The sequence below is a fragment of the Mucilaginibacter yixingensis genome, assembly GCF_041080815.1.
Taxonomy (GTDB): domain Bacteria; phylum Bacteroidota; class Bacteroidia; order Sphingobacteriales; family Sphingobacteriaceae; genus Mucilaginibacter; species Mucilaginibacter yixingensis.
In genome coordinates, this window is record NZ_CP160205.1 from 2,998,918 (window position 1) to 3,056,588 (window position 57,671).

Consider the following 57,671-nt stretch of genomic DNA (forward strand, 5'->3'; position numbering starts at 1 on the left):
CCATATCTTATCGCCATGATCCGGCCGCATTGGAATCGCAATATCCGTCTGACCAGTTAACATGCGCCTGTACTGTCCTTCAACTATAGAATTCATTACTTTTTCCATGTCAGTGTTTCCTTCCAGATGCTGATCTTCAAAAAAGCTTCCTCTGCTTCTCTTTGGACATTCCGCAAGTATAAAAAATGTATGTGCTGTCCCAATCTACCTATCGTTCCAGGCAAGTCATTCTCTGCTCTAACGCCCAATGAGCCGGTACAAAATGCAAAACCATTAGAAGGCGATGGATACATATTAATAATCTCAGTAAGACGGTCTTCAGTACAAACCCTTAGTCATGACGAATAACACTATTTTCGGCCAAATACTTTGGAGCTTTACCAGACACAGTCTTCACGTTTTGAAATGAAACATTATCCGCATCGGTTATTTTTACAGCTGCATCTTCTGGTAGGTTTATTTTCTGGAATACAACATTTCTCAGTTTATGTTGAGGATCATTAAAACCGTTAATATCGATCACCGGCTCCTTAATAAGTGCACCCGTCAAGTCAATGTTGCTAAATGAGAAGTTTTCAAAGGTTGGCAATACTGGCGCTGCTGCTCCATCATTGTTATAATTTACAGCAGAGAAAATGGTAATTTGCTGCAATGCACAATCCATTACTGTAACATCCTTTACATAGCCACCGCGATCTTTAGTCCCTTTGATCTGCATACCATGCAGCAGTGGACCAGCCTTGCAATCACGTACGAGTACTCCACTTACACCACCTGACATTTCGCTACCAATGGAAATACCGTGGCCTTTTGCAAAGTCACAATCAGTAATACGTACATTACAAGTAGGTTTGCCAATAATATAACCTTCTGGGTTTTTTCCAGATTTAATGGCAATACAATCATCTCCGGTAGAAAACGTACAATTAAAAATAAAGCTATCATCTGATGAATCAGGATCGAGCCCATCGCCGTTATGCGCAGTACTTACTATATTCAGATCATGACAGTTTACACCTTTACTATAGATATAGTGAATGGTCCAACAGGGAGAATTTTCAATATTTAGTCCCTGCAGCTCTACATTTTTACAATTCATGAGGCAAAATAAACGTCCCCTTCCACGAAGTCCTGCCTTATCGATCATTTGCTTAGCTAAAGGAGTACCTCCTCCCCGAATAGTTCCTTCGCCTTGGATAGAAAGCTGTTCTACAACGAAACCACCATCATGGTTCATCACGCCTGCATTAATTAAACTCGCATAAGTTTTCATTTCCCACCCTTCAAACCTGTTGTTGTACATAGGCAGATAGTCAGCCTCATTGATACTCCCCTTTAAAATGCCGCCCTTAGCCACTTTAAGTGTCATGAAGCCTTTCAAATAAAGTGCGCCGCTAAGAAAAGTCCCTGCAGGGATTAGCACAGCCCCCCCTTTAGGGCACTCATTGATGGCCTTTTGAATGGCTTGGGTGTTCAGCGTTACGTCATCTCCTTTGGCTCCGAAATCGATTATATTTAAGACCCTTCCTTTTGCATTTGTCGTAAATTTGGTCGAAATGCTGGCGGGCGAAAGTTTTCCATTTTTGGTTTCAGCTTTGATCAAACAGTTGTAGGTAGCGGAAGGCTTAAGACCGGTTCTGAAACAGGAATGCGCCATAAGTTGAATTTCTGATTAATATCATTATAATAGGTATTGAATCGCTTTACCCGGTCATAAAGTAGTCCGAGTCGCATTAGCGTTAGTGCACGCTTTTCTTCAACTCCTAATTCACGCATACGCTCATCCAAAATATAATCCATATTAATTGCAGAGGCCACAACAGCCGACGCATTTGAGCGAGCTCTCACCGTGTTTATATCTGCTGCAACGCTGTTCAGATTATTCAGATCCATGTATGCTTCAGCACAAATCAAATAGGTTTCTGCCAAACGGAACATGTATTGATCAAGATAAGTCGCTCCTGCGGTACTCTTAAGCAGTCCCGTACTTGCATTCATAATTAAATTGCTCGGGTGCCCACCTGGTGTCGTACACTTTGATTGATAAGCGTAAAATCCACTACATTCGATATTACTACCCATTATTTAACCCATAAAATGCGTTTAATTAGGGGCAGCAGAATGGAGAAGACTGCTGCCCTAATAGCCAATTAATGACATGAAGAGAGCGTTGTTAACTAACAACGTTGAGCAAATTCATTTTCTCTTTTAACAGCAGCAGATCTCTCAGGTGTGTCCTTGCGCCAAAGTGCATGGCATCTTTTTCAAATACGCTATTAAAAGCGATTTCTGCTTCAGCAAAAGCTTTACGCCCCAGGTAACCCAAACCCGCCACAAATTCGCAGTGAATAGCATTGCGCAGGTTAAGATCATCGTCAAAGATCAACAGGTCAGGAAGAGATACTGCAAAATAATCGATGCGAACCTCATCACGCTTGTGGCCGTTGCCATAATTCACCAGATCAGTAAAGATCTTATCAGCTGTTTCGGGCTGCCCCAGTTCGCGCCAGGCCAGGCCCTGATAATAGATCTTATCTGGTTGCTGGTCGTTATAAAAGATAGCAGCGCTCGGTTCAGACAGGCCAACGGTTGCTTTATGCCAGTATTCAGCCGCATGCTGCTCGTCACCCAAACCTTTATAAGCACAGCCCAGCCAATAGAACAGGTCATTCTCCTGCGCTCCAGGTAACTTACCCTCGCCCAGATTATGAGGGTAAACCTGCGCCTGCTCCAGCTTGTCAATAGCTTCAGTAAAACGTTTGGCCCTGATATCGGCTTTAGCCAATTCTGTTAATGCATAGATATACTGTCCAGACGCCTTGCCTTCGCCTCCCTCCCATGGGTGAAACTTACGTTGATCAATTAGTTGCAATGCCTCGGCATATAAGCCACTGTAGTTGTAAAGTGCCGCATTTTCCAGGTATAGATCATCCCTGATGATCACCGTATCTTGCTTTTGGGCTAAAAACTCGAGACGCGTTTTAACCGGGTAATTTAATTTCTTATAGAGTTGATCTAATTCCATCAACACCCGGGCATCATCAGGGTTCAGGCTATAGGCTCTCTCAAAAAATGCTAATGCTTTTTCAGGGTTATTTTCCTTGTTGTAAGCTGGAGAATTCGCTGATATTGACCACCTGATTTCGGCGCAAACTGACCACCGATTCCGCGGGAAAGTGACCACCTGATTTCGGAGGAAACTGACCACCCCGAACGAGCCACATATGCTGTAGAAGCAGGCCTATTTTTGAGGTTTAACAACTTCACTAATGGCCAACACTACGATAAGCATGAGTAAGATAAGACAGATCCTCAGGATGTACAGCCAGGGCCGCAGCAAGCTATCGATAGCGGCCCAGACCGGCGTGTCACGCAATACCGCAAAGAAGTACCTTATTGCGTTCGATGCCAGCGGCTTTACGTTCGAGGAAATCAATACCCTTAATGATAAGGAGCTGGAGGACTTCTTTGGCAAAAGCAGTGAACGTCCCCCGGACAAGCGAATGGTGGCCCTGCAACGCTGTTTCCCGCAGATAGATAAAGAGTTAAAGCGTGTCGGTATGAACCGCCGCATCCTGTGGGAAGCTTATATCAAAGAGTTCCCTGACGGGTTCAAGTACACCCAATTCTGCTTTTATTACAACCAGTGGAAAGCCCGCGTGAACCCCACGATGCACCTGGATCATAAAGCCGGTGATAAGCTGTATGTGGACTTTGCCGGTGAAAAGCTAAGCATAGCGGACAAGGATACCGGTGAGGTCATCGAGGCCGAGGTGTTCGTTGCTATCCTTGGCGCCAGCCAACTAACTTACGTAGAAGCTGTGCTGAGCCAGCAGAAAGAAGACTTTATAGCAGCCTGTGAGAATGCCCTGCACTTTTATGGCGGCGTACCTGCCGCCATCGTTCCCGACAACCTGAAGGCTGCCGTTACCAAGAGTAACCGCTATGAGCCAACGCTGAACGAGACCTTTGCTGACTTTGCCGACCATTACGGAACGACCATCTTACCAGCGAGGGCGTACCGCCCTCGTGACAAAGCACTGGTAGAAGGAGCCGTTAAGATCGTTTACAGCCGTATCTACGCACCTGTTCGCAAAGAGGCCTATCATACCCTTGCAGAACTGAATATCGCGATCAAGGTCGCTTTAGAAGCACATAACAGCCAGCCGCTGAAAGGCCGCAATTACAGCAGAAAGCTCCAGTTCGAGGAGATAGAACGCCAGGCACTCTCGCCATTACCGGCATTACGTTATGAGTTCAAACGGCAGCACCAGGCCACTGTAATGAAGAACGGACATGTTTGTCTGGGTATCGACAAACACTACTACAGCGTACCGTACCGCTTTATCGGCAGGAAGGTCAAACTGCTGTATTCCCGCACCAACGTAGAAGTCTACTACCACTATGAACGCATCGCCATGCACAGGCGCATCAAAAGCCCTTACAGCTACACAACGGATAAAGATCACCTGGCTTCGACACACCGCTTTATGACCGAATGGACACCCGATAAGTTCCTGGAATGGGCAGCATCCATTCACGAGGATGTGAGGCTTTACATCCTGAAGATACTGGACCGAAAGCAACATCCGGAACAAGCTTACCGCTCCTGTATCGGTATCCTCAGCCTGGCGCGCAAGGCAGGTAACGAAAGGCTGGCCAGCGCTTGCAGGCGTGCGCTCGGCTATGGCGTGTACAACTACAAGACCATACAGCAGATACTGGAGAACAAGATGGACAGCTACGAGGAAAGCTTATTTGCTGACGAGCTGCCTATGCCCAGCCATGACAATATCCGGGGAGAGAACTACTATAAATAACCATTAATGAACAGATCGATATGAACACGAACACCTTAGACAAACTTCGCAAACTGAAGTTCTATGGCATGTACCATGCCTTTAAAAGCTGCCTGGAAACGGGACAGACCGCAGAATACACCACTGATGAACTGCTGGCCCACCTGGTAGAGGCCGAATGGGACGACCGGCAGAACAGGCGCATAGAGCGTACGATCATGTATGCTAAGTTCCGCTATAAGGCCTCGGTAGAGAACATCCACTACCATGCCGACCGTAGTATCGACCGCAATCAGGTAATGCGCCTGGCAGACTGCCACTTTATTGACCGGAATGAGAACCTGTTGATCACAGGCAGCACCGGTATCGGCAAAAGCTATATCGCTTCTGCTATCGGACACCAAGCCTGCATACTGGGTTACCGCGTGTTCTATGCCAGCACACCCAAACTCTTTGCTAAGCTGAAGATGGCCAAGGCAGATGGTTCCTACATGAAGGATGTAGCCAAACTGGAACGCCAGCAACTACTGATCCTGGATGACTTCGGTATACAACCTTTTGATGCGCAGAGCAGGGCCGCACTGATGGAGATCATTGAGGACAGGCACGGTAAGACATCCCTGATCATCACCTCTCAGCTGCCGGTCAGTAAATGGTATGAGGTCATTGGTGAAAAGACGATCGCTGATGCTATCCTCGACCGCATCGTGCATGATGCGCACCGGATGGAACTAAAGGGAGAGTCGATGAGAAAAAGAAGGCCCGCAGAGCCCGAAAAAAGCTATCTGCAAAACACACTTTAAATAACTACTTTTGACAACGCTTCTACAGCGTTCGCTGCGCTCGTTCGCCAGCACTTTGGGTGGTCAATTTGCCACGGAATCACCTGGTCAACTTCTCCGTATTATACAACGAAAGCGCATAAGCAATTTCTTGAAATTTGCGAATTGATGAGTTTGAATAGAACTCAAATAAAAAATATTAAGGATGCCGTTACTAAAGGTTTAGAAGCAAGTCATTCAGAAAGGCAGCAATTATTAAAGAATAAAAAGAACCAGGTCGAAAACCTACAGGAGAAGTTACTTGCTGTAGAAGAAAAATGGATAAATGATCAAATCGGCAGGGAAACTTATGATCGATGGTCGGGCAATTATAACCGCGATATCATCACTTTAAAAAGTGAAATTCAACGATTGAGTAAAACTGACAGTAGTTTGCATTCATTAATGGAAAGCAACCTATCATTGGCAACTGATATTAAAGGTATCTATGAGAACGCAGACATAGTATCGAAGCAGGAATTCGTAAAACTGGGGTTCGACAGCAATTTGTACTATGAAAATGGCATCTATCGAACCCCTACTATGCTTAGCTGTTTATCGCATAACCATTTGAAAATGAGAGACAAAAACCTACTCATATATGAAAAAAAAGAGGGATTTTCTGAGAAAATCCCTCTGGGTGGAGCCGGAGGGATTCGAACCCTCGTCCAAACATGGTATAATTCAAGCTTTCTACGCGCTTAGTTCTGTTAAATTGTCGGGAAGGGGAAGGTCAGTAACTCACCTATACCTTCTTCCGTAGATGCTTAGTCTCGTTCGCCTTTCGCATCACCGGCAAACCAGTTCAATCTGTTCGATGCCCCTGGTGCTGGTTCGATAGAACAAAAACCAGCGGGACAAAGGCTATGCTAATTCTAAATTAGGCAGCCAGGGCGTAGTTATTTTCGCCATTTGTAGTTTTGAGCGTTCAGATTAAAGCGCTAATTCACCCAACGCGCTGCGTGCTTACCTGATCATCTCCATCCTGTCAATTCCGGTCGACCCCATTGCTGAGTTCGCAGTAACCAGTGGCCAGTGCAGTTAAATCAGAATACAAATATACTAATCGATAAGCTTGCCATCAAATTAAATCTCCGGGGATTGTACTCTATGTAACTTTTGAGTTAACTACCAATGCCAAATACTAAACAACTTATATTAGTAATAACCAACACCATTTATACCACCCTTTATTATGAAAAGCCTGTTACGATTTGCCAAGAAGTCGGCACTTGTTGCTTTGCCATTGCTGTTCATTGTCCAGCTATCAATAGCAGCCGCAGCCCCCCCTCAAGTATCTATTATAAGCAGTAAGCCTCAAAGCGTTATTTTTCTGCATGGTTTAACTAAACTAACCGGTGCGCTTACGGCAAAACACATCCCGTTTGAACAAGTGACCTCGCTTAGCAAGGCAAAGGGAAAAACCCTTATTGTAGCCGGATTAACATCTGAGAACGGTGAGATTGGCTCAATATTGAAGAAATACAAAACGGCGCCCGAATCTGAAGCGCTGAGTATCCATAAAAGCATCTATAAAAACAAACCGCTTTGGGCAATTGCCGGGTGTGATGATAAAGGTGCCATGTATGCCCTGTTGGACGTAGCTAATCGTATCAGTTGGAGCACCAGGCAGCAGCCCATGCGTTATGTTAAGGAGATTACCCAAAAGCCAGATGTAAAGGAGCGCGGCATCTCTATGTACACCATGAACCGCCGGTATTGGGAAAGCCGTTTTTATGACGACAATTACTGGACCACCTATTTTGATATGATGGCGCAAGACCGGCTCAATATGCTCGAGATTATGTTCGGGTATGAGAACGGTGGGTTTATGGCTCCATGCTATCCCTACTTCTTTAATGTAGATGGTTTCCCTGATGTAAAAATTGCCGATATCACGCCCGAACAACAACAGCGCAACCTGGCCACCATGAATCATATTATACAAATAGCGCATGATCGTGGCATTGGCGTACGGCTGGGTATCTGGGATCATATGTATCGTGGTGGCGTTCAGACCGGAGGCAATCCTGACTTTGCTTTTAAAGAAGGGCAACCCCTGCCCTGGCAAGTGAGTGGCTTAAATGCCGGTAACTTGAAAGCTTACACCAAGGCGGCATTTGACAAGTTTGTAAAAGTGATCCCCAATCTTGACGCCGTGTTATTTAAAGACAACAACGAAGGCGGATTGAGCGACAGCGAACTACTGGAATTCGGCTTAAACTTTTTGCGTACCGTAAAAGAGAGCGCCCCAAATATGCTGGTAGATATCCATGCCAAGGGGTTAACCGATACACTGATTCACGCCGCTACTGCTATGGGCGTTAAATTCCGAATCGCACCCAAATATTGGATGGAACAGATGGGGCTACCCTATCATCCTACCCATATTAACCGGGAAGATCAAAAGAATCGCCGGCATGGTTATGCGGATATGCTTACCTATCCGCAACATTACCAGATATTATGGAAGCTATGGAACGGCGGCACTAACCGGGTATTCCTTTGGGGCAGCCCTGATTATGCCCGTCGTTTTGCGGAGAGTGCGCACCTATACAACAGCAGTGCCTACGAGGTTTATGAACCACTGGCAACCAAGATGGAATCGCAGTGGCATGATGTAAAACCATTTGACCTGTTAAACCCTCAGTATCAATATTACCAGTATGAGTTTGAGCGCTACTGGAATTTTTACCAGATGTTTGGGCTGATTGGCTATGACCCCAAAACGCAGACAGACGTGTGGGACAAGGAGTTTGAGCATCGTTTCGGCGCCAAAGCTGCACCTATTGTAGAATCTACGTTGCAGCAGGCCAGCTGGGTGCTGCCGCGCATTGTGGCATCATGCTACCCATATAGCTTCTTCCCTACCACGGCCGCGTGGGTAGAAAAGCAACGCCTTGGCGATTTACCTTTATACGCCAAAGCCGAGGGCAGCGACATACAGCAATTTGCCAGTTTTGATGAGGAGGCCCAGGTGCTGTTAGGCAATCTTGAAACCGCCAAAACCCTACCTTCCACCAGCAGCTACTGGCTGGCGCAAACATCGGCAACCATACTTGAAAAAGTTAATGAGGCCGAGAAAGCCATCGGTACCAAAAACAATAAAGAGTTCAACTCAACAATGGTTGATATGAAGATGTTGGCCAACCTGGCATTGTATCATTCGCGCAGAGTACCTGCCGCCGTTAGCTATTGCCTGTTCCTGCGCACGCAGGATGTATCGGCTTTAGATGCGGCCATTGCCCATGAGCAACAAGCTATTGATGCCTGGCAACAACTGGTAAACGCAGCGGGCAATGTTTATGCAGATAGGATATTGATAGGCAGGCCGGGGCTTTCGGGCCATTGGCGCGATGAATTAGTTGCTTTAAAGGCCGGATTGGCAAAACTGCAAGACCAACGAAAAACATTTGTGGCAAACGGCCCCATTAAACCAGCGCCTCATTACAAACCAGCCACCGATGCCGATAACAGTAAATACTTCGCTATAAGCCATACACCCGTAACCAGCGCTCCCGTTGGCAAACCCATTGCCATCAACATCAAAGTAACTGCACCAGCAGGCATAAAATGGGTGCATTTGCGTTACCGTAGTGTAAACCAAACGCTGGATTATCAGACCTTACCGATGCAGGCGACTGGTCAAAAAGATGTTTATCAGGTTACTATACCGGCTGATCAGATAAACCCGAAATGGGATTTAATGTATCTGATAGAGTTGATGGATAAAAACAACAAGGGGTTCATTTACCCAGATCTGAATAAAGAAACCCCTTACGTGATTGTTAATTTGAAACAGTAGTTTTCGCACCTAACTACAAATCAGATACTTTTTAAGGGAGTCGTTCGATAGATCGGCTCCTTTTTCATTTCTTTCCCTCATCTTGTCATCCTAATTCCAGAAAATCATTCGCAATCGCCATACAACTACAATCCTGCTAACTTCGTCATTTTAAGAACCAATGGCGAAAAGAAATACGATCAACAATATCACCATGAAAGACCGGCTGCGGGCGCTGCGCAACCTGCCGGCATTTTTTAAGCTGGTTTGGCAGTCTGGACCGGGTATGATGCTGGCCAACATTTTATTGCGTTTTGCCAAGGCAGCCATTCCGTTCTTATTACTCTTGGTGGGCAAACTGATTATTGATCAGGTATTACAACTCAATCGCAACCACAGTTCGTTCGCAGAAGTGCATCTCTGGAAACTGGTCGGCGTGGAATTTGTACTGGCCATATTGTCTGACGGCTTATCGCGTGCCATTACGCTGATGGATAGTCTGTTGGGCGATCTTTTCGCCAACCACACTTCGGTACGTATTATGGAGCATGCCGCAACGCTAGATCTTGATCAGTTTGAGGATGCCGTATTTTATGATAAACTGGAGCGTGCACGGCAGCAAACTGTGGGCCGCACGGTGCTGCTCTCTCAGGTAATGAGCCAGATACAAGATCTGATTACTATTGGTTTCCTGGCCGCCGGGTTAGTTGTTTTTAATCCCTGGCTGATTTTACTGCTGGTGATTGCCATACTACCGGCATTTTTAGGAGAATCTTATTTTAACGACGAAACCTATGCGCTGAGCCGCAGCCAGACACCGCATCGGCGCGAACTGGACTACCTGCGCTATATTGGCGCCAGTGATGAGACGGCCAAAGAAATCAAAATGTTTAGCCTGTCGGGCTTTATTGTAGACCGGTTCAAGACGCTGTCAGACAAGTTTTATGTCGATAACAAACGCATCTCGGTCAAACGTTCGTTGTGGGGTACCCTATTTGCATTGCTAGGCAGCGTGGGGTATTATGGCGCTTACGTTTTCATTATTCAGCAAACTGTCAAAGGTGCGCTGACCATTGGTGAACTAACTTTCCTCGCCGGATCATTCCGCCAGTTGCGCACCCTGCTGGAAAGCATCCTGGGCCGTTTTACCACCGTATCGCAAGGCGCTATTTATCTGAGCGATTTCTTTGAGTTTTTTGAGATCGAACCGCAAATCCACAACACCAATCAACCGCGTCCTTTTCCAAACCCCATCAAACAGGGATTTACGTTTGAGAACGTGGGCTTCCGTTACCTAAACAGCGAGCGTTGGGCCAACCGTAATCTCAATTTCACCCTGCGCCCGGCAGAGAAACTGGCACTTGTTGGCGAAAACGGTGCTGGCAAAAGCACACTGGTAAAACTGCTGGCGCGATTGTATGACCCAACCGAAGGCCGCATCCTGCTGGATGGCTACGATCTGCGGGAATATGATTTAAATGATCTGCGCCAGCACATCGGTATCATCTTCCAGGATTTTCTGCGTTACCAAATGACCTTCTCGCAAAACATCGCGGCAGGCAATATTGATCAAAAGACAAACGAAGAACTGATCAAAAGATCGGCCAGGCAAAGTTTGGCAGACGAGCTGGCAAAAAAGCTACCGGCCGGCTACAACCAAATGCTGGGTAAACGTTTCTCGGACGGTGTTGAACTCTCTGGCGGCGAGTGGCAAAAAGTGGCCATTGCCCGTGCCTATATGCGCGATGCGCAACTCATCATTCTGGATGAGCCTACCTCCGCGCTGGATGCCCGCGCAGAGTTCCAGGTGTTTGAGCGTTTTACCGAGCTAACCCGGGGCAAAATGGCTGTACTTATCTCCCACCGCTTCTCCACCGTCCGCATGGCCGACCGGATTGTGGTGCTGGATAAGGGCGAAATAGCAGAGATTGGCTCACACCAAGAATTGCTGGCCCATGGTGGCCGCTATGCCGAGTTGTTTCAATTGCAGGCGGCAGGGTATCAATAAAACCAGTTTAAACTTGTTTCGTTATCAAACTCAGATAAAAACATGCAGACTAAAATATTCTTATACAAAATTGAAGGCATCAACCTTACAGAACAAAACGAGCTATTAAAAGTTAGTCCGGGTTTTGATCGCAAAGAGGTTATTGAAAAATTGAAAGATCAGTTTAAAGACACCAATTACCATGTTGATGAAAACTCGCTCATTTACAAACTGATTGATGAGCAACTTTATATTCAGGGATTGGTCAAAGAAAAAGAAGAACCGAAGGCCGTTGGCTTTACCTTTGGCAAGGGATAAATTTTGTACTTTAGCCAGCATGTTTGAGGTATTTAAGGCCTATGTTTTGCGCCATGCAACCGTGAGTGAAGAAGAGTTTGCCCTGCTAGAAGCTGTTGCCAAACTCAAAAAGCTGCGCAAGCGCCAATACCTGCTGCAAGAGGGCGATGTGTGCCGTCACCACTGCTTTATTACCAAAGGCCTGCTGCGCACTTACGCTGTTGACGATAAAGGCAATGAGCATATCATCCGCTTTGCTATGGAAGACTGGTGGATTAGCGACCGCGAAAGCCTTATGAGCGGCAACCCCAGCAAGTTTAACATTGATGCTATTGAGGATGCCGAAGTGCTGTTATTTGAAAAAGCATCTATGGATATGCTGATGGAAAAGCTGCCGGCTTTCAAGAAAATGATCAGCGAGATTCTTGATAAAAGCTTCATTACCTCACAAAACCGCATTCACGAAGCTATCAGCAGCACTGCTGAGGAAAAGTACCAAAATTTTGTACAGCGTTACCCTGCCTTTGCCCTACGTGCTCCACAGGCCATGATAGCCTCATACCTGGGCATCAAACCAGAAACCTTAAGTCGCTTGCGCAACAAACGCTAACCTACGCGACGATTGACATTTGTCAATTTTTTTCTTAACAAACCTCATCGTTCCAGGTGGCCATTTCGGGGCAACTTTGCTTCATAACAAAAGCAAAATATCATGTCACGTAAATTAGAAAACAAAGTAGCCGTTATTACCGGCGCAACCAGCGGCATGGCTCTGGCCACCGCCAAATTATTTGTAAAAGAAGGCGCATACGTATATATCACCGGTCGCAGACAAGAGCAGCTTGACGCTGCCGTTAAAGAAATAGGACAAAACGTAACCGGCGTACAAGGCGACTCCGGCAATCTGGAAGACCTGACCCGCCTGTTTGATACCATTAAAAAAGCACACGGCCGCGTTGACGTACTTTATGCCAGCGCAGGTGTTGGCCACTGGACAGAAACCATTGAAACCATCACTCCCGAAGAGTACACCCGTGTTTTTGATGTGAACGTTAAAGGCACCATCTTCACCGTACAAAAAGCGTTGCCGCTGTTAAGTGATGGCGCATCCATCATCATGACCGGCTCTATTGCCAGCGTTAAAGGATTGCCTGGCATGGGCATCTATAGCGCCAGCAAAGCAGCCCTGCGCTCACTGGCCCGCACCTGGACCCTGGAATTGCAATCGCGCAAAATCCGTGTAAACGTAATCAGTCCGGGTTCTATAGATACCGCAACATTTGACGGGATCTCTCAGGACGTAAGGGACGCCTTTACCACCAAAATACCAATGGCCCGTTTTGGCGAATCTGAAGAGATTGCTTCTACCGCCCTGTTCCTGGCGTCAACAGATTCCAGCTACATCACTGGTATCGAACTATTTGTTGATGGTGGTTTGGCGCAGATCTAATTAAAGTATCACCGGTCCGCACAAAAAAGCAAGTCGCCCTAGTTTGAGGCGACTTGCTTTTTTATAAAGATTATCCAGATACCATATTAAGCCGCTAACGAGCTTAACTCCGCAGCTAATAAACGCTCTTTTTGATGCTCTGACCGGCCGTGGTTCCAGGTGTTCCAGAAATGAATGAGCAGACCGGCCGTAATTACTACAAAACCCAGACGAGCGTATAAACCGGGTAGCCCTACTCCTTTCAGCACCATTTCGCCAATCAGCGTAAATAAAATCTCCAACGCCTGTGTGGCTTCAATAGCGGCCAGCGCTACGGTATTTTTACTTACTAATTGCGTAGCCTGATAAAAGCTAACCCCACCTATTAATCCTGAAAAAATAGCTGATAACAAAGATGCCTGGCATTGGGTATATGTGGGCGCCCCTGATTTAACATAACCAACAACGCAAAGCACAATCAGCAGCGGTAAACAACCAATGGTCATACCCAGTACACGCTGTAGCGCGTTTAATTCTACTTTCTTGTGCTCAAGATCAACCAGTAGTTTACGGTTGCCCAGCGGCCATACAATAGCACCTACCAGCACTAATCCTAAACTTAACAACATGCTACCCGCGTGATCAAGGCTCCGGAGTTTTTCAAACTGCATCATCACAACGCCGACTAGTATTAGTAAGGTTAAAAGCAACGGACGTTTGGGAATGGCCCGCCGATGATCAGGATAGATCAATGGTGCCAGCAGTATCCCTGCCAAAATATTCAGCTGAAAACCCGCCGCAACCAACCAACCCGGCGCCCATAGCGAGGCCAGCGCCAGAAAGGTGTACAGTACACCAAAGCCAATGGTACCCCATTTAAAGAAAAGCATAGGGTATTGCCCAATGGTTTTCAGCGTGCTCCATAACTGCCGTTTGAACAGCAACACCCCACCCAGGATAGGAATTAAAAATGTGCTGCGTAAAGCGGCCGTCCACGCCCAATAACCACCGGAGCCAGAGATGAGGCTGTTGATGATAAAGGTAGATGAAAGGAATACGGATGCACCTATACCCCAGGCAATGGCAATTAACGTCTTCTTCTGCGCTGTCATGCTGCAAAATTAGTTCGCTAACGCACGCCAATCTGGTACTTTTCGGGTAGTTTACGGATTATATCAGTCGCAGATCACGAAACTCCGCCGGTGTGAGACCTGTGTGTTTCTTGAAGAATCGTCCAAAGAAAGCAGGGTCATTAAAGCCTAAACTATAACTTATGGCTTTAACTGATGATGATGAAATATGCAGTTGAACTTTGCTTTCGGTCAGCAATCGCTCTTTCAGCAATTCTGCCACGGTAAAGCCGGTGCTCTCCCGGCAGATGCGATTGAGCTTTTTGATATCAGCCTGTAGCCTTTCCGCATAAAATGAAGCCAGATGCTCCTGCTTGTAATGCGCTTCGATTAACTGGCGCAGCTGATGAAACTCCGCGCGATGGCTTTGATCTGCCAAACTTTTTGGGTGCTGGCGCTGATGCGCACGATTTGCCTCCAGCAACAACAACGCCGCATAATGGAACAGAATACCCGCATGGACTTTTTCAGCCGATAACTCTATGGATAATTGCTCAATCACCTGCTGAAACAGATTGGCTAACCGCCCTTGCAGATCAATAAACGGGTAAGGCGTGTAGAAATCAAGGATGCCCACCTCGTCTTCATGCCGGTGCAGTTCCAGAAACTTTTTGAACAACTCCTCGCCAAACATAATGAGCCAGCCGTGGCGTTTAAACCTGTCAATTAAATGCACCTGTCCGGGATGCAGAAAGTAGAGGCGCCCGGGCTTCACTTCATATTCTTTGAAATCGATAAAATGACTCCCCTGCCCTTTGGTGATCAGCAGCAATTCATAATGATCGTGCCGGTGCGGCACTTCAGATAAGCTGTTAAAATCTTCATGCATCTCCATCACACGCAGGTAATCCCCCTCCAGCAATTTTTGAAGCGGCAAAGCATTACCCTTGTTACCGACGGATTTATCTCTTTGAGGCATGGCAGATTTAATTGGTTAAATATTGATGCTTTAAAGTTTATTTACAAGAAAAAAGCTCGATTGTGTTAAATCGAGCTCCTCATATCTTATTGTTTTATCGCTTAAAATGCTCTGGCAAACTCTTCCAGTTTGGTTTTACCTAAAACAAGTTTGTGCTTTTAGTGCTTCTTAAAGATCATCATCAAGATGAGTACACCAATTAATCCGAGCAATACCCAGATAAACGTTCTCATTTTTCCTAATTGCTCATTTTGCGTAGCCAGGGTGTGAATCATGGTATCTTTCTCCCGCAACTTGTTTTCCGTACGTGCCTGATCTTTACGCAACCGGGCAATTTCGCGCTCTAGTGCCTCTACATCAGGTGACGGTGCGGATTGTACTTCGGGCTCTGCCGATTTAAATATGACTTGTTCAAGGATATCAATTTGAGCAACCGGCATAGGCTCTGGCTCTGGCACAGACTTAGGCCCAGGTTGCAATACCTGTTCATTTTCAACAAGTTGCTGCTCCTCTTCTACTACTTCATCAGCATTCACGGCAGCAGTTTCAGGTTCCGGAGGTTCAACTGATGCAGCAGGCAGATCAATCTGTTCTTCCTCTTTAGTCTCCAGTAACTCGTATTGCTCTTGTTCTTCCTCTTCTTCCACCGACGGTTGGAACGACATTTGGAACTGTGCAGATGATTCTTGCTCTGCCGGGAACTCAACTTCAAAAATCACTTCTCTTGTTTGCTTGGCGGGTGGAGTAGTCAATGTCTTTTTAACTTCTTCATCTGCTGCTTCGTCAACAAGATTATCTTGATTGGATACTTCTTTGGTTATTAATGGAGCCTGCGCTTTCTGCAAGTCCTCCGCCACAGGTTCTACCTCAGGCTCTGAAAAAAGGGATGGTTTCTTTGCATTTGCACGCGCTGGCTCGTTAACATTATCTACAATACCATTCGCCTCTGTTTCCTGCGGTTCTACCTGTGCTGAGAAACCGCCATTGCTCAGGAACGAAACAGCCATGCTATCGCGGGTAATCAGTTCTGGCAAACCGTGTGCAGTCTCGCGTCCTGACTTTACCACCAGACCAACATCTACCAGCACATCTACAATTACAGCAGCCAGCTCCTCATCGCCACCAAAAAGCTCTAGGATCTGCGCCTGGTTTAATTGATCAGCACCAGCAAACGCCTCCAAAACTGCATCGAGCATCCCCGCTTCAAATTCATTGATATCCATCATGGCAAAAGTAACCGATTTTGGCAAAACACCTAATTAAACAACCAGTTTTGATTTAGCTTTTAGCTAAAAACGCAGATAACATCCATTCATTGCTCACATCCACGTCAAACATCCAACATTTAAAGGACTGAGCATAAACAACAAAAGGGCCGCCTATCGGCAGCCCTCTTCAATCACTCTATTCAATCCCTATTATTATCTTTTGCGCCAGTTCTTATTTGGCAACTTCAATTACATGGAAAGAACCAGGTACTTGTTTTGGTCGTGGTTTTGGCTCGGTTGCCGTTGCTGCTACTGCCTCTGTTTTGGCGGCAGGCAGGTAAATTTTGTGGGTCAGCTCATCCACACCAATGGTACGGGCGCTAGGCTCGGTTGGTACGTCTTCTACCTTTACAAATTTATCGGCAGACACCTCTTTGATTACAGAAAGGGTACCTTCGTTATTAGAGCTATAAACCAATTTCAGGGCCGGGTCAAAGCCAACGCCGTCGCAATCGCCGGTTTTAAATTTGGCCAGGTTTTTACCGGTTGCAGCATCCAGCACAACCAAATCACCACTACCTGAACAACCAGAGAACAGGCGATTAGTAGCCACATCCATTGCCAAACCAGATGGTTCTTCGCCATCAAGCTTGTAGCGTTTTTCTACTTTAAAGGTGTTATCGTTAATTACTACTACCTCGTTAGTGGTTTCAGAATTAACGTATACATGACCTTTGCCGTCAGACACACCGGCCTCAGGCTTGCCACCCAGGGGTATAGTGGCAATAACCTTGTCTGTAGCCGGATCTATAACCGAAGCATCTTTGCTGCGGCCGTTAAAAACATATACTTTTTTTGAATATTCGTCATAAAAAATGGCATCAGGGTTGGTACCTGTTTCTACTTTGCCCAGGGGCTTATAAGTTTTCAGATCAAATACCGTACAGCTATTGGCTTTACCGTCGCTGGTGTAGCCTTTACCCAAGCTTCTAACCAGGGCAATGCCGTGCACGCCGAGAGTATTATTAATCACTCCTAATGAATCGCCACTGGTGCTCAGGATATTTACCTGTGTGCCGTGCGAAACAAACAGGCGTTTGCCTTGAGCATCTACGGTAATGTAATCCCAACCGCCACTACTTTTGATAGGGAACTTATTGGCCACATGCAAGCCGGTTTTCTGTGCGCTGGCAGTGCCTGCCAGTGCAAGGGCTGTTAATAAAAGGGGTATTGCTTTCAATGTTTTCATTTCGATTTTTTTTCCAAGTTGAATAAACAATCTGTATAAATTTTGGATATCGCGGCTTATTTTTCTACCAGCTTTTTACCATAAATAATACGCAGCATGCTAGGCAATACAATCAGCAACAATGGCAAGGCAATAACAAAACCACCAATTACCGCAATGGCCAAAGGTTGGTGCAACTGTGCCCCTGCCCCTATCCCCAGCGCCAATGGCATCAAGGCGATGATGGCCCCGAGCGCGGTCATCAGTTTAGGACGCAAACGGGTAGAGATAGAATAAATAATGGCATCATCAACCGTGCTTTGCAGCGCGCTTTCTTTAAACTGCCAGAAGGTGAAGATGGCGTTCTCGCCGATGATCCCTACAATCATGATCAGTCCTGTGTAACTGCCTACGTTCAACGGGGTATGGGTAATAAACAAGGCCAGGAAGCTACCAGCAATACCCAGTACTGCTATAGCTAAAATAGCCAATGCCACCCGCACCTGCCTGAACAAAAACAGGATAACGCAGAACACAAGCATACTTGCAGTAACCAAAATGATCAGCAACTCTTTGAACGATTGCTGCTGCTCTGCATAAGCACCGCCATAGGTAATATGATAGCCAGATGGCAGGGTGATCTTTTCTTGAATATCTTTCTGAATCACCTGCATTACACTGCCCAGGCTGCCATTATCCAGTCGACCGGTAATTACGCCCATGGTTTGCAGGTTTTCGCGCTGGATCTCGGCGTCGCCTGCATGTACGTTTACTTTGGCTACTTCCTGCAGTGGCAGCAGTCGACCGTTATTCAGGAAAACATTGAGCTTTTGCAGTCCGTTAATATCCAACGTACGGTTACCCGGATAAACCATTCTGATGGGCGATAACTGCTCTTTCTCTACCAGGTTACCCATCACATTACCATCAAGCGCGTTTTGCACCTGGGTTTGAAGGGTGTTTGGCGTTAGGCCATACTGCGCCAGCTTGGCAAAGTTTGGATCGAGTTCTACCGACGGACCGGCAATTACCACGCCGTCAAAAACATCGGCGGTACCTTTTACGCTGCTTACCACATCGGCAATTTGCTTAGATATTTTTTGCAGCGTTTGCTGGTTATCGCCAAAAACTTTGATCTCGATGGGTTGGGTTGATGTCATTAAGTCGCCCAGCATATCGCCTATTACCTGGCCAAAATCTACACGGAGGGCAGGTTGGGTGGCTTCAATCTTGCTGCGCAGATCGCTAATTACTTCATCGGTAGTTTCCTTGTGATTCTTTTTCAGTTGGATGAGGTAATCGCCGGTATTGGGCTCGGTAATAAAGAAACCCATCTGCGTACCCGTACGGCGCGAGTATGCCTCCACCTCCGGATGTTTAATGATCATCTTTTCAATCTCACGCAGCATACGGTCGGTTTCATCCAGCGAGGTGCCCGGCGGCGAGCTGTAGTCCATCACAATACTTCCTTCGTCAATATCCGGTAAGAAACCGCTCTCCAATCTGCCCGGAATAAATACCACCACAGCTATCAGTCCCAAACAAAAAACAATGCTGATAATAGGCTTATGAATAAAGAATGATACCCAGCGCTGTTTCTTTACGTGATGTTCTTCTTCTTTTACTCCGGACCGTGGCTTGTCTTTAGACAGCAGTAGATACACCATAGGCAGCCCAATCCAGGTAACAAAGAATGATGCTGCCAGCGTAATAATCATGGTGCTGGTCATCACCTTAAAGTAGGCCCCCGCCACACCGCTCATCAAAATAAACGGCACAAAAATTACAATGGTACTGATAGACGACCCCAACATAGCCGGGAACAAATAGTTGATAGCCTTATGCAGTAAAGACGTTGTCGGTTCATCAGGATGTTCCTCATGCGTACGGTGAATTTGCTCTACCACCACAATGGCATCATCGATAATCAAACCGATGGCCGCAGCTACGGCACCCAGCGTCATGATGTTGAAGGTATAGCCCAATATGTATAGGATCAACAGCGTTAGCCCCAGGGTAACCGGGATAGTGATCAAAATAGTTGCACTGGCCTTTACAGAACGCAAAAAAAGGATGGCCACAATGATAGCCAGCAACAAACCCACCCACAATGAATCGCTCACGCTGCGGATGGCGGTGTTCACAAAATCAGCCTGTATGTAGTAAGGCTTAATGGTTACACCTGCCGGCAGGATCTTTTGCAGTTCGGCAACCTTTTGGCCCATATCTGTCGATACGCTTACCAGGTTAGCGTTGGGCTGTTTAACTACCGCAATCAGCACTCCGTCATGCCCATTGGCGTTGATCTTGGTGTACTCAATGCCCGGATTGATCTGCACATCGGCAATATCTTTTAGCTGCACTACGCGTTTACGGTCGTTGCTGATCACCATTTCGGCCAGCTGATCGCGGGCGTTGACGGTGGCATTCATTACCGTGAGGTAAAGCATTTTGTAGGACGAGATATACCCTTCTGATTTGATGAAGTTGGTTTGATTGAGCGCATTAGTCACCATATCTGGTGTAATGCCCAGGCTGCTCATTTTCTGGATATCCAGTACCAGCCAGTACTCTTTATTTTTACCACCAATAACACGAATTTCAGACACACCGGTTACCTGCGAGAGGAACGGCTTAACCACATAGTTGGCAATCTGCTTTAGTTCTATCGGCGATTTGTTGTGGCTTTCCAGTGTATAACCGCTTATGGGCAAGATAGATGGGTTCATCTTCTCTACCGTTACATTTACATCCGGAGGGAGCGAACTTTTGATCTGATTGATACTCGACTCTATACGCTGCTGACTAAGATCTATATCGGCATCCCAGTTCATAAAGGCCGAGATCTCACAACTACCTCTGCTGGTTGTACTGCGAACGTATTGCAAGTCTGGCACCTGTTTAACCGCATTTTCCAGCGGTTTGGTAACCGTCACCATCATTTTATCAACCGGCTGCAAGCCAGCATCGGCAATGATCTTGATCTTAGGAAAGGTTATATCCGGGAAAAGAGATGTTTGTAAACGCGAGTATGCAAACGCGCCCCCCAACAGCATGATTAACAGCAGCAGGCTGACCGGCTTTTTATAGCGGACAAAGAAATCAGGATGCATTTTCATGGTCGGGTGATTTTGATCTTAGCTGTATCTGCCAGTCCGTAGTTACCGGTCTCCACAATACGGTCTGATGCCTGAAATGCCGGCGAGGTGATCTCTATTCTTGAATTGGTTTCGATTCCTTTAGTTACTGGTATTTTTACCGCGGTACTATCGTTAATCAGCTTCATTACCCAAAACTCAGACAAGGTTTCGTTTGATAACACGGCTGATTTTGGCAACATCACCGCGTTATCTTTTGCCGCTTTGATAATGCGGGCCTTGGCTATCAAATTCTCTGGCAGCGGTTGTGCGCTGTTTACTTTAATTACCAATCCCTGGGTTTGAGATAGAGTATCTACATTAGGCATTACCGATGCTACTTGTCCGGTTAGCTTAGCGCCATCAGGCAAAGTAAGTTGCATAGTTTGGTTATGCGCCATTAGCTGGTGCATTTCATAAGGCACATGCAATAAAAAGGCAAAGCTGTTATGATCACTAATTACGGCCATTTGCTCGCCATCCTGCACGTAATCGCCCAGTTGGTGGGTTAGCTGTGTGATATAGCCACTTGATGCCGCACGGATGCGGTTCATACCAGAAAACCTAAAAGTAGTATCCAGCACGTTAATAGCGTTGCCTATACTTTGCGACTCTTTAGTTTTGATAACAAACAACAACTGCCCTTTTTGCACAAACTGCCCTGGCTTAACATTCACTTTTTCCACGTAGCCTATGGCATTGGCCTTTACATAGCTGCGCTGTAAAAAGGTTGATGTGGCGTTAAGCAAAATAGTGTCTGATACGGCACCGGTTTCAATATGGGTGATGGTAACAGGAGTAATAGCGTTTGCAGTGCTGCCTTCATCGTCGCCGGCATCTTTGCCGCCGCTACAGGCGCTCAAAACAGATGCGGCGCAAAACGCCAATAGTGGTAAAATATATTTGTGTTTGTACATGTTTATGGCTATTTATTCCAGTAATTCAATTGGTTGATGAGTTGCAGTTGGGCAATGGTATTGGTGCTGAGCAAGTTTTTAACAGACAGGTAATTGTTTACCGCCAGGATGAGGTCGGCAATTTTCAGGTCGCCGGTTTGCAGCAGTTTGGTATCTACCTTAATTAATGACTCTGAGTACCTGAACTGATTGCGGATATCGGCCAGCAGGCTATCATATCCGGTAATCTGCTCACGCAGTTGGTGGATCTGTTGGGTGTATTGCTGATCAAAAAACTGTTTGTATTGCTGACGGGTATCCTCTTCCAGTTGAATTTTACGATGCGCCAGTTTACGCTGACCGCCATCATAAATAGGGATGCTTAAACCAAAGCCCACGCTGGCGCCCCAGTTTTTATAATACTCCTCGGTAAGATCAGAATTGTAACCGCCATCTACAAAAGCATGCAGTTTGGGTTTATAATTATAATCTACCAGTTGGTGCGAGTTGCGCAAACGGACGCTATCTAACTGAAACTGCTTAAAGAAGATGCTTTGCGTTTTATCTGCCAGAAAAGCCGGGCGGATATCGGGCCTGTTCAGCGAGTCTAAAGTAGTATCGCGGATGCCGGCTAAATATTTAAGGGTCGAGTAATCGGCTTTATATTGCAATCGGGCTTGGCTAAGCTGTAGTTGCGCTTGCTTCAGGGTTACCAAAAAAGCCAGGTAATCGCTCTGCTTATAAACATTGGTGCGGGTTAGTTTTAGTAGCACCTGCTCCTCTTTACTCAGCAGGTCAACAACATCTTGGGTAAAGCGCTGTTGCTCCTGGCTGCCGTAGGCAGTAATATATTGTGCAGCTATGGTTTTGCGTAAATCCTGTTCAGAGAGGCGGATAGAATTGCGCAGCGAATCTTTCTGGTTAAGAATACTCTGCACCTGCGCATTTAGATAACTTTTGCCGATAAATTGCTTATCAACCGTAACCAAACCGGTTAATTGCTGGCCATTGGTAATGGCGGTTGAGTAACCGTAACCATTTAGCACAGGGGCGTACAAACCCAACGCATTGCCGGTAACCTGCGGCTTAAAACCGGCTTTGAGGCGAATACTGTCTATCTGAGCCGAAAGTATCTGATTGTTAAGATCCCGAATAAGTGGACTGCTGGTAACTGCCGACTGGATAAAATCGTCTAGACTGCGGTTTTGTGCCTTACTGTAAAACGCTGTAAGCAAAAACAGCAGGCATAGAAAGTATCGCTTCATGCCCCTAATTTAGCTGACAAATCTGAATAAAATCTGGATGCGATAACTAATTTACAAATACAACCGTAAAGCAGTGTAACTGGTCATTAAACGCGTAGCTGAGGGCAAAACCGTAGTTATCACAAATCTGTTTTACCAGGGTCAGCCCGAGGCCTGTACCCTCAGATTCTGGCGATTTATGGAAGCGTTGAAAAATGGTTTGTTGATTGAGCGATACTGCCGTACCGGTATTACAAAAGCTTAGCTGCTGGCCGGTTAATTGTACTACTATACGTCCGCCCGGGCGATTGTGCTGAATGGCGTTGCCCAACAGATTGTTAAGCATAATATTCAGCAGATCACGATTAAGTTTGATGTGGTGCGGCTCCAGCTCTTCACGGATGACAATATGTTTGTCAGCCAGCAGTTCCTGAAACTCGATGATCTTTTTACGAACAGTGTCTTGCAGATCAATATCTTCTGCATCGTGCATCAATTTATTTTCAATGCGCGAGAGCAATAGCATTGAGCGGTTTAATTTTTTCAAACGATCTACCGTTTGGTAAGCTTCGCCAATCAGGGCACCCTGCCTTTCGGTTATATCATTATCCTGCATCAGGGTTTCCAGTTTGGAGATGATCACCGCCAGCGGGGTCATCAACTCATGCGATGCGTTTTCGGTAAAACTTTTAAGCGACTGATAATCATGAAGCACACGTTGCGACATGGCGGTTACCTCCCGGTTCAGGTCCTGAAACTCATCTATACGGGTATCAACCTGGCAGATGCCATTACGATCGGCCACGTTAAATAGTTTAATCTGCTTAAGTGTTTCATAAAATGGTTCCCATAATTTGCGCATCAGGGTGCGGTTGATAAGTAACAGCACCACTAATAAAACAAAAATGAGCCCCAACGTAATCAGGAAGATCATCCTGATCAAGTCATCCGTTTCAACCTTTGATTCGGTAATATTAATACGATAAAGCTGCGCCCCTACTCTGACAGAGCTGGTGAGCATACGGGCAGCTTCGTCTTCATGCTCCTGGTCGTCATAGAAATGGCTATCGGCTATCCGTCTTACAATTGTACTATCCGGAATAGCGGTAAAACGAATTTTCAGATCATCAGACTTAAATACCTGCGGCAGGCGATGATTTAGGCCAACATAATCAAAGATCTCGTTTTCTTCAACCAGCAAATCTTTATCAACCTGGTTGGTAAGGATAAGACTGATGGTGAAGTAATAGACAATCCCGGCAATCACTATCATAGAAATAGTGGCCAACAGGCTTACGCGGTTGTATCGATCCAGCAGTTTCAATGGTCTGTAAACTTATAACCCATACCATAGGCAGATTGAATGTAATCGCCGCTGCCGGCATCAATCAGTTTTTTGCGCAGATTTTTAATGTGAGAGTAGATGAAATCGAAGTTGTCAGAAATATCTATTTCATCACCCCAAAGGTGCTCGGCAATGGCATTTTTAGAAATCACCTTGCTTTTGTTGGCTATAAAATATAGCAGCAGCGCATATTCTTTTTTGGTGAGCTTAACCGGCATGCCCGAAACCAGCACCTGTTTAGCCAGCAGATCAACCGTAATCTCGTTAAAAACAATCTCCCGGTTACCGTTAAAAGATTTGCGGCGAACAATGGCCATTACACGGGCCTTCAGTTCAGAAAGATGGAAAGGTTTGGTGAGGTAATCATCGGCGCCGAGGTCAAGCCCTTGCAGGCGATCATCTAAGGAGTTTTTAGCTGAGATGATGAGCACGCCATCCGGATGATGGTTAGCTTTCAGCGCTTCTAAAATATCCAGACCGCTACCGTTGGGCAAGGTAATATCCAGCAGGATACAATCATACCGGTACATGTTAATTTTTTGCAGCGCAGATGCGTAATCGCCTACGGTTTCGCAAACGTTACCACCTTCTGCAAAATAATCCCGGATGCTGTCTCGCAGTCCGGCCTCGTCTTCTACTACCAGTATTTTCACAACGGTTTCAAAGCTCGCCATTGATTCTGTATAAATTTTGGAATAATAATATAGGGCTAAACATACAAAGTACGGCACAAACCTCAAAACACGTTTTTCACCAGATTTTCTACAGATTTTGGCCGTTCATTCGCAAATGCGAATTTTTGGATCTCTACTTATCTGCCTTACTTTACTAACTGCAAAACCCGTAATTGCCCAAAATATTGACCTGCGCCTGCTACAACACATTAACGGCCCGACTGGTTCTGCCGATGGCTTGTGGCGCGGTGTTTCTAACAGCGATTATGTTTTTGTGATGGCCACTCCTGCCACCATGCTCATCACCGGCATTGCACAACATAATCAGACTTTAAAGGCAGAAGCTTTTGAAACCGGCGGCGCGGTACTGTTATCTCAGGGCGCAACTGTTTTATTAAAGGATGTGATACACCGCCAACGCCCTTACCTGGCTTACCCGAATATCATCACCGGAAAAATGAATTCAACCGATTCATCCTTTCCGTCCGGACACACTTCTGCCGCGTTTGCCACGGCCACATCGCTCAGCCTGGCATTTCCAAAATGGTATGTTATTGCGCCGTCTTTTGCTTATGCAGGTGCCGTAGGTTATTCGCGCATGTACCTGGGCGTGCACTATCCAAGCGATGTATTGGCAGGGGCGGTAATTGGTGCGGGTTCGGCCTTCTTGACTTTTAAGCTGCAGCACTGGCTTGAAAAGAAAATTCCATAATTCAATTTTTGTACAGAAAATTTACCAAATGCCAACAGGATCGGTAGTTAACCTTGTGAAAAACAGATATTATGAAAAGAAGATCAGCAATGTTAACAATGGCTGCTGTACTGATGGGCGTATCAGCAATGGCGCAAAAAACCAAAATGGTACCTGCAGCGGTAGCCTCGGCTTTAAAAGCTAAATATCCGCAGGCAACCAAAATAACCTGGGAAAAAGAAAAAGGAAATTTTGAGGCCAATTGGGGAGGCAAATCAGGCGAAGACATGGCAGCTACGTTTACACCAACAGGCGAATTTGTAGAACAGGTTGAAGCCATTGAACCCACTGCCCTGCCTGCACCCGCCCAGGCCTATATCAAAGCACACTACGCCGGTAAGAAGGTGAGCGAAGCGGGCAAGGTAACCCATGCCACAGGCAAAACCACTTATGAGGCCGAGATCAAAAAGCTGGAGGTGGTGTTTGACGACAAAGGCAATTTTATGCAAGCAAGCAAAGAAAACGACTAACCATACCTAATCAGCAAATTGTTCAGTTTTTAGAGAAGCCCGTTCATAACGGGCTTTTTCTATAAAAATTCAGTTTTTCTACAGAATTGAGTCTTATAATAGCCAGTCAAATGGCAGAACCTTTTCCCCTAAGAGATGCAGATCTGGCTTTTATAATAGGTAAACTGCGCGCATCCGGCAAGGTATGGACCACGCAACGAGACGCATTTTACAACTATTTTAACGGGCTTACCACTCCTGCAGACGGCGAAAGCCTATGGTTGCAAATACGCGCCAAAGGCGTATCTATGAGCCGCGAAACCGTTTATAATACCCTTAAATTATTGCTTGATCTTGGGTTTGCCGACCGGAATTTTAATCCTTCACTAAACGCTTATGAATATTGGCCGGTAAGAAACACCAACAGCTAATATTATCGCTCCGGCGCTTAAAAATGCCGTTAATTAAATTTAATAACACACACTTAACACAAGCATAACACCACAGCTTGTTTTAGGCCGCATTTTGCAGATTGTGTACAGAATTTAAGCTGATCTTTGCGCAAACGTTTATAAATGAAGAAACTACTCAGCCTCTGCCTTCTGTTCTCGGCACTTCCCCTGGCATTATTCGCGCAAAAAAACACAACTATTAACATTCTATTTAGTTCTGACGCACACTTCGGCATCTTCCGCGAGAAATTTCGTGGCGATACCGCAGTTGCAGGCGTTAAAGTTAACGCAGCCATGATTGATCAAATGAATCATCTGGTTACCCAGCGCCTGCCTCAAGATAAAGGCATCAATGCCGGACAACCCGTTGAGGCCGTTGACTACCTGATACAAACCGGCGATATTGCCAACCGCGAGGAACCGCCTTACCAAAGCGCAACCGCATCATGGCAGCAGTTCATCAGTGTTTATGGCAACAGTGTTAAATTAAAAGGCCATCAGGATCAGCCTGCTACCCTGTTAATGGTACCGGGTAATCATGATATTTCTAACGCTATCGGCTTCACCAAAAAAATGGTACCGGCAACAGATCCAACGGCTATGGTGCAGATCTACAACCTGATGCTGCATCCAGCCCAGCCGCTTACCAATGCTCAGTTTGATTATAAAAAAGATAAGGTAAACTACTCGCATAATATTGGCGGCATACATTTTATGTTCATTACGTTGTGGCCCGATTCTGCCGAGCGCGTTTGGATGGCGAAAGACCTGCAAACAGTATCACCTCAAACCCCGGTGGTAATTTTTACGCATGATCAGCCTGAATGCGAGGCCAAACACTTTAGCAATCCTGCTGCGCCGGGCACTTTCCCCGCAGGCAGCAAGTTTGAAAACCTTGTTTCAGAAGTGTACAAAGACGGAAAAGAAGTGAGCAAAGAAGACGCCGCAACCAACATTGAGCAGCGCGAATGGGTTAAATTTTTGAAGCAACATCCTAACATCAAAGCTTATTTCCACGGCAACAGCAACTGGAACCAGTTTTATACCTACCATGGCCCGGATAAGGATGTTAACCTGCCGGTATTCCGTGTAGACTCGCCTATGAAAGGCAAATATTCTGCAAAAGATGAGACCAAACTCTCTTTCCAACTAATCAGTCTTGACCCTGCCAGCCAAAACCTAACCGTGCGCGAATGTTTGTGGAACACCAAACCTAATGATGCAACACAGAAAGTTATTTTCGGCGAAAGCAAAACCATTAGTCTGGCAGTACGTTAAAAATATTATAGTGTGTATTAGTCTTTACGGCCTTATTAGGCAGTAAAATGATGAGAGATAGATATTATTTTGGTAGCATTTAGCAAAAATTAAGTTATCTTTATATATTATAGTTATAGTTTTTGATGGAATCTGCCCGTCATGCATTAAATCGCATCAATACTGCCCATCTTTGGTCAAAGATGGAAACGATGAATAAAACAATTTAATGTGATAACGATGCAGGCGGCGAGTTTTTAGATGAAGCCATCCGTTTGGAAGATGAGTTACTGATTTTGGTAAAACATTGCTACGGATATGGCTAATTACTGATTGTATTTTAAGGCTGACTAACCATCAGCCATCAATCATATTGCTAACCAATTAAAACTTACGCCATGACCAACTATCAATCACTCGAAGATGCTTTGGCTGCGCTAAGGCAAAAGGGCTACAATGCCGATTTTACCACGGAAACCGAAATTCACTGTCTATATAGCGGCGAATTTGATATGCGGTTTGAGCCGGAAGAATTTCATGTAGATGAATCGTACTGGTTTGATGGGCCAAACGGGTACGAAAGCCAAACAAGGCTCTATGCCATCTCTTCACCAATATCCGGCGTTAAAGGAACGCTGGTTGACATGGATGGTAAAGTAGCGGTTACGCTATCTTTCATTTACCAATCTACGCTCAGCGCAAGGCGAATTTGAAATGTTAAGTTAAAACAAGAAAGCCGCTCTTTGCAGAGCGGCTTTCTTATTTTAAAGCGTATTTTCTTTTTTAACCGGCGCCACAAAAGGCTGTATAAACACCGAGGCAATTACCACAGCCAACCCTAAATAGAACCCAATATTAAGCTCCTTGCTCTCGCCAAAAATGATAAAAGCCAGGATAATAGAGTAAACAGGCTCCAGGTTAAAACTCATGTTGACGGTAAAAGCAGGGATCCGTTTCAATGATTCGGCAAACATAATGTACAGGCCAACGGTGCAGATCAATGCCAGGAAAATCAGGTAAACGGTATCTCTTAACCCAGGGATCAGTACCTTAACCGGGACAAAATGAAGGTACAACGGCAATAATACGCCTAACCCAATTGTACCGCTCAGCATCTGGTAAAAGTTAATCTGCCGGCTATCGTAATGTTTCACCAACCGTTCGTTAAAAATGGTGTAAAGCGCAGAAAAGCAAGAAGATATCACGCCCAAGATAATCCCTGTACGAAACGAACTATCGAAACCAAAAATCAGGCTGATGCCTGCCAGCGTCAGCATACTGAAAAACACCTCAGTATACACAAACTTTTTGCGATTGATTAACGGTGAGAGAAACGCCGTAAAGAAACTCGTTAAACAGAAACACACCACCCCTACAGAAATATTGGCATAACGGATACTCGCATAAAAGAACAGCCAGTGCGCGGTGAGCAACAGACCCACCCGGCCAATTTTGAGGCGGTCTTTCATCCTCAACCTTACCTTTGGTTTAACAACTGTTAAAACCGCCAGCCCACCCAGGGCAGAGAAAGCAACCCTGTACCAAACCAGCAAAACTGCATCAAGCGATATCAGCTTGCCAAAAACACCGGTAAAACCGGCTATAACAACAGCAAATTGCAGCAGCAAATACTTCTTTTTCATAAACAACAATGGTCATCCCCCCACTCAGAGATAAATACTTTAAGATTAAACTAAAAATGAATAGCTATGCTAACCACCTGTACCGGCAGGTTAGCCCAAAAAGGAATCTGATCCTAAAAGATTAGGATAGTGGAGGCGATATAGAACTACGGCAATGCATGGCACAAAGGTAGCAAAAGGAATTTAAAAATGGGCAGTTCTTAACTCGGCTATGGTTTTGGCCAGTACGTTTTTCTCTGTTATTGAGGCTGATAGCTCCATCGCCTGCTGGTAATGACTGATGGCTTGCTCAATTGCTACTGGCCCGCACAAATAGCCCATTAAAGAATGATAGTGCTGATCGTACGGCAGGTCTAACTGCCCGGACTCAACAATGGCCATCTCATTCCCGTGCACCTTAGCAAATGCGTAAAGGCGATTCAGGGCAGCGGCGGGCGAAAAAGCAATCAGCAGCAAATGATCATACAACTGCAAAATGTTTTCCCACCGGTTTTTGGCAGTTGGGTTGGTATGCCAGTAAGCAATGGCTGCCTCGAGATGATATCTGGAGATATCATTACTTTCAAAGGCGTTGATGAGATGGTAGTTGCCGCGTGCCATCAATTGCTCATCCCAGGCATTTTGATCTTGCTCATCCAGCAGCACGGCTTCATTTTCAGAATTGATGCGGGCATCCATCCGCGAACTTTGGAAACACATCAGCGCCATCAAAGCCTGCGTTTGCGATGTATTGGTGAGTGGATTTTCAACCAGCACCAGTAATAACCGCATGGCTTCGGCGCATAGGTCTTTACGGATCAGTTCATCTGCCGTTTTTGAAAAATAGCCTTCGTTAAAAAGCAGGTAGAGGGTGGTCAACACATTGTCCAAGCGCAACGTTACCTCTGTTTGTGTGGGCGCCTTGATCTGGAAATGATCGTTACGCAACACTTCGCGAGCCCTCTGCAGGCGTTTCTTAATAGTTTCAGACTTCGCCAGAAATGCACCGGCAATCTCCTTCACGCTAAAACCGCAAAGTATTTGCAGGGCCATGCATATTTGTGCCTCGGCCGCATTGACCGGGTTACACACCGCAAAAATCATAGCCAACTGACTATCAGCTATCACCTCATTGCTAAACTCAAATTCAGGATTGATAACCTGCTCGTCAAAATCAATCTCCCCCCTAACCTTATCATCAAAAACCGCCAGGTGCTTAAAATGATCCCTTACCTTATTTTTAGCAACGGTGTAGAGCCAAGCCGTAGGATTTTCAGGCACACCCTTCAATGCCCATGTTTCTGATGCTTTCAGGAAAGTATCGGCAGCAATGTCTTCAGCCGTTTCGATATGTTTCAGGTTGAAGGTTTTGCAAAGCACAGCAACTATTTTGCTGTACTCAGTTCTGAACAAATGCGGTGTAATTTCTGGCTGATACATAAAAAGAAAGCCTTTGCCGTTAATGGCAAAGGCTTTTATAAGTTTTACATCGGGTTTATTTCTCTTACTTCTACGGTGCCGCCAATAAATAATATTGGGCATCCATCGGCTAAAGCTACGGCTTCGTCTAAGGTTTCGGCTTTAACCATGGTATAACCCAGTATGGCTTCTTTAATTTCGGTGTAAGGCCCGTCTGACACCACGCCATTACCGCTGATTACCTTGCCCTCTGGCACCAGGCGGTTGCCCCTGTCGGCCAGATTACCCTTTGCGGCGATACCTGCCACCCAGTTCATCCATTTTTGGGTGTTGGCCTGCATTTCTTCTGGTGATAATTGAGGCATAGCCTTGTAGTCTGCTCTGAAAACTAATAAAAACTCTTTCATGGTTGTAAATTTTAAGATTTATACCCCTATGACGACTGGGCCTTGGCAATGGGGACAAAATTACTTCAATTTATTTTCAATACCATGTAAGGTGCTAACGATAGAAGTTTTCGCTATCCTGTTTAAACTGATGATTTACCTGCGTATCAGTATAAACCATGTGCCCGGCTGCATAATGATTTACAGACACCTGTGTATTGTTGCCGTTTATCCCTGCCTCCGCCAGTGCCGCACTAACAGTTGCCGGAGGCGTAGCCAGATCATACGAGCCGGAGACGATTTGCACTCTCAAGTCAGGATTTTCGCTGAGCAGATTTTTCAGTACGCCAGTTACGTTAAAATAGCCGTTTTTGGTGTGCTGTCCGTAATTCCAAACCGGTGTTGGGATGGTGGCCAGATAGGTTGATGTAGCGTTAAAATGTAAGTCTTTATGTACGTATTGCTGAAATGCTTGCTCAAAAGTAGCGCTTAAAGCCGCAGCGCTCGGATCGCCTGCATTACTGGCTCCGGCTGAGCGGCTATCAAATGTCCCTAATTTTTCATCGCTCTGTTTTAACAATGATGAAGTAAATTCTACATCTGTAATACGGCCATTGTTAGCTTTTAGCTGTTCTTTGCTCAATCCGGTAAAATAGCTCAGCGTATCAATAACCTGTTGCGCAATAGCACCATCTCGACTTAACGCCTGACGATAGGTACCAAAAGCAAAGGCTGATACTTTGGCCGATAATTCATCTGCGCTTAATGCAGCTAATTCTGGCGCAAGTTGATGATGATACTGTGCGGCTATTGCATAGGCAGACAGGTAATATGGATATGGTTCATTGTTACCCTTGCGAAAACTGATCAACTTATAATCTAGCGCTGGCGAGATAAGCGTTAAACCTGAAATTTTAGTTTGCAGGCTATCTTGCAGGTAGGCGGCCAATCCTACAGCACGGGCAGCACCATAGCTCTCGCCAGCCAGAAACACGCGGCTGTTTTGACGGTGATGCCGATGTAAATAGAATTGAATAAAAGTGCCGATGGTGCGAATATCTGCCTGATAACCATAAAAATGCCGGGCATCTACACCATTAACCGGGCGACTAAAACCTGTGCCTACCGGATCTATAAAAACCAGATCGGTAAAACCCAGCCAGGTATCTGGGTTAGCGCCGTAGCCAGCTTTTCCGGGTACGGTACGCACCGGACTACCGGCCCCCATGTGTAACCAGATAGAGGCCGAACCGGGACCGCCATTAAAAATGAAAGTCAACGGGCGATTAGTATTATCATAGCCGGCGGTATAAGCGGTATAAAAAATATTGGCCGCGGCGTTTTGCTCTGGGTTAACAGTGATATAACCGGCATCAGCCTGATAGTTTAAAACGCGACCGTTAAGCAACACGCTTCCGGCCGAATAAGCATGACGGCGATCTGCACTTCCCCATGAAATAAACAACAGCGCAAATGCAGCAATGCTGATTAAAAGTGCGAATGATGGTCTACGGAAAACAGAACGTATAATTAGAAAGGACATGGATAGTATCAAAAAAAAGTTTTTAATGGATGTGTTGTTTGAGCGGCGGGCGCCGCAGGTATTAGCAGCAACAGCAACACATGACGCTGCAGTTGCGCTGCGGCATCGACATTAAAAAACGATTATTGATAGTCTGATTTGACATTTTATGGCACAAACGTAAAGCAAAAATCAGTCAAATCAAAATAATTCTACAAAAACCATAGACTTTGTATAATATTGATATTTGGGTGACAGAGTTTGTTATTTGCGGCCCCCAGTTTTTCATTCATCTAATAAAATCCACAACCCATAACTTGAGTGGATTAATTATCAGCGGCTTAACACATGCGCACAAACAATCTCCGGTGCACCGGCGTTCTCTCCATACCAACATCAACATTTATGAAAAACCCATTTGAAAAACAAGACAAGGCCATATTGATAGGCGCCATTGCTGCAGGCGCTGCCTTAGCCGGAGGCCTCACCTGGCTGCTGCTAACCGAAGACGGCAACGAGAAACGCGAACGCTGGAAAGAATGGATGGAAGAAAAAGCTAAGAACATGATAGCGGGCTGCCTGAGCTGCAAAACCGGCGTTGATAAGGACGTAGCCAAGGGCGCTACCGATGCGGTGATCGATTAAAGGATCAACTTTATTACAATCGCCCCAAATATTTCCTAATATAAAAAGGCCGTCCAACTGGGCGGCCTTCAAATCGTATTCAGATTAATTATTACTGAGCAGCATCGCGCAGCGCTTTGATCTGATCATGAGCGGCATTAATGGCCTGAGCCTGGCGACTTACTACTTCGTGAGCGTTACCTGTCAGGTCTTCGTCAGTCAGAGCATCGCGGTAAGCTTTTTTAATGGCGTCTTCGCCACGCTCTGCTTCAGATAGGATACTCTGTCGATCATTACCACCAAACAGTGATTTTACATCGATCCAGGCACGGTGCAAACCACCCGACATACTGGTACCGGTTTCTACATCGCCCCCCTCGGCACCTACCAGCGCAGATAATTCCTGGCTGTTCTTGCGGCTCTGTGCGGAGTAACTTTGAAACAGCTCTTTTAGATCAATATTTTCATCTTTAATGTCAGCAATGGCTTTCTCAAAGCCAGCTACACGGTCATTGTTGATCTGGATCAGATCATTCAATACGCTTGTTTTTGATGTGGTTTCCATATAATAGATTTGCTTTGAGTGTTGCAAGTTACATGCCACTACTCTGTTATGCTCTTATGTTTTAGCAGCCTACAACTTATTGTACTCACTACCAGCTCAAAACAGAAAGGGCGCCCTTGCGGCGCCCCATCTCCAATTATGATAACCTAATTATAGTGATGATTATTTAGCTTTTACCAGGTCATTCAGATAGGCTTCCAAACTGGTGTAGCCATCTTTATTCACCTTTGTAGCATCGGCCTTACCGGCAGCAAGGTATTTACCTTCTACTGCATCAGGAATACCGTTGTTGTTACCATCGGCATGTTGAGTAACGGCCTCCATATTTGGCTGACCGCCGGCATCGGCTTCTGTTTTAAAGATCTTGCCTTCTTTGCCCAGACTTTGAAGGTAACCGATGATGCGTTTATCTACCGCGTCACGGCGTTGCGAAGCGCCTACCCCTGCCAGCACCTTGCGGAAAGCTTCTTCGGGCTTATCAATGGTAGTATTAGTCTGGAAATTACGCTGCTTTACTACGGTAGCGGTGGTATGGATAAAATCAGAATCGGTAGCTAATCTGCCGTTCAGTTTGCCGTCTTTGTTGATGTCTACCATATTATCGCGCTGGTAAACATGGTCTGTAGCGGTAAACAGGCTGATGAATGATTTACTTGAATTTGGCCCGCCGATGAAATAATTACCAATTACGTCCTGGAAATGATTAGCACCAGAGTGACCGCCTACCAAACCATTGCCGCCCCAGTTATAAACCACATTATTAATGTACTCTATACTGGCTTTTGCTTTAGGATTACGGCTCTGGTTATCAATCCACAAACAATGACTGATAGTTACATTATGCGGGTCTTCAAACAGCGCACCAAAACGCTGCGGATCAATAGGCTCGCCAATTAAACAGTATTGCAGGGTGATGTTGGTTGTACCCTTGATGTGGAAATTATCCCAACGCCCCCATGATACACTTACGTGATCAAAAATTACATCATGGCAATTATCGGCCACTACCGTGCAGGCACCGCGCGGCATGGTGATGCTGCCCCTGAAACGCATGTAACGGATTATGCTGCTATCGGCAAATGATACGCCATTGCCGTAAACCACAACACCCTCTCCGGGAGCGGTTTGCCCGGCAACAGTGATTTTGGGCGCTGCGGCAATTTTATCGGTAATCTTGATTACGCCCGATACATCAAACACCACAGTGCGGTTAGGTTTACTTACGGCATCGCGGAAAGAGCCTTCGCCCCTGTCGTTTAAATTGGTTACGTGGTACACTGCTCCGCTACGGCCTCCCGTGGCAAAACGACCAAATCCCTCTGCTCCTGGAAACGCCAGTTGCTGGGCCCCGGCAAACCCCGTGAGGCCCAACATGGCTGCGCTGAAGGCAAGCCCCATTTTGCTCCAGCTCTTATTCATTAATAGATTTTTCTTCACTTTGTTTGTATTGGCTACGGTTATTTTAATTATTGTTTAATTTTAATTTAAATCATTAGTTAAATGGCAGGAACCAGTTTTTAGGGTCCATTAGTTTGGCACGCACAGTGGCAGCCGCCGGATTGCCGTCTTTCAGCAATTTGTTGTACACTTTATCGGCCAGGAACGACGGATCGTTACGGCGCAGGGCAACACGCATCAGGTCTTGCCAGCGATTACCTTCGTAAGCCAGTTCCAGTGCGTCTTCATTTATGATATTATCTTCCATAGCCAAAAAGTTGGCATTCTGCTGCAGGCTCACATCCAGATTGGTAACGTTTACCCTGGCACGCACGCCCAGGTTACGGTGGTATTTACCGCGGATGGTTGGCGCATCCAACTTACGGGCATCAAAATCATAAGGGAAAGGCAGATTGGTAATGCGGCGCTGCGTTGGGTCAGGGATAGTCGTATCATCATACGCACCTTTGATACCTGCATTTACCAGCGCCCAGGCAATTTTGGTCTGTCCATCGCGGTTAGCAGCCTCGGCAAAGCGCAGGTGCAGCGTTGGTGTGCGATAAATATACCAACGACCATTTTTAGCCAGCGGATCTGACGGGATACCGGTTGAAGCGTTCACGTAGTTATATAGAAACTTCATGATCACCGGCTGACCGTTAACCATTTTGTAAGTAGTGTTGATACCGCGATAGTCATAAGGCGTACCGTCGGTCTGACGCTGAGCGCTCCAGTTATCAATAGCAGTTTGCGATGGCTTTACCAGATACTTGCCGCCTGAGTTAGCAAACAGGTTGATGAAAGGATTCTCAGGCGCAAAGGCTTTATCAAACACCATAGACCAGATCCACTCGGTCTGGTACTCCCTGTCCTGCATAGAGCGGGAGAAGAAGGTTAACCAGGCGCTTTGCGTTACCGCATCGTTATCGCTACCGCTGTTCAGCGTGTAAGTATTGTAGTAGTTATAGCTATCGCCAGGACCATTTGGCGTTGATGTTTCCATTACATTTTTGTAGGCAATGGCCGCTTTGTGATAATCGTTGTTCCACAGGTACAAATCGCCCAGCAGGCAGTTTTTATTGACGTAGAACATTTTAGACGGATAGGTATCAATGGTAGTGATCAACGAATTAGCCGCAGGATATGGATCTTTATAAGGTAAAGCTTCCATAAAGGCAATCAGCGTTTTCACCAGATCAGCCAACGCTATGCGCGGATATTTGCTTTGGTCTTTAACGGTGTTCACATCGCTAAAGCTCTCCGTTACATACGGGATATTGCCATACTGCAAACCCAGTTGAAAGTATAACCAGCAGCGCAGGGCACCAATATCGCTCCAACGCTGGTTATAATCGGCGTCAGTTAGCTTTTGGGTGTTGTGCATAATGGTCAGGTTCTTCATCACATCGTTACAGTTCAGAATTACCGAGTAGAACGGGGTTGGGTCGGCATAGGCGTTACCCGGCAGCACATTGTGAGTGTTGATCTGCTGCAGATCGGCACCAGCGTTGGGGGTTACGTCCATCAGGTCGGCACGCAGCTCGTTCAGCACTTCATACTGACCGGCCAAGCCCAAAAATTTGCCGTAAACACCGGTTACTGCAGCATCAGCATCATAAATATTTTGGTAGGTGTTTTTTGCTTCTACCACGTTTTGCGGCTTCACATCGTACATTTTACTGCACGCGCTTACCCCCGACAGCAACACCGCAACTGCGGCTGTTCTTACAATAGGATATATTTTCACTTTCATTGTTGCTATTTCTAATTGTTATAAACCAATGCGCAAGCCTAACTGTATGGTACGGAACTGCGGCTCCAGACCGGTGTCAATACCTTGTGTTAGCGGACTAGCCGTTGCACCAAACTCCGGATCATAGCCCAGGTAATGGGTGGCGGTAAACAGGTTATCGGCAGTGGCATAAATAGTGGCGTATTTCAAAAACTTAGGTTTTACCGGCAGGTTATAGTTTACAGCCAGCGAGCGCAGGCGGATGTATGAACCATCCTCAATAAAACGATCTGAGAAACGGGCGTTACCCATCGGATCATTGTATGATGCACGCGGTACATCCGTCACCTGACCTTCAAATCTCCAACGGTTCACCACGTTGCCAAACTGGTTAGCTGGCGATGACAACGACTGCAGGATAGCCCTTGGTGCATTGTAAACATCGTTACCACTGCTGAAAGTGAACAGCGCACTTACTGAGATATTTTTCCAGGTGAAGCGACCGGTAAAGCTACCGATGAAATCAGGATTAGGGTTGCCAATGATGGTGCGGTCTTTATCATCAATTACGTGGTCATTGTTCATATCCACAAAACGTACATCACCAGCTCTGAACGGAATCAGGCTGCCATCGGTACCGCGTACATTTAAACCACCGGCACTGGCCTGGGCTGATGTGGAGTAAACGCCATTGGTTTTAAACCCGTAGAACATAGCCAATGGTTGGCCCACGCTGGTAATCATGGTGGCACCACCATAGCTGGTGAGCATATTGTTGGTTGGCAGTGTGTTAATGCGGTTACGATAAGTAGAGATGTTGATGCCGGCATCAACCTTAATATCGCTGGTGTTAACCAAACGGGTGTTCAGGCTGAAATCTAAACCATCTGTATGCATGGCTCCGCTGTTTGATGGCACGTATTGCATACCGCTGGCACTGGCCAATGGCTCAAACATCACCATTTTTGAGGTGGCATTATGGTAAGCATCAATGCTGAAGGTTAAGCGCTCATGAAACAAAGCCGCATCTAAGCCCAGGTTGGTTTTCTTGCTCAGCTCCCATTGCAATTGCGGGTTGGCAATATTGTTTAATATCAAACCTTCGGCACCCAGCAGGTTTTGTGAGGTGTAGTATGATTTGGTGTTGAAGTTGCCAATATCATCGTTACCGGTCAGTCCGTAGCTGGCGCGTAGTTTCAGTAATTCCACCACGTTTGAGTTAGCCAAAAACTCTTCTGACGATAGCAACCAGCCTGCTCCTACCGACGGCAGCACCGCGTACTTGGCTCCGCCGATGGTCAACGCATCTGAGATCTGGTTACCAAAACGTGATGAACCATCCACCGACAGGTTAGCCGACAGGAAATATTTGTGCTGCAGGCTATAGTTAGCAGCTGCATAGGTATTTAGCCAGATCCACTTGCCATAATCGCCGCTCAGGTTGCGCAGGCTGGTAACACCGTTGCCTATGCTCACAAAATCATCGGTTGATGAGTTGTAGCCCTGAGCATAGTCTTGCTCGGCCTCGCTGTTGTGGTAGCGGAAACCTACGTTCACCATCAGGTCTTGCTCATGGCGAAAGTTGGTTTTGAAGCTGTACCAGGTATCGTTATAAATTGAATTATAGCGTTGGATCGAAGCGCCCAGCCGACTGTAAGCCACAGCGTTTCTCAACGTATCCGGTGCTACACCCAGGCGCGGGATGAAGGTATTCTCGCGCACCTTGTCATACGTCAAACCAGTAATAGTGGTTAAACTGTTGTGTTTGTTAAACTGATAGTTGAACCTAACCGAACCTGTAAAACGATAGTATTTGCTTACCTCCTGACCGGTTTTAATAAGCGAACGTGGGTTGCTCACGCCAAACACATCCACATCGGCCAGGTTGGGCGATTGTGTGCCATTGGCGGCCACCTGGTGTTCTGATAAGAACGGTGCCTTAATTAAGCTCACCAACATAGGGTTGGTAGAAACCAGGCCTTGGTCTTTCAGGTTTTGTTCTGATGATGAGAACGACAGGTTGGTGTTAGCGGTCAGTTTCGGTGTCAAATTCAGATCGGCATTGAAACGGGTGCTGTAGCGCTGCAGGTTGGTGCTGTCAATTACACCGCCGTTGCGCAGATAACCTACCGAGAGGGCGTATTTGGCAATATTATCGCCGCCGGTAACTTTCAGGTAATAGTTTTGGTTGAAGCTATTGTTAAAAGTGCGTTTCTGCCAATCGGTATTATTATGGTACTGATAATAGGTCGGGTTTGACGGATTATCATTCATATACGGCAGCGCCTGAATCTGGGCGTCGGTCTGTCCGGCGCTGCGCAATACGTCCGACAGGTACAGGCGGTAATCGCTGCTGTTCAGCACCGGGATGTTTTTCGGTGTAAAGTTGTAGCCGCCGTAAGCCGCAAAGTCAATGCGGGTAGTCAGTTCGCGGGCGTGCGCGGTGGTAATGAGCACCACGCCGTTAGCGCCGCGGCTACCGTAATAAGACGCACCATCTTTAATAACGGTAATGTTGTCAATATCCTTTACATCGATAGTTGCCAGCGGGTTATTGATATGGCCGCCGATGATAGAGTTACCATAGCTTGTCGCATCATAAATCACCCCGTCAATTACATACAAAGGCTGGTTTGTTGCGTTGATAGAGTTAAAACCACGCAAAAACAAGTTGGCCCCTTCGCCCGGCGTACCAGAGCGACGGATTACGTTCAGACCGCTCACCTGCCCCTGTAAAGAGTTATCAATGGTTTCGTGCGAGTGGCTCCAGCTGCTCTCGGTAGTAGTTACAGAGGTTGCGGCATAGTTTAACCGTGTTTTGGTTTGCTGGCTAAAAGGCAGCGTTACCATATCATATACCGAGTTGAAACCATCCTCATACAAAGCCACGTTAATACTTGCGCGACCGTTAACGGCTAGCTCTTTATACTGATAGCCCTGTATTGAAACCTGCAGCAAGCTGGTTTTTGAAGGCACGGTGATCTTGAAATTTCCTTTATCATCGGTAATAACGGCAGCAACATCCTGCACCGACACGTTGACGCCTGAGAGCGGCTTGCGTGTGGCCGCATCGGTTACCTGGCCGGTAACGGTATAGCCGTTTATAATTTTAATTTCCTTTTGTTTTCCCACAGGGGCATCCTGCTGCGCATAGGCGACAGAGAGCAGGCACATGGCCCCGCATGTTGCAAACACTTTTATTCGGGTAAATACACACATATTCAGGTTCTGTTGTGATTAATAATGGTTATGGCAATACCGGTACAAGTTTGAAATAATCAAGGTTGATGGTGTTGGTACCATCTACCCCGTTGTTGGCGGCAATTACGTAGGCAATGGCGCTACCAAAGGTGGCGGCGGTGTAATCGCCTATGTACACTTCGTTAAAGTTTTTCAGCGTGATCGGGATCTCCGGGAAAAGCGTTGATGCCGGGTCGTTAATCTCAAAGCGTTGCTTAAACGTCACCGTTTGTGTGGTAGCGTCGGCCGGGGCAACCCAATACACCTGGTATTTCACCGCGTATAATTCAGGGATGCGGTAGCGCACGTTAAACAGCGGCACCTTGTGGTTATAAATAAAGATGTCATTATAAATCTGGTTAGTATTTGGGTTGATCCTGGTACGATACAGGATGTTGCCGCTTTTATCGTTCTGACTAAAGCCGTCAGGCAGTTCGCCTTCGCGTTTGTAGGTGCGTATCTTATCAGACAGTTTTACATCGGCCTTGCTCATAACATATACCACACCGTTACTTACCACATGTGTTTCAAGGATGGCGGTTTTATCAATAGGCACCACTACCCCATCGGCAGATGTTAGCGTGGCCGGCAGATCAGCCACATTGTATTGGCCTTTAATAACCAGATCTTTAATAACATGCAGCGATGCGGTCAACTCTGTTTGCGCAGGCGTTGCGCCTACTACATAAGGTTTAATTTTGGCGCGCTCTGATGCCAGGGCGTTATCAGTCAACAGAATGAAGGTGTAAAGCTGGGCCTCGTTACGCAGATCACCTACACGGTCATACAACTGATTTTTGGTGATGAGCCCTGTACCCGCCTGATAAACCGGCTTACCGGTAACGGGGTCGATACCTATTTGTACAGCTTTGGTAGAGTCGATAGCCGTATAATCCAGACTAGAAATAGCGGCTTTCTCAGCATAAGTGGTTGTATTTACATACTCCCATACGTTTGGCTTAGGCAGCACCACTTTGTTGATGGTGTGCAGCACGCCATTGCTGACATATTTATTGGCCGATACAATGGTAGCATCCTCAAACTGCGTTTTGCTGAAGTTGATGTATTTACCGTTCAGCGATTGAATACGCAGCGATGGGTTTGGCATATCTGTAGTATAAGCCAGGTTTACCAGGTGGTTGCCCACAAACTGTTTCAGCTTGGCGGTATCGCTTACAATACCGGCGTCAAGGCCTGCCAGGGTTTGGTTATCAGGCGCCCAAACGGTGAACATTTTTGATGACGACAGTACCTTATCATACCCGGTTTTTACCAGGTACTCGTTAAACTTGCTCAGCTGCGGATTTTGCTGTATCAGCTGCTCCAGGTTCTCACCCAGCTCTGGCTGATTTGGCTCTATTTGCTTGTTATATTTATTACAGCTTACTATTGCCGCCGGTACTACCAGCAGCAACAGTAAGTGTTTGATGTGTTTGATCAACATACTTTACAGGATTATAATTAAGGTTTCTGAATTACGGTGCCATCCGGGTTGAACTTAGGATACTGCTGATCCATAGTTTCCGGAATAAAGTGGATCATATCGATGTCAACGTCGCCAGATGCATCGGCAGTAGCCTGCAGCCTGATGATGTGACGATCTGTTTTGGTAACGGTAATGGTACCGGCCAGCAAACCGTAGTTATCTTTATAGTAATCAATAGTTTGGGCAGGATTGTTATAGAAAGGCACCTTACCGCCACCAAAAGTGATCTTTTTACCCAAGGCCTCTAATGATGCCGGCGTACTGCCAGACGGATACGTCCAGTTACTACCCACCAACACTTGCGATGGTAAGCTTTCGGTCAGGTTAAGCACGCGTGGCAACAATGTACCATCAAACAGTACCGATACCCCTTTACCACCACCGCGACGGATAAAGCAGATCCACACTTTGTAGCGGCCTTTTACCAGCAGCGGCGTTTTCAGTTCAATCCAGCTATTGGCGGTTGCAGCAGTACGCAAGGCAGCAATGTACAGGTAGTCATTATGGTATACATAGAACTGACGGGCCTCTGGTGCGCACATGTACTGTACAGAACCGGTTTGCCAACGGATATCCTGAATATCGCCATCGGCAAATTTGGCGCTGCTCTTGTTGGTTACCCGGTAAATACCATTCAGCTTCTGGAACTCAGGCTGATCGGTCACCTCCCAGTAAACCGGTACCGGGAAACGCACTTTAATAAAGTAATCCTGTGCCATGGCATGCAGTACGCCGTTGGCGGTAGTGTTATCGCTATTGGCACGGTCTACTGCAGAACCAGGCTCGTGTTTGCCGTCAAAGTCGTCATCGTTAATTAAAATATCAGAGCCAACCAGCTTGGTGGTAATTACATCCAGTGGCGACAGTGTGGTGTGCGATGATGCTTTGAAGATATCTGGTAGATATTTCAATCCTGGTAGAATGTGGTAATCCATATACAGGTGCAGGCTGTCTTGTATTGATGCCGGGTTACCGGTGTTGCTATACTTGGCTTTCAGATCTGCAAAAGAGTTAATGCCCGCTGCCTTAAATACCGCATCCGACTCTGCCATTACCGTGTAGAACATATGCAGCGAGTCTGGCGCATTGGCCGGCAATACATTCAGCGTATCATATAGCGTAGTGGCTTTGAGCGCCTGCGTAAAGATGGAATAGCTTGGATTTTGCTCAATCATTTGCGCACCGGTTAGCTTAGCCGGTTTCAGCACGTGATCGATGACGTGGATAATGCCATTACCGGTACGGATATCAGCTTTTAAAACTGTAGCCTGACGGTTGATGGTCAGCGTGGTCAATCCGCCAATGTTTTGCGCGCCGGTTAGCAACGACTGGCCATACATGGTTGGCGTGCGCAGTTTACCATCATTAAACTGATCTGAGGTGATGGTATCGCGAATGAGGTGAATCTTTACGATATCCTTGGCATCAGCCTCGCTAATATCAGTTACCGATGACTTGTTAATATCTTTCAGATACAGTTTAACGGCATCATTGGTAGGTACAAAAAGTGTGTAGGTACCATAACCATTAAGCGTTCCGGCGCTGCCTGCTTTTTCAAGTATCGAGATAAACATGGAGTAACTACCCGGATCTTTTTGCAGATAACCGAGGATGTTTACATCTGATGTGGTTTCTAACTGAAACTGTTCTCTTTTGCAGCCGGCCAGAACGGCTGTAAGCGCGATGATCACGGTGATCAGCGCTAGCCATTTTTTTGAAATTAAAGTTTTCATAATTCTGGTTATGGTTTATTTATTGGTAAAAAGGATTCTGTACAAGTGCCTTGTTGGTCTGTAATTCAGACAAGAAGATAGGCAGGTAATGACTACGCTGATCGCGGAACTTCACAATCGCCGCCTGCTGATACTGCGGATCGGTCGTGGTGCTTGGAATGTTCAGCAGCAGGTCCAAACGGGCATAGTTGTTGCGGCGGGCATTGCGCAGCAGGTCAAACCAGCGTTTGCCTTCAAAAGCAAACTCGCGGGCACGCTCGGCCAGCAGGTAATCGGTAATGCCGTCTTTGTCTGTAGGCTGTACCACCATGGCTGATGATGGCAATGCGTTGGCACGTGTGCGGATGACATTGATGGCATCCAGCGCGGCCTGGCCATTACCCAACTGATTCTGGGCCTCAGCCTTCATCAGCAATATATCAGAGTAACGGTAAACAAACCAGTGTGCATAAGACGCTGAAGAAGCACGGGTTGAGCTGGCGTTGATGCCCTGGTATTTGTAAATGCTGGCATCGCTGAATTTCAGTGCGGCGCCATCGCCCCGGATATCTTTATTATCAATGTTTACATTATCAATCGTATAAATATCAGAGCCCACCAACAAACCTGCTTTAAAGCGTTTGCTGGATACGGCAAACATGTTGTAGAACGGATTGAGTTTATTTACATTAAATTGAATTTCAAAAATGCTTTCGGCAGAGTTGCCCTGGAAATAAACCGTAGTAAACCAGTTGGCATCGCCAGGAACAAGTGTAAACTGGCCAGAGTTGATAATGTTATCGCAAGCTTTGCTGGCGTTGTCATACTGGTTAAGCCACAGGTACAGATCGGCCAGCGTGGCTTCTACCGCGTAATAGGTAATCCGGCCTTTGTTCAGATCGTTATTGCCATAGTTTTTGGCCACCATGCCTTCGGCTTGTTTCAAATCAGATAGCACCTGGTTAAATACATCGGCCTGGGGACTTTTGGCAATCTGCAGGTTATCGGCATCACTCGTGGTCGATTTCAGTTTCAGCGGCACATCGCCAAATGTGCGGGCCAGGTAAAAATACATCAGGGCACGCAGAGCATAAGCCTCGCCCAGGTAGCCGTTCAGCACGGGCTGGGTAAGCGTATTATCAGACTTTAATACCCCCGGACCAAAATCAAGAATGGTGTTACAATTATTGATGGTTTTGTAAATGACAGACCAATCTGTAATGCCGTTAGATGAGTTGATGTTAACATTGATCACATTCACATCGTCACCTTTGATACCAGAACCGGCACCCAGCATATCGCCGCGCAGCTCGCCCCACAAAAACAGCTTTTCTACCAGTGGGTCTGCCAGCAGCGAGGCATAGCAACCGTTAACTGCCGCAGCCAGTTGCTCTTTAGTTTGCCAGAAATCCTGGCGAATGATGCCGTCTTGCGGCTTCAAGGTTAAATACTTGTTGCACGATGTAGCGCTGAACAACACTAGCGCCATCAGGGCAATCATCGATTTTACTTTTATATTCATCTCAGTAAATCTTTATCAGTCAATTAAAATCCTATTACCAAACCCAGTGCAAGGTTGCGTGTAGGTGGCGTCATTGAGTTATCTGTGGCTACGCGGAACGGATCGCTGCCACGAACAGATACCTCAGGGTCTTGTCCGGTGTATTTAGTAAAGGTGAACAGGTTCTCTGCTGTGATGTAGGCGCTGGCGCTCTTGATGCCCAGTTTAGCCACCATTCTTTTGGTAAAGGTGTAACGGGCAGTAATTGAACGCAAGCGAATGAACGAGCCATCCTCAACGTAACGATCTGAGCCTAACCAGTTATAACCATCGTTCCACAGCGCTCGTGGCACATTGGTGATATCGCCGGGGTTACGCCATCTTTGCAATACTTCTGTGCTTTGGTTGTTAAAGCCGTACATGTTGCTGGTAACCATACGGGTACCGTTAACAATTTGGTAACCAAAACGATAACTAAAGAAGAATGTCAGCTTAAGTGCGCCTTTGTAGGTAACTGTAGGCCCGAAACCGCCGGTAAACTTAGGGTTGCCATTGCCCAGGTAAACCACGTCTTTATAATCAATGTTACCATCGTGGTTAATGTCTGCGTATTTGGCGTCGCCGGGTTTAAACACATAATTGTTTGCCGGGTAGTTAAAGCGCATTTGCAGCGGTACACCGTCAAGACCTACAATTGGTTTGCCGTTGGCATCAGTAGCCACGGTTGCGGCCTGGTCTTTGTAAACGCCCTGGTATTTAAAGCCGTAGAAAGAGCCGAACGGATTGTTAATTTGCAATAAGGTTTTATATTGACCGTTGGTGGTGATATCACCCTGGGTGCTTGGATAAAACGGAGAGATCTGGCGGATGATGTTGGTATTGTTTGCAATGTTGAAATTGAAATCAATTGCATAATCCTTGGTTTTGATGGCAGTAGCATTCAGGTTAATCTCCCAGCCCTGGTTGTCCATAGTACCCACGTTCATATTAATAGTGCTGAAGCCGGATATACTTGGCAACTGCAGACCGTTAAAAAACAAATCGGTGGTGCGGTTGCGGTACAAATCCACATCCACATTGATGCGGTTTTTCCAAAGGGCAAAGGTTAAACCAACATCCTGACCGGTAACAGTTTCATAGCGCAGGTTATTCAGCTGGATGTTCTGCGAGTAAACCGCTGGTGAGCCCAGATAATCCCAGGCGTAGTTGCCGTACTGGTTATAGAATGAGTAATTGTTTTTTGGGTCATTACCGCTCTGGCCGTAGCTACCGCGTAAGCTCAGATCGCTGATGAAATCAACGCCTTTCATGAACTTCTCGCCCGAGATTCTCCAACGACCGGAAATTGATGGGAACAGGCCCCAGCGTTTATCCGGACCGAATTTGGAGTTACCATCTAAACGCAAACCGGCGTTGATGATGTAACGATCCATAAAGCTGTACTGACCGTTTATCAGGGCAGCCACACTACGGGTTTGCGAAAAGCTTGACGACAAACCCTGCACGCGTGAGTCAATCGATGGATCCTGTAACTGTACCGAAGCAGAGTTTGACGATTGCTCTTGCAACGTGGTTGATTTATTATCGTTACTCATGAACGACAGTAAACCAATAAACTCATGATTCTCGCCCAGATGCGGGGTGAAGATAAAGTTGGTTTTGGTTTCAATGCTGAACTGATCGGCATCGCCATCAAAAGCGTTGTTTACGTTAGTGTTGCTGATGGGCTGACCGGTAGCAATCTGCGGTAAAAAGGTTTTGTTTTTGAGGTTGTTGATATCAAACTGAATATCAAAAGTAGCACGGAACAAGCTAGGAACGATATCATACTGCAAGTTAAAATGCGGAACAATACGCTCGCTGATGGCGTTGTTCTTACCAGCCGCCAGCATGGCAACCGGGTTAAAAGTGCCTGGATAAGTGCCCTGAATGTTTGATACCGGCGACAGGTAATTGCCCGTATTTATGCCATTGGTATTAAACTCATAGATAGACATGTTAGGCATTTTTTGATAGGCAATGCTGCGGGCATCGTCTTCATAAGCCTTGTCTGTATTAGAGTGCGCGTAAGAGATATCCGTACGGAACTTTATGCGGTTTGACACATCATAATCAAGGTTGATACGGGTGGTAATACGGCCCAGGGCAGTACCCATGGTAGTACCGGTTTGGTTCAGGTAACTTACCGAAGCAAAGTAGCGCGCCTTTTCGCCACCGCCTGATAGCGAGAGGTTATGATCGTGCGTAACGCCGGTACGGGTAATGGCATCAACCCAGTTAGTGTTGTTGCTATAGTTGTAATAGTAGTAGCGGTCGCTTGGGTCATACAAAAACTCTTTTACGGTTTGGGTATTCAGCGGCGTACCGGTGCGGTTCATCACCTCTTCAGGTATCAGCTGAGAGTATTGGTTACCGGTCAGCATCGGAATAGCGTCAGGCTGTTTTGAGCCGGTTACCCGCAGCGTATAAGTTACCTGCGGCGCACCCACCTTACCACGTTTGGTATTGATCACCAATACGCCATTGGCCGCGCGTGAGCCCCATACCGCAGTGGCAGCCGCATCTTTCAGTACAGAAATGTCGGCAATATCAGCCGGGGCAATGTTCAACAATGCTGCGTAGCCCTGCTCGTCGGCAGTACCGAAGTTAAAGTCTGACGGGACTTCAGTTTCATAAGGCATACCGTCCAGCACAATCAGCGGATTGGTTGAGCCGTTGATGGTAGACGTACCACGAATCCTGATCTGCATGCCTGCGCCCGGGTCGCCAGAGTTGGCGGCAATATCCACACCCGGTAAACGGCCCTGTAAAGCCTGGTCAATAGTTGCGGACGACATCTCCTCAATGTCTTTAGCATTCAAAGTAGCTACCGCAGTGGTAGAGTTACGGCGATCTATTGTGAGCAAACCATTGCTGGTGGTTTTGTTGGCGGTAACCACTACGTCGCTCAGCGTATTTGATGTTTGCTCTAGCTCTATGTTGATGGTGGTGCGGTTAAGCACATCTACCACCTGGGTTTTATAGCCAATGAGCGAGAAAGAGATCTTGTTTTTAGGATTTTTTAGCTTCAGTGCGAAGTTACCGTTAAGGTCCGTCGCCACACCGCCTACAGTACGCTTGTCTTTATCAATCTCCACCACAGTAGCGCCAATGAGCGACTGCTTATCTTTCTTGTCGATCACCTTACCACGTATAGTAACCGTAGTAGCCTGGGCAGCGGCCGGAGCGGTCTGAGCTTTTACCGTATTAACGTGCACAGCGGTAACCGCCACCACGCCTAATAATAGAAAACGGGTAAATAGTACTCTCATTACAAAGGTTTTAATTCGGGTTTAAGTAGCTGCCGTGGTTAGCGGCAACTACTTTATATAATTGTCTTAGTTTAGTTTACGTTGAATTTCAGGTAGTTATCCAGCAGATGAATTACCGTACGGCTAGACAGGTTATTGCTTGATGCTGTTACCACGTTGGCCGTGTTACCCAGCATATCTTTAACAGACATGTTGTTAGGTACGGTGTTCATCACAGTAAGCGTGGTTGGATCGCCGTTGGTTTTTTGCAGCAGGGTTACATAGCCGCCATCTTTCTTGCCATCGGTTACTATCGTTTCTTTCTGGATGATGTGGTACCTGATAAAGTTGGCCACCATATCTTTACTGGCCGCGTCAGACGCCGTTGGCGATGCCGGCAGATAACCCGCAGCCACAGCCGCATCAATAGCCGTGTTGGTTGGCGCAAATACCGTATAATCGGAGCCTGCGGTAATACCCAGAATATCGCCCGTAGCAGGCGTATACAGGTTTGACGCAGTAAGGTAGCTCACAAATTTTTTGTAAGGCGAGTTAGCCGGTGCGGCCAGCGCTTCCAGGTATTTACCTACCGCCATAGTAGGCTCGGTAAGCAATCCATCAATTAAATACACGGTACCGTTGCTGGTAGTGTATGTGTTGGTTACGTTTAGCTTGATACCTGCATCCTGGTTACCGGTAGAGTATACTTTGTTGTTTTCGTACTTAATGTATTCGCCATCATAGGTTTCTACAATGCCGGTGCCCTGCAAGCTTGGATAATCGGCCTTGATAACCTGCATATTAATAATACGGTTCAGTTTATCTAAGGCTGATGAGCCAGACAGTGCCGTACCGCCGCCCGGTGGTGTGTAGCGCCAGGTTTGCGCATCCAGGTCATAAGACCAGCCCAGCGTTTTCAGCGTAGCATCCGAAGTAAGAAACAGTGTATACTTCAGGCTGGTGTTAATAATATTGGTTTTAAGCGATGCACTCAACGCGCGGGTCATCAGCGAGTAGGCCGGATCAAGATAGGCCCTGCCAAACACACTGCTGAACACATTGGCATTCTGCACCTTGCTGGTGCCATAGAACACGCCGTTGCTCAGCATCTTTTTGTCAACCACATCGGCATCTTTATTAAATAAAGCGCCCTGGCCCTGGCTGTTCACGGTAATTGCAAACTTGCTTGGCCACACGGTAAGGTTAAACATATGCGCGTTCAGGAAATCATACATAACCTGCTTTGGCAGCGCGTCCAACGATGGATAATATTTCAGCAGAACATTGTTGATATAGGCGTTCAGCGCATCGTTGGTTGGTGCAAACATTGAATAGCCTTCCATCTGGCCGTCGTTATCGTCAAGTTTCAGGTAGTTCTCGTTATTGGGCGAGTAGGTTAAGCCTGCATCATATACTTTGATATATACATCGTCTGTAACGCCGGTGTTGGCTTTGTTTTTTGCAGTAGCATCGGCACTAATAATGTACGATACCATGTATTTATCAAACAGCGATTTAAACACGCTATACTGCGGGTTTGACGCCAGGTACTGGTCAATGCTTGGCAGTGGTTCAATTACGCGGTTAATTTCATGGATTACGCCGTTCTCTGCAACAATGTCTTTGGTTACAACCTGTGCTCCAACTACGTTAAAGCCGGTGTACGGGTTATCAGGAAAGAAATAATTGTAATCAGCAGCAGTAAGGGCGTGGCTGTTCAAATAGTTATCAAGTACATAAGGGATGTACTTGTTGTTATTATCTGCCGAAGTGTAGTAGTTGGTACCGCCGGTGTTGTTGCGATTTGAGTTAAAGTACAGAATCTTCTTACCGTTGTAGGTGGTTGTCTGCACCGCATCATAATAAGTAGTTCGGCGTTTAAAAGCCATAGATGGCAGCCAACCCGTGGCCGACTGATAATCTGGCAATCGGTCTGTTTTAAACGCGTTATACACCAGGCAATACCGCACTATACCGGTGGCGGTAGCTGCGTCAAGGTCTTTAGCGCTGCTCAGGTTTTTTGCTTTCAGGTAGATGGCAAAGGCCGCGTCATTGGGTGCAAAAAGCGTCCAATAGCCAGACTGGCTCAGGATGTCTTTGTAGCCGGCCTTGTCAATACAAGTAAGCAGGTTGGTAAAATTACCCCGGGCCTGCAGCTGCAGGTAAATTGCGGGTGCCAGGTTGTCTGGACGGTCATAACGTTCATGAAATTCTTTTTTGGTACAGCCGGCCAGTACCAAAATCAATAACAAAAACGATGATGCACTTTGTAAAGTTCTCTTCATAAATAAGCACAAAGGTTCATGCGGATGCCTTGCGGCTAGCCGTTATTATTGGTTTATATTTTACTTGGTGGCAGCAACCGGGCAGATGGATCTTGCAGCGTGCAGACTTTGATAAAGCCGGTATAGGAAACTTTATTAAAACCCTTGTTCTGAAAAATTTTGCCGGATGTGCCGTTTATAATTGTACAGCAAACCTAGCCAGCAAAGCAGCCTCGGCGGTTTTAAAAATTGGTGAAAAGTTTTAGAAAATTGGCGAAAATGCAGCTTTTCAAAGCTAAAACAAGGTTTTAGAACTTTTTTAGAGGATTGATAGCAAACAAAAATATACTGTATAAACTACACTTGTTTTTGCTTCAGCTGCTTTAAATACTGCGATGGAGTGCTGCCGTATTTTTCTTTAAAGCAGGTGCTAAAATAGGCCAAACTGCCAAAGCCCACCAGGTAAGAAATTTCAGAAATATTGTATTCGGCCGTTTCCATTAATTGTACGGCGCGTTTAAGGCGCATCTCTTTTACAAATTCTACCGGGGCCATGCCGGTCAGACTTTTTAGTTTCTTGTAAAAAGTAGTACGCCCCAGGCCCACTGCCGATGCAACGTCATCAATATTAAAATCGGCATCGGTGAGTTTTTGCTCTACAATTTCAATGGCTTGTTTAAGCAGCTGTTCATCTTTGGGAGTAATCAAAATCTCACCTGGCGCTAACTGCACTAAACTTTTACCCGACAGGTAGCCATTAAACAACTGCCTGCGCTGCTTAATCAGGTTTTCAACCAGGGCAATTACATGGCCGGTATTGAAGGGCTTGGTAACATAAAAATCGGCCCCGAATTTCAAGCCCTCTATCTGGTGCTCAACCGATGAACGCGCCGTAAGCAATACTACCGGGATATGACTGGTGTTCACCTGGTTTTTCAACGCATCCAGCATAGCAATACCGTCCATGTTCGGCATCATCACATCGCTGATAATCAGATCGGGGATCAACTGTTCAGCCTTTTGCAGACCGATAGCACCATCTTCAGCCAGCTCTACCCGGTAAAGCGTACTCAGCTGACCGCTTAAGAACTTGCGCAGCTCGGGATTGTCTTCAACAATCAACACCAACGGCTTCTCCGTTTCGGCGGCTTCGGCAGCAACGGGCTCCGCATCTGTAGCAGTAGCCGGCATAAACTGATGATTTACCGGCACAGGTGTAGGTGCGTCGACCAGATCCACATTGGCACCCTCGAAATGAGCTTTACCAGCTTTTAAGGCGATAGTAAACGTCATGCCCGCGCCGGGGTTATTTTGGGCAGACACCTGTCCGCCGTGATTAGTAATCAGCTCACGCGAGAAAGCCAAACCAATGCCGGTGCCTTTAGGCTGATTAGTTTTATCGTTGGCGCCTTCGTAATAGAGTTTAAAAATCTGCTCCAGCTTATCTTCGGGCACACCCGGGCCTTCATCACTTATCCTGATATAAATATCGTCAGCCTGAACTAATGTAATGCTAATGCGCCGTCCCTGCGGTGTAAACTTGAAGGCGTTGGCCAGCAGGTTGTAAATTACAATATCAATCTTCTCGGCATCAACCCAGGCCATCACCTGGTCGGCTTCACTTTTAAAGGTGAGACTGATCTGCTTTTCTACCGCTAACTCGGTAAAGTAATTAACGGTTTGTTTAAGCAGAGCAACCAAATCAACCTCGGCAATCTGCAGGCGCACGCTACCGCTTTGCAACTTTCGGAAATCAAGCAGCTGGTTAATAAAACGCACCATGCGGTTGGCATTTTTATTGGCTAAACTCAGATGCTCCCTCCCCTTCTGGGTGAGCTGCTGCTCGTTATTGAGCACTTGTTCCAACGGATTAACAATCAGCGTGAGTGGCGTGCGCAGCTCATGTGAGATATTGGTAAAGAACTGCAGCTTCAGCTCGGCCAGCTTTTGCTCTACCGTCACCCGGTTACGCAGTGTAATCATGGTAACGATGATGCGCCGTGCTATTTCTATAGCCACTACGGCCAGTATAAAATAAACAAGATAGGCCCAGCCGGTTTTCCAGAACGGCGGCGAGATAATAACAACCACGCTTTTCTCGGGCACATTTTTAAACAGGTAATTGCTCACCGTTTTTACCCTAAAGGTGTATTTCCCCGGCGGTACGTTGGTATAAAATGCCTGTCGCTGGTTGCGCACCATGTTCCACTGGCTATCAAAGCCTTCCAGTTTGTAGGCATACCATATTTTGTGCGCTATCTTATAATCAAGCACAGTATAATCTATGGTGAAAAGATTTTGATCGTACTTGAGATTAATTTCGTGCGCATCATTTATGCCATATTTCAGGGGCGAGCCCTCTGCCGCAGGCACTACTATTTTATTAGCCACCTGGAAATTGGTGAGTGCCATGTTGGCCGTGTACTTTCTGCTGGCGGTATGCTCAGGATCAAACGACAGGAAACCATCAATACACCCCAAATAAAGCCGCCCCGAAGCCGACCGGATAGCTGCCGACTCTGAAAACGCCGTTGGTGGCAGCCCGTCATCGGTATTATAATTCTTAAATACCTGAGTGGATGTGTTAAACTCAGACAAGCCATTTTCTGTAGTGAGCCACAGATGATCGTGCCTGTCGTTCACAATGCTCAGAATAATATCATTGGGCAGACCATTAGCCGTGGTATACACTTTAAAAGTAATCTTATCCTTTACATTAAAAGTAGTATTGGCCTTTTGCAAGCCGCCGCCAAAGGTGCCCAGCCACATATTGTTATGCGCATCGCGACAGATGTATTGCACATCATTATTACCCAAAGAGGTACTATCTCCCGGCTGTTTGGTGTAGCGCTTGTATTTGAATTGTTTAACCCCATCAGCCGGATTAAAAACCAGCAGTCCGTTGGTGCTGGCAATCCAGATATTGCCTTTGGGGTCTTCCTGCAAATGCCTGATGCCGTTGGCCCGGGCCGCCTCATACCCGGCAAAAGCATTGCGTGGATTGGTGAAGGTCAGTTTATCACCATCGCGCTGCACCAGATTCAATCCACCGCCGAAAGTGCCCAGCCACATGCGGCCCTTATGGTCTTCCAGAATGGTGTAAATGCTGTTATTACTTACAGAATTGGCATCATTAGGGTTATGCGTATATTGGGTAATACGGTAATGCAAACCATCATCTGCCAAAGGCACCGCCCTGATAAGTCCCTGCCCTTTGGTACCTATCCAGATGGTATGATCGCGGGTTTCATAAATACAATAGGCTTTTATATTTTTCTGTGCATAAGCAGCCAGCGGTTCGCCCAGCTTAACATCATTTTTATAAATATAGATATCACCCGATTTATTGCCCATCCACAATCTACCGGCGTGATCCTCGCACAACGCTCGTACCTCGTTGTCTGTTTTGGTATAAGCCGTGCTGCTAATCAGTTGCTGTTTAAATACATCGGGCAATAGTACTACCTTATTAATCCCCCTGTCATACCCGCTAAACCAAAGTACCCCGGCAGGATCATGATAAATAACCGTCACCACGTTTGAGAATTTCTGATCTGGCGATCCTGGCTCATCGTGAAAATACTCTACCTTATCGGCCGCACGGTTGTAATAACCAAAACCACCTTCTACCATACACACCCACAGCGTGTTGTAGGTATCCTCAAAAACCTGGTAAGTGGTGTGAATGGTAAGCGCCTCGGCATCTTTTTTCTGGGTAAAAAGCTTAGCAGTTTTAGTAGCCGGATCATATTTCAGAATCCCTTTTCGTGGCTGCAGCCATAGTAAGCCGTAACTATCCCGGTAGATCTTTAATACGATCTCTTCCCCTGGCGATCTGAACGCAATAGCATGTGTATGAACATTATACTCTACCAAACCTTTGCCAGATGTGGCGGCATAAAGCAAACCCTTACCGTCATACAACAACGCGTTAATAAGTGTTCCCGGCACCAGATCAACGGCATCCATGTGCCTGTTTTTCAGGTTGTAGGTAATTACCTTGCCTTGTTGGGTACCCATGTAAACCACATCGCCATACTGTTTAATAGTAGTGAACGACAGGCTGCTATAACTCGACGGCAGGTTTACAGACGTATACTCGCCGTTGGATGCCTTTTTCAAGCAGCAAACTCCAGCCGCCGTACCCAACCACACTTGCCTGGCTTGATCCTCGTACAGGCAATTGATATGATCGTCTGACAGATGCTGTGCGCCTTTTTGTTTTTTATTAAAAACGGTGATGACAGGCATGCCATTCTCTGTACGGCTCCCCGAAGCACAAAGCGCCCCCTGTTTGAGCGAGAGCAGCCAGGTATCGCCATTGGTAAGCGGCGAAATGCTTTCTATCAGCGTCTTTCTTATGTTTTTGGCTACATTGGCACCCTGTATGGGCAAAAAACGTTCGTTTTTTTTATTAAACCGATAGATCCTGTTATCATAAGCCTTTACCCACAGGTAGCCGATGGAGTCTTCGGCAATAATCCTGATCTTGTTGTTTTCCAGGCTCGAACTATCGCCCGGCATACCTTTATAGGCCACAAAAGTGTGCCCGTCAAAACGGTTCAGGCCATCCCAGGTGCCCAGCCATATAAAACCTTCTTTATCTTTCAGGATACACGATATACGGTCATGCAACAAGCCCTCGCTGGTAGTATAATGTTTTAAACTATACCTGGGCTGAGCCATTACAACGGGCAATGCGGCCATGCTTAAACAAAGCATAAACAAGGCGCAGGCAATAACTCGCTTTAAGGGCATCTTCGTGTCTTCAGATTTTAATAAGTGGGATGGATGCTGTAAATATCAGTAATATTTATCAATCCTAAAGAGGCAAAATCTACTCATATACGGTCTTTAAGTTATGTGATAAATAAGTTACGAGTTTAAGGAGCCTTGCGGAGCATATATAACCCCACCTGCCTTCAACTAAAATTATGTGCTAATTTATTTTGTTTTACTAAATATTTTAGCATTATATTTGCATTAACAAACGCTTGTATTATGATCTGCTTTGATATGCCAGTAGTGCTCGGCGACCGGGAGGTTAGCGTGCACGTAACCGATGTTTTTCCAGACTGCCAGCAGTTTATAGACGATCTGGCCTTCCAGGTAAGTTTTACTGCCGATGCAGGGCAAAAGAATTTTATCCTGATACGACACCCCAACGGCTGGCACATTACACAGTCACAATCACCAGGTAGCATGACCATTAACGGCATCATAGAAACTTGCCGAACGGCGTTTACCAATACCGAGATCAGTCGCCTTGGCTCGGGGATTGAAAAGATTGTTTCAGATAAGCTTGTCCGCCATCTGCAACAGCTTTACTACCCGTTTCCGCATCGGGCGCATCTAAACTGATTGGGATATAAACATCACGTCATTGCGAGGAACGAAGCAATCTCTGCATGTGCTAAGCAGATTTGCATATCCGAATATCCTTCTCAGAGATTGCTTCGTCCCTCGCAATGACGTTGTAGTTGTTGTAGCGGCGGATTTCGGCGTTATTAACAACTTGAGTTATTTAATAAAAGGAGTACTCTATAAGCCTATTGACTCCAGGTGGATCACTCCACCTCCAATGTAATTAACTACCTATATAAATATGCCCATAAAAAGCCCCCTCTCCTTTGGAGAGGGGTTGGGGTAAGGTATCATGAACACCGCCAGAAAAGACATCATCGCCCGCCTGCGTCAGGATATCCTGCGGCAGGAAGGTTATGCCCCGCAAAAAACGGCGGGAGCCGGGCGCATTGGTCTGGGGCCGGTGGAAGATGCTTTTCCTGATGGGGCGTTTCCATGTGGTAACCTGCACGAGTTTCTGGCTTTTGATGCCGCACAAATGGCGGCTACCAACGGCTTTATCTCCGGTCTGCTGGCTACGCTAATGCGAAATGATGGCGCTTGCATCTGGATCAGCAAAAGCAACCAGGTTTTTCCTGCCGCACTCAGCGCTTTTGGCATCCAGCCGCACCGCCTCGTTTTTGCCTGCCTGCAGCGCGACCGCGATGTACTGTGGGCTGCAGAAGAAGCCCTGAAATGTGAAGGCCTTGCCGCCGTAATTGCCGAGGTTAGCGAACTGACTTTTATGCAATCGCGCCGGTTGCAGCTGGCGATTGAGCAAAGCCGGGTAACGGGGTTTATTTTGCGTAGTAACCAACGCAAAATGAGCACCACCGCCTGTATTGCCCGCTGGCAGATAAGTGCGGCGCCCAGCAAGCAAATGGACTTGCCGGGCGTGGGCCATACCTGTTTCAATGTGTCGTTACTTAAGGTAAAAAATGGGCACACGGGCAATTGGCTGCTGGAGTGGAAAAAGGGCGGTTTTAAACCTGTAGCCACCGCAATTGTTGCCAACGCCACAGATCAGCATCCGTTAACCACATTAAAAGCAGGATGATATGGCCGGGCGTTATTTATCTATCTGGTTCCGTCACCTGCTGACTGACCGGCGCACTTTGCAGCAACCGGAGTTGGCAGATCAACCTTTTGTGCTGACGACTAAAGATCATGGTCGACTGGTAGTAACTGCCGTTAACCCACAGGCCACCAAGTACGGCATTAAACCCGGCTACGTAGCTGCCGATGCCCGGGCCATGATACCTGGACTGGAAGTACTGGATCACATCCCCAATCAAAATCAAAAACTACTTAAAGCACTGGGCCTGTGGTGCCTGCGCTACACCCCTATTGTGGCTATTGACTTGCCCGATGGATTAATACTGGACATTGCCGGTTGCGCGCACCTGTGGGGTAATGAGCGCGATTATTTCAAAGAGATCATCAACAAACTGCGCAGCAAAGGCTATGATGCCCGCGGCGCCGTAGCAGATACCGTTGGTGCGGCCTGGGCCGTGGCAAGGTATGGCCGGGTCACCCCTATCATTGCGTCAGGGCAGCAGCGATCGGCTTTGTTACAATTGCCACCATCTGCCCTGCGCCTAAGCATTGAAAATATTGAGCTGATGCAAAAACTAGGCTTCCGCACCATTGGGGAGTTTATTGGGATGCAGCGCCCGGTGCTGCGTCGTCGTTTTAAGGATGAATTACTGTTGCGGATAGAT

42 protein-coding genes, 1 other RNA gene and 1 pseudogene (2 of these 44 only partly in view) are annotated in these 57,671 nt (G+C 46.5%); 16 read left to right on the forward strand and 28 right to left on the reverse strand.

Translation table 11 applies throughout. The annotated features are described in order from the left end of the window. The 4 genes and pseudogenes from ABZR88_RS12185 to ABZR88_RS12200 all read right to left on the reverse strand — a co-directional run. A pseudogene (locus ABZR88_RS12185) lies at positions 1 to 293 on the reverse strand (mannonate dehydratase) (it extends 117 nt beyond the left edge of the window). 38 nt (positions 294 to 331) lie between these two features. Further along, a complete protein-coding gene (locus ABZR88_RS12190) occupies positions 332 to 1,603 on the reverse strand; it encodes a glycoside hydrolase family 28 protein (RefSeq protein WP_170113669.1) in 1,272 nt (423 codons plus the stop codon). Further along, positions 1,600 to 2,082 (reverse strand): RagB/SusD family nutrient uptake outer membrane protein, encoded by a 483-nt coding sequence (locus ABZR88_RS12195; protein WP_107830623.1) that lies wholly within the window; start codon positions 2,080 to 2,082, stop codon positions 1,600 to 1,602. The genes ABZR88_RS12190 and ABZR88_RS12195 overlap by 4 nt, the downstream gene beginning before the upstream one ends. A gap of 91 nt (positions 2,083 to 2,173) precedes the next feature. Then, the gene (locus ABZR88_RS12200) at positions 2,174 to 3,025 is read right to left on the reverse strand and encodes a hypothetical protein (protein ID WP_146166596.1); all 852 of its coding nucleotides are present in this window, start codon (positions 3,023 to 3,025) and stop codon (positions 2,174 to 2,176) included. A 265-nt stretch (positions 3,026 to 3,290) separates the two neighbouring features. Here ABZR88_RS12200 and istA point away from each other — a divergent pair, with 265 nt between their 5' ends. Continuing rightward, complete coding sequence (gene istA / locus ABZR88_RS12205) at positions 3,291 to 4,820, forward strand: IS21 family transposase (RefSeq protein ID WP_369434689.1); 1,530 nt, start codon at positions 3,291 to 3,293, stop codon at positions 4,818 to 4,820. A gap of 20 nt (positions 4,821 to 4,840) precedes the next feature. Next, positions 4,841 to 5,602: an IS21-like element helper ATPase IstB gene (istB, locus tag ABZR88_RS12210; RefSeq protein WP_107831783.1), complete on the forward strand. Its 762-nt coding sequence runs from the start codon at positions 4,841 to 4,843 to the stop codon at positions 5,600 to 5,602. Between the two features lie 656 nt (positions 5,603 to 6,258). Here the strand turns inward: istB and ssrA are convergent. Next, positions 6,259 to 6,626: a transfer-messenger RNA gene (gene ssrA, locus ABZR88_RS12215) on the reverse strand. A 189-nt stretch (positions 6,627 to 6,815) separates the two neighbouring features. Between ssrA and ABZR88_RS12220 the strand changes: the two genes are divergently transcribed. The 5 genes from ABZR88_RS12220 (at position 6,816) to ABZR88_RS12240 (ending at position 13,138) form a co-directional block, all read left to right on the forward strand. Continuing rightward, entirely contained in the window at positions 6,816 to 9,425 is a 2,610-nt protein-coding gene (locus ABZR88_RS12220; RefSeq protein ID WP_107827068.1) for a hypothetical protein, read from the forward strand. 160 nt (positions 9,426 to 9,585) lie between these two features. Continuing rightward, positions 9,586 to 11,412 (forward strand): ABC transporter ATP-binding protein, encoded by a 1,827-nt coding sequence (locus ABZR88_RS12225; protein ID WP_107827067.1) that lies wholly within the window; start codon positions 9,586 to 9,588, stop codon positions 11,410 to 11,412. A gap of 42 nt (positions 11,413 to 11,454) precedes the next feature. Further along, positions 11,455 to 11,709 carry a hypothetical protein gene (locus ABZR88_RS12230; protein ID WP_107827066.1) on the forward strand — a complete coding sequence of 85 codons (255 nt, stop codon included), beginning with the start codon at positions 11,455 to 11,457 and terminating at the stop codon, positions 11,707 to 11,709. Between the two features lie 19 nt (positions 11,710 to 11,728). Further along, positions 11,729 to 12,298 (forward strand): Crp/Fnr family transcriptional regulator, encoded by a 570-nt coding sequence (locus ABZR88_RS12235; RefSeq protein ID WP_107827065.1) that lies wholly within the window; start codon positions 11,729 to 11,731, stop codon positions 12,296 to 12,298. 102 nt (positions 12,299 to 12,400) lie between these two features. Then, complete coding sequence (locus tag ABZR88_RS12240) at positions 12,401 to 13,138, forward strand: SDR family NAD(P)-dependent oxidoreductase (protein WP_107827064.1); 738 nt, start codon at positions 12,401 to 12,403, stop codon at positions 13,136 to 13,138. Positions 13,139 to 13,224: 86 nt separating this feature from the next. Here ABZR88_RS12240 and ABZR88_RS12245 read toward each other — a convergent pair whose 3' ends face one another. The 9 genes from ABZR88_RS12245 to ABZR88_RS12285 form a co-directional block, all read right to left on the reverse strand. Beyond that, positions 13,225 to 14,229 carry a multidrug resistance efflux transporter family protein gene (locus ABZR88_RS12245; RefSeq protein ID WP_107827063.1) on the reverse strand — a complete coding sequence of 335 codons (1,005 nt, stop codon included), beginning with the start codon at positions 14,227 to 14,229 and terminating at the stop codon, positions 13,225 to 13,227. A 58-nt stretch (positions 14,230 to 14,287) separates the two neighbouring features. Then, positions 14,288 to 15,166: a helix-turn-helix domain-containing protein gene (locus ABZR88_RS12250; protein WP_107827062.1), complete on the reverse strand. Its 879-nt coding sequence runs from the start codon at positions 15,164 to 15,166 to the stop codon at positions 14,288 to 14,290. Positions 15,167 to 15,324: 158 nt separating this feature from the next. Further along, on the reverse strand, positions 15,325 to 16,392 hold the full coding sequence (locus ABZR88_RS12255) for a hypothetical protein (RefSeq protein WP_146166472.1): 1,068 nt from the start codon (positions 16,390 to 16,392) through the stop codon (positions 15,325 to 15,327). A 214-nt stretch (positions 16,393 to 16,606) separates the two neighbouring features. Next, positions 16,607 to 17,623: a YncE family protein gene (locus tag ABZR88_RS12260; protein ID WP_107827060.1), complete on the reverse strand. Its 1,017-nt coding sequence runs from the start codon at positions 17,621 to 17,623 to the stop codon at positions 16,607 to 16,609. Positions 17,624 to 17,679: 56 nt separating this feature from the next. Continuing rightward, complete coding sequence (locus ABZR88_RS12265; RefSeq protein ID WP_245916987.1) at positions 17,680 to 20,721, reverse strand: efflux RND transporter permease subunit; 3,042 nt, start codon at positions 20,719 to 20,721, stop codon at positions 17,680 to 17,682. After that, complete coding sequence (locus ABZR88_RS12270; protein WP_107827059.1) at positions 20,718 to 21,656, reverse strand: efflux RND transporter periplasmic adaptor subunit; 939 nt, start codon at positions 21,654 to 21,656, stop codon at positions 20,718 to 20,720. The genes ABZR88_RS12265 and ABZR88_RS12270 overlap by 4 nt, the downstream gene beginning before the upstream one ends. Positions 21,657 to 21,664: 8 nt before the next feature. Beyond that, the gene (locus ABZR88_RS12275) at positions 21,665 to 22,900 is read right to left on the reverse strand and encodes a TolC family protein (protein WP_107827058.1); all 1,236 of its coding nucleotides are present in this window, start codon (positions 22,898 to 22,900) and stop codon (positions 21,665 to 21,667) included. A gap of 46 nt (positions 22,901 to 22,946) precedes the next feature. Then, on the reverse strand, positions 22,947 to 24,203 hold the full coding sequence (locus tag ABZR88_RS12280; protein WP_107827057.1) for a HAMP domain-containing sensor histidine kinase: 1,257 nt from the start codon (positions 24,201 to 24,203) through the stop codon (positions 22,947 to 22,949). Continuing rightward, on the reverse strand, positions 24,200 to 24,877 hold the full coding sequence (locus ABZR88_RS12285) for a response regulator transcription factor (protein WP_107827131.1): 678 nt from the start codon (positions 24,875 to 24,877) through the stop codon (positions 24,200 to 24,202). The genes ABZR88_RS12280 and ABZR88_RS12285 overlap by 4 nt, the downstream gene beginning before the upstream one ends. 136 nt (positions 24,878 to 25,013) lie before the next feature. Between ABZR88_RS12285 and ABZR88_RS12290 the strand changes: the two genes are divergently transcribed. The 5 genes from ABZR88_RS12290 to ABZR88_RS12310 all read left to right on the forward strand — a co-directional run bounded on the left by ABZR88_RS12290 (position 25,014) and on the right by ABZR88_RS12310 (position 28,520). Then, positions 25,014 to 25,610, forward strand: a complete 597-nt coding sequence (locus tag ABZR88_RS12290) for a phosphatase PAP2 family protein (RefSeq protein ID WP_107827056.1) — start codon at positions 25,014 to 25,016, stop codon at positions 25,608 to 25,610. Between the two features lie 71 nt (positions 25,611 to 25,681). Then, a complete protein-coding gene (locus ABZR88_RS12295; protein WP_107827055.1) occupies positions 25,682 to 26,119 on the forward strand; it encodes a PepSY-like domain-containing protein in 438 nt (145 codons plus the stop codon). A 110-nt stretch (positions 26,120 to 26,229) separates the two neighbouring features. Beyond that, complete coding sequence (locus ABZR88_RS12300; RefSeq protein ID WP_107827054.1) at positions 26,230 to 26,529, forward strand: transcriptional repressor; 300 nt, start codon at positions 26,230 to 26,232, stop codon at positions 26,527 to 26,529. Positions 26,530 to 26,673: 144 nt separating this feature from the next. Further along, positions 26,674 to 27,828, forward strand: a complete 1,155-nt coding sequence (locus ABZR88_RS12305; RefSeq protein WP_107827053.1) for a metallophosphoesterase — start codon at positions 26,674 to 26,676, stop codon at positions 27,826 to 27,828. A gap of 377 nt (positions 27,829 to 28,205) precedes the next feature. Further along, positions 28,206 to 28,520 carry a phosphoribosylpyrophosphate synthetase gene (locus ABZR88_RS12310; protein WP_107827052.1) on the forward strand — a complete coding sequence of 105 codons (315 nt, stop codon included), beginning with the start codon at positions 28,206 to 28,208 and terminating at the stop codon, positions 28,518 to 28,520. A gap of 51 nt (positions 28,521 to 28,571) precedes the next feature. On the opposite strand, the gene ABZR88_RS12315 is transcribed toward ABZR88_RS12310, so the two are convergent. The 4 genes from ABZR88_RS12315 to ABZR88_RS12330 form a co-directional block, all read right to left on the reverse strand. After that, positions 28,572 to 29,450: a DMT family transporter gene (locus tag ABZR88_RS12315; protein ID WP_107827051.1), complete on the reverse strand. Its 879-nt coding sequence runs from the start codon at positions 29,448 to 29,450 to the stop codon at positions 28,572 to 28,574. Positions 29,451 to 29,633: 183 nt separating this feature from the next. Next, positions 29,634 to 30,869, reverse strand: a complete 1,236-nt coding sequence (locus ABZR88_RS12320; protein WP_107827050.1) for an RNA polymerase sigma factor — start codon at positions 30,867 to 30,869, stop codon at positions 29,634 to 29,636. Between the two features lie 44 nt (positions 30,870 to 30,913). After that, positions 30,914 to 31,255: a YciI family protein gene (locus ABZR88_RS12325; protein ID WP_107827049.1), complete on the reverse strand. Its 342-nt coding sequence runs from the start codon at positions 31,253 to 31,255 to the stop codon at positions 30,914 to 30,916. A gap of 94 nt (positions 31,256 to 31,349) precedes the next feature. Next, positions 31,350 to 32,777 (reverse strand): hypothetical protein, encoded by a 1,428-nt coding sequence (locus tag ABZR88_RS12330; RefSeq protein WP_107827048.1) that lies wholly within the window; start codon positions 32,775 to 32,777, stop codon positions 31,350 to 31,352. A 384-nt stretch (positions 32,778 to 33,161) separates the two neighbouring features. Here ABZR88_RS12330 and ABZR88_RS12335 point away from each other — a divergent pair, with 384 nt between their 5' ends. Then, positions 33,162 to 33,401: a hypothetical protein gene (locus ABZR88_RS12335; protein WP_107827047.1), complete on the forward strand. Its 240-nt coding sequence runs from the start codon at positions 33,162 to 33,164 to the stop codon at positions 33,399 to 33,401. Between the two features lie 91 nt (positions 33,402 to 33,492). Here ABZR88_RS12335 and ABZR88_RS12340 read toward each other — a convergent pair whose 3' ends face one another. The 10 genes from ABZR88_RS12340 to ABZR88_RS12385 form a co-directional block, all read right to left on the reverse strand. After that, a complete protein-coding gene (locus ABZR88_RS12340; protein ID WP_107827046.1) occupies positions 33,493 to 33,945 on the reverse strand; it encodes a PA2169 family four-helix-bundle protein in 453 nt (150 codons plus the stop codon). Between the two features lie 162 nt (positions 33,946 to 34,107). Continuing rightward, on the reverse strand, positions 34,108 to 35,364 hold the full coding sequence (locus ABZR88_RS12345) for a polysaccharide lyase family 1 protein (RefSeq protein WP_245916986.1): 1,257 nt from the start codon (positions 35,362 to 35,364) through the stop codon (positions 34,108 to 34,110). 73 nt (positions 35,365 to 35,437) lie between these two features. After that, positions 35,438 to 37,135, reverse strand: coding sequence for a RagB/SusD family nutrient uptake outer membrane protein (locus tag ABZR88_RS12350; RefSeq protein ID WP_107827045.1), 1,698 nt, complete (start codon positions 37,133 to 37,135; stop codon positions 35,438 to 35,440). An 18-nt stretch (positions 37,136 to 37,153) separates the two neighbouring features. Continuing rightward, positions 37,154 to 40,333 (reverse strand): SusC/RagA family TonB-linked outer membrane protein, encoded by a 3,180-nt coding sequence (locus ABZR88_RS12355; protein ID WP_107827044.1) that lies wholly within the window; start codon positions 40,331 to 40,333, stop codon positions 37,154 to 37,156. A 28-nt stretch (positions 40,334 to 40,361) separates the two neighbouring features. Further along, a complete protein-coding gene (locus tag ABZR88_RS12360; protein ID WP_107827043.1) occupies positions 40,362 to 41,798 on the reverse strand; it encodes a fasciclin domain-containing protein in 1,437 nt (478 codons plus the stop codon). A 17-nt stretch (positions 41,799 to 41,815) separates the two neighbouring features. After that, positions 41,816 to 43,573 (reverse strand): fasciclin domain-containing protein, encoded by a 1,758-nt coding sequence (locus ABZR88_RS12365; protein WP_107827042.1) that lies wholly within the window; start codon positions 43,571 to 43,573, stop codon positions 41,816 to 41,818. A gap of 19 nt (positions 43,574 to 43,592) precedes the next feature. Next, a complete protein-coding gene (locus ABZR88_RS12370; RefSeq protein WP_107827041.1) occupies positions 43,593 to 45,074 on the reverse strand; it encodes a RagB/SusD family nutrient uptake outer membrane protein in 1,482 nt (493 codons plus the stop codon). A gap of 23 nt (positions 45,075 to 45,097) precedes the next feature. Beyond that, complete coding sequence (locus tag ABZR88_RS12375; RefSeq protein WP_107827040.1) at positions 45,098 to 48,364, reverse strand: SusC/RagA family TonB-linked outer membrane protein; 3,267 nt, start codon at positions 48,362 to 48,364, stop codon at positions 45,098 to 45,100. Between the two features lie 71 nt (positions 48,365 to 48,435). Further along, the gene (locus tag ABZR88_RS12380) at positions 48,436 to 50,628 is read right to left on the reverse strand and encodes a fasciclin domain-containing protein (RefSeq protein WP_107827039.1); all 2,193 of its coding nucleotides are present in this window, start codon (positions 50,626 to 50,628) and stop codon (positions 48,436 to 48,438) included. A 336-nt stretch (positions 50,629 to 50,964) separates the two neighbouring features. Then, a complete protein-coding gene (locus ABZR88_RS12385; RefSeq protein ID WP_107827037.1) occupies positions 50,965 to 55,365 on the reverse strand; it encodes a two-component regulator propeller domain-containing protein in 4,401 nt (1,466 codons plus the stop codon). A gap of 258 nt (positions 55,366 to 55,623) precedes the next feature. Here ABZR88_RS12385 and ABZR88_RS12390 point away from each other — a divergent pair, with 258 nt between their 5' ends. From ABZR88_RS12390 to ABZR88_RS12400, 3 genes are all read left to right on the forward strand, one after another. Then, positions 55,624 to 55,968, forward strand: coding sequence for a hypothetical protein (locus ABZR88_RS12390; protein ID WP_146166471.1), 345 nt, complete (start codon positions 55,624 to 55,626; stop codon positions 55,966 to 55,968). A 295-nt stretch (positions 55,969 to 56,263) separates the two neighbouring features. After that, the gene (locus ABZR88_RS12395; RefSeq protein ID WP_107827035.1) at positions 56,264 to 57,007 is read left to right on the forward strand and encodes an ImuA family protein; all 744 of its coding nucleotides are present in this window, start codon (positions 56,264 to 56,266) and stop codon (positions 57,005 to 57,007) included. Between the two features lies 1 nt (position 57,008). Further along, positions 57,009 to 57,671: the beginning of a DNA polymerase Y family protein gene (locus ABZR88_RS12400; protein ID WP_107827034.1), read on the forward strand. 843 nt of this gene lie beyond the right edge of the window; only the first 663 of its 1,506 coding nucleotides appear in the window; its start codon is at positions 57,009 to 57,011; its stop codon lies beyond the right edge, outside the window.

Coding starts and splice junctions, on each gene's coding strand:
- ABZR88_RS12225 (WP_107827067.1), top strand. CDS start 9,586: ATGGCGAAAAGAAATACGATCAACAATATCACCATGAAAGACCGGCTG.
- ABZR88_RS12295 (WP_107827055.1), top strand. CDS start 25,682: ATGAAAAGAAGATCAGCAATGTTAACAATGGCTGCTGTACTGATGGGC.
- ABZR88_RS12255 (WP_146166472.1), bottom strand. CDS start 16,392: ATGATGGATATCAATGAATTTGAAGCGGGGATGCTCGATGCAGTTTTG.
- ABZR88_RS12320 (WP_107827050.1), bottom strand. CDS start 30,869: ATGTATCAGCCAGAAATTACACCGCATTTGTTCAGAACTGAGTACAGC.
- ABZR88_RS12375 (WP_107827040.1), bottom strand. CDS start 48,364: ATGAGAGTACTATTTACCCGTTTTCTATTATTAGGCGTGGTGGCGGTT.
- ABZR88_RS12250 (WP_107827062.1), bottom strand. CDS start 15,166: ATGCCTCAAAGAGATAAATCCGTCGGTAACAAGGGTAATGCTTTGCCG.
- ABZR88_RS12200 (WP_146166596.1), bottom strand. CDS start 3,025: ATGGAATTAGATCAACTCTATAAGAAATTAAATTACCCGGTTAAAACG.
- istA (WP_369434689.1), top strand. CDS start 3,291: ATGAGTAAGATAAGACAGATCCTCAGGATGTACAGCCAGGGCCGCAGC.
- ABZR88_RS12345 (WP_245916986.1), bottom strand. CDS start 35,364: ATGAATAAGAGCTGGAGCAAAATGGGGCTTGCCTTCAGCGCAGCCATG.
- ABZR88_RS12370 (WP_107827041.1), bottom strand. CDS start 45,074: ATGAATATAAAAGTAAAATCGATGATTGCCCTGATGGCGCTAGTGTTG.
- ABZR88_RS12350 (WP_107827045.1), bottom strand. CDS start 37,135: ATGAAAGTGAAAATATATCCTATTGTAAGAACAGCCGCAGTTGCGGTG.
- ABZR88_RS12390 (WP_146166471.1), top strand. CDS start 55,624: ATGCCAGTAGTGCTCGGCGACCGGGAGGTTAGCGTGCACGTAACCGAT.
- ABZR88_RS12245 (WP_107827063.1), bottom strand. CDS start 14,229: ATGACAGCGCAGAAGAAGACGTTAATTGCCATTGCCTGGGGTATAGGT.
- ABZR88_RS12260 (WP_107827060.1), bottom strand. CDS start 17,623: ATGAAAACATTGAAAGCAATACCCCTTTTATTAACAGCCCTTGCACTG.
- ABZR88_RS12220 (WP_107827068.1), top strand. CDS start 6,816: ATGAAAAGCCTGTTACGATTTGCCAAGAAGTCGGCACTTGTTGCTTTG.
- ABZR88_RS12355 (WP_107827044.1), bottom strand. CDS start 40,333: ATGTGTGTATTTACCCGAATAAAAGTGTTTGCAACATGCGGGGCCATG.
- ABZR88_RS12365 (WP_107827042.1), bottom strand. CDS start 43,573: ATGAAAACTTTAATTTCAAAAAAATGGCTAGCGCTGATCACCGTGATC.
- ABZR88_RS12230 (WP_107827066.1), top strand. CDS start 11,455: ATGCAGACTAAAATATTCTTATACAAAATTGAAGGCATCAACCTTACA.
- ABZR88_RS12275 (WP_107827058.1), bottom strand. CDS start 22,900: ATGAAGCGATACTTTCTATGCCTGCTGTTTTTGCTTACAGCGTTTTAC.
- ABZR88_RS12240 (WP_107827064.1), top strand. CDS start 12,401: ATGTCACGTAAATTAGAAAACAAAGTAGCCGTTATTACCGGCGCAACC.
- ABZR88_RS12235 (WP_107827065.1), top strand. CDS start 11,729: ATGTTTGAGGTATTTAAGGCCTATGTTTTGCGCCATGCAACCGTGAGT.
- ABZR88_RS12290 (WP_107827056.1), top strand. CDS start 25,014: ATGCGAATTTTTGGATCTCTACTTATCTGCCTTACTTTACTAACTGCA.
- ABZR88_RS12270 (WP_107827059.1), bottom strand. CDS start 21,656: ATGTACAAACACAAATATATTTTACCACTATTGGCGTTTTGCGCCGCA.
- ABZR88_RS12380 (WP_107827039.1), bottom strand. CDS start 50,628: ATGAAGAGAACTTTACAAAGTGCATCATCGTTTTTGTTATTGATTTTG.
- ABZR88_RS12265 (WP_245916987.1), bottom strand. CDS start 20,721: ATGAAAATGCATCCTGATTTCTTTGTCCGCTATAAAAAGCCGGTCAGC.
- ABZR88_RS12325 (WP_107827049.1), bottom strand. CDS start 31,255: ATGAAAGAGTTTTTATTAGTTTTCAGAGCAGACTACAAGGCTATGCCT.
- ABZR88_RS12360 (WP_107827043.1), bottom strand. CDS start 41,798: ATGTTGATCAAACACATCAAACACTTACTGTTGCTGCTGGTAGTACCG.
- ABZR88_RS12310 (WP_107827052.1), top strand. CDS start 28,206: ATGACCAACTATCAATCACTCGAAGATGCTTTGGCTGCGCTAAGGCAA.
- ABZR88_RS12340 (WP_107827046.1), bottom strand. CDS start 33,945: ATGGAAACCACATCAAAAACAAGCGTATTGAATGATCTGATCCAGATC.
- istB (WP_107831783.1), top strand. CDS start 4,841: ATGAACACGAACACCTTAGACAAACTTCGCAAACTGAAGTTCTATGGC.
- ABZR88_RS12195 (WP_107830623.1), bottom strand. CDS start 2,082: ATGGGTAGTAATATCGAATGTAGTGGATTTTACGCTTATCAATCAAAG.
- ABZR88_RS12300 (WP_107827054.1), top strand. CDS start 26,230: ATGGCAGAACCTTTTCCCCTAAGAGATGCAGATCTGGCTTTTATAATA.
- ABZR88_RS12315 (WP_107827051.1), bottom strand. CDS start 29,450: ATGAAAAAGAAGTATTTGCTGCTGCAATTTGCTGTTGTTATAGCCGGT.
- ABZR88_RS12305 (WP_107827053.1), top strand. CDS start 26,674: ATGAAGAAACTACTCAGCCTCTGCCTTCTGTTCTCGGCACTTCCCCTG.
- ABZR88_RS12335 (WP_107827047.1), top strand. CDS start 33,162: ATGAAAAACCCATTTGAAAAACAAGACAAGGCCATATTGATAGGCGCC.
- ABZR88_RS12395 (WP_107827035.1), top strand. CDS start 56,264: ATGAACACCGCCAGAAAAGACATCATCGCCCGCCTGCGTCAGGATATC.
- ABZR88_RS12385 (WP_107827037.1), bottom strand. CDS start 55,365: ATGCCCTTAAAGCGAGTTATTGCCTGCGCCTTGTTTATGCTTTGTTTA.
- ABZR88_RS12330 (WP_107827048.1), bottom strand. CDS start 32,777: ATGTCCTTTCTAATTATACGTTCTGTTTTCCGTAGACCATCATTCGCA.